We start from the raw sequence: 54262 nt of genomic DNA on the forward strand, positions 1-54262 counted from the left end.
CTATTGGGACTATCAGGCGGGCGCCTGGCAGCGCGATCACGGGTTCCGGATCGACCACATCCTGCTCTCGCCGGAATGTGCGGATCGGATGGAAGCCTGCGGCGTCGACAAGGCCTATCGCGGCCGCGAGAAGGCCAGCGACCACACGCCTGTTTGGGTCAGGCTGGGCGCCTAGACGCCAAGTCAGCTGGATCCCCGCCTGCGCGGGGATGACGAGCTTGGGAAGAAGGGACGCGAAGGCGAAGCCGAGCGCCCCCTCCATCACCTATAAAATATATGCGTGTCGATCTGCGCCAGCCGCGTCTTGTTGCGCGTCCAGCCGGGCTTCACGTAGCGGGCGTGGAAGAACACCGCGCCCTCGGCCTCGCTCTCCCACAGGCCCTTGTCGGCGATGTGGGCAACCGCGACCGCGCGTTCCCATGCGGCCGAGCCCTCGCGCACCGCCGGCATCCGGCGTCCGCGCATGAAGGAGAACTGGCCGGGCTGGGCGACGACGCCGCAATAGGAGCGCGGGAAGCGGCCGTCCTCGGTGCGGTTGATGATCACCTGCGCAACCGCGAGCTGGCCTGCGAGCTCCTCTCCGCGCGCCTCGAAATAGACCGCGCCGGCAAGGCAGCGCATCTCTTCGGACATCGGGGCAGAGGTGTCGATCATGCCGACCAGCTCGTGGAGCGATCCGGCTTCGGTTTCGACGGGGGTCGCAGCGGCGGGCGCGGGAAGCTGCTGCACCACCGGCTCGGCGACAAATTCGATCTGTTCGGGGACCAGCTCGGGCGCTGCAACCGGGGCGGGAGCGGTGAGCTGTTCATGCGCGGCCTGGGCCAGCGCTGCGGCATCGTGGCCGCTGGGGAACATCGTGGTTGCGAATGCGAGGCCCGCAATCGCAGCAATCGTGGCAGTCTTGCGACTCATGTAATCGACTAATTCGGCGGTGAGCGCGCCGAGGCGCAGGCGGGAACCTTGATCCGGACCGTTACCGATGCGGGGGTTCGAAGAAGCCTGCCGGCCGCTCCCCGTCTGCGTGCTGGCGGTGCGGCCGAATTGCCGCGGCGTGCCAGCCTGCGCTCAGGAAGTGGCGGGCCTCTGGCGACGGTTGACGCTTACGTCAAACCAAATCGGCCAATTGCGCGACGAACCGTTCCCGATCCGCGATATCCACCTCGATTAACCACATATCGCTGTCCTGCACGCGGCGGCGGGCCAGATATTCGGAAAATTCCTGAGGATTCTCAGGGTTTTCCCGCTTCGCAGCAATAAACTTTCGCGATCCGTCGAGCTGCGGCATTCTTTCGTACACCACGCCGTCTTTACCGCGACACAGGGTTACAACGAGGATTGTGCCCGCGTCATGCTCCCCCTTGGCGAGCACGGTGGCGAATCCCCCCTCGGTCTGGGCAAGGCGCATGATCGCCCCGGCTTCGAGATGCGCGGGGAGCCTGCCTTCCATCGCTAGAGCCCCGAGGGGCCGCCCGCGGCATAGCCCGGCAGGCTTGAGAGCGGGATGCGGCTCTTCATGAAGGTGCCGGTGCCGCGCCCGATCTCGTCGCCCTCTTCGTCGACCAGCCGCGCTTCGGCGACGAACACGCGGCGGCGGCCGCTGACCCAGTGGCCCTCGGCGGTGACCTGCCCGGCGCGCACGGGCTTGGAGAAGAACAGGTTGAAGCTGGTGGTCAGCAGGAAGCGGTCGGTCACCAGCGAATTGCAGGCGTAGAAGGCCGCATCGTCGAGCATCTTGAAATAGATCGTCCCGTGCGCCGCCCCGGCCGCGTGGTAATCTTCCGGGGTGACGGTGAAGGTCAGGCGCGAGCGGCCCTCGCCCGGGATGTGCAGCGTGCTCGCGAACTTGGCGTTGACCGGGGCCGAGGCATAGAGCCGCTCCAGCGCGCGGAAGTGCTGGTCGGCACCGCTCGCGGGCAGGGGTTCGTCACTGGCCGGCATCGGGCAAGGGTCGGATCAGGCTGCGTCGCGCAGGAACTGGTTGGTCAGCAGCGCATAGACCGCCTCGGTATCGGGCGCGTCGGCGAGCATCTGGAGCGTCGTCTCGTCGCGGGTCAGGCGCGAGATCGCGGCGAGGGCGTGGAGGTGCGTCGCCCCGGCATTCTCGGGCGAGACGAGGCCGCACACCAGCGTCACGGGCCGCGCATCGACCGCGCCGAAATCGATCGGCGCTTCGAGGCGGATCAGCGCCAGCGAGGGGCGGCGGATGTCCTTCGAGCGGCAATGCGGAATCGCCACCCCGCGCCCGAAGCCGGTGCTCCCCAGCGCCTCGCGCGCCTCGAGGTTCTCGAGCACCTCGCTCTCGTCGAGCCCGTAGGCCGCGCTCAGCAGCTGGGCCGTGCGGGCAAGGATCTTCGGCTTGGTATCGAGCCGGGCGAAAGCGATCGCCTGGGGGGAAAGAGCGAGGTTGACGTCCATGGTGCAATTGATCCCGAAACAACACGCCTTCACTGGCGAAGGTCCGGTCCGCCGGGCCCCCTCGCGGGGGCTTCACGGGCCGGGGCGGTGCCCCCTCCTGCGACCGCCTGGACCTTCGAAAGCGGGCCCTGCCGCCCCTTTTCCTTGGGAGCGCAGGGCGGGCTATGGCCCTATCTCGGCTCGACCCATCCAATCGAGCCATCGGCGCGCCTGTAGACCATATTATGCCGTCCGGTGCCAGCGTTTTTGAAAAACAGCGCGCCGGTGTTCCGGAGGTCGAGCATCATCACCGCGTCGGCGACGCTGGCGGTGGGGATGTCGACGCGGGTCTCGGCGATCACCAGCGGGGCATCGGCGACGACCTCTTCCTCCTCGTCTTCCTCGACCATGAAGATGGTGTAGGCGGCCTCTTCCTCGCCGCGGGCGTGATCGGCCTGTTCGTGGCGGTCGGTGAGGCGGCGCTTGTAGCGGCGGAGCTGCTTCTCGATCTTGCCCACCGCATCGTCGAAGGCGACGTGGACGTCATGCGCGGTCCCTTGCGCCTTGAGGATCAGGCCCTGCATCACATGGGTGACGATGTCGCAGGTGAAGGCGCCCGCGGGAGCCTTGCCGAAGGTCACCGAGCTCGAGATCGCGCGCTCGAAATACTTGTCGACGATCGCGCCGAGGCGGTCCGCGGCGTGCGTCTGCAGCGCGCTGCCGGTGTCCATCTGGTGGCCGGAAATCCGAATGTCCATGAAGCGTAGTCCTCTGTCCAAGAGTGAGGATCCCAGAATAGGGTAGACGCGTCAGGCTCTAATCGACCCAGATCGCGCCCTTGATCTCCGCGATGAATGCGCGGTGCCGTTCCAGCTCCTCCGGGCTGGCCATGTGGGGGCGGGGTTCGCGCCGGGGCCTGTCCGCGGACGGACGGTGCCAGGGCGCATTGGGGGTGAGTTCGGTGATGGCAGGGGTATCGGGCGCGCTGTCGGCGAGGCCGAGCCCGATCTGCCGCCCGCCGGTCAGCTCGACATAGACCTGAGCAAGCAGTTCCGCATCGAGCAGCGCGCCGTGCTTGACGCGGTGCGAGCGATCGATCCCGTAGCGGGTGCACAGCGCATCGAGGCTGAGCTTGGCGCCGGGGTGCTTTTTCCGCGCGATGGCGACGGTGTCGACCATCCGGTCGAGACTGATGGGGGTGCGGCCCGCCAGCTCCAGCTCGTTGTTGAGGAAGCCGAAGTCGAACCCGGCATTGTGCGCGACGAGGTTGGAGTCGCCGAGGAATTCGAGCAGCTCGTCGACGCTTTCCATGAAGCGCGGCTTGGTGGCGAGGAAGGCGGCGCTGAGGCCGTGAACCCGCTCGGCCTCGATCGGCATATCGCGATCGGGGTTGAAATAGGCGTGGAAGGTGCGCCCCGTCTCGACCCGGCCGACCATCTCGATGCAGCCGATTTCGACCATCCGGTCCCCGGTCTTGGGATCGAGCCCGGTGGTTTCGGTGTCGAAAATAATCTCGCGCATTTGGGGGACTATCTGCCCAGTTTCCGAGTCTTGCAAGCGGCCATTGTCGTCAAAGTGCAGCAATCAGCGCGGCGACCTGCGCGCGGGTTTCTTCGAGGCTGGTGCCGGTGTCGATGACATGATCGGCGCGCGCGCGTTTCTCGGTGTCGTGGAGTTGCAGCTTGAAAATGTGGTCGAATTTCTCGGGCGTCATCCCCGGGCGGGCAAGCACGCGGGCGCGCTGGATGTCTTCAGGAGCGGAGACGACCACCACCAGATCGACCGTAGAGTGCCCGCCGCGCTCGAACAGCAGCGGGATGTCGAAGACCACCGCGGGCTTGTCGCGGTGGGCTTCGAGGAAGGCGGCGCGTTTGGCGGCCACGGCCGGATGGACGATGGCTTCGAGGCGGGCGAGGGCAGCCTTGTCGGCGAAGACCTGATGGCCCAGCCGGTCGCGGTCGACGCCTTCGGGGCCGGTCGAACCGGGGAAGGCGGCCTCGATGGCGGGAATGAGTTCACCGCCGGGCCCCTGCATCGCGCGCACCTCGGCATCGGCGTCGAACACTGGGATGCCTGCCTCGGCGAACATGGCGGCGACGGTCGACTTGCCCATGCCGATGGAGCCGGTGAGGCCGATGATTTTTTGTTTTGTCATGCGGTGAGGAGGGCTCTCAGTTCGGCGTCGTATTGCCGGGGCGGGGCCTGCCCGAAGAATTTTTCGAAGGCGACCGCGGCCTGGCCGATCAGCATGGAGAGGCCGTCGATGGTGCGGTGGCCACTCGCGCGCGCGGTCTGGAGCAGCGGGGTGTCGAGCGGCGCGGTGACGATGTCGTAGGCGATGCTCCGCGGAGGCGCGTGGCTCCAGTCGAAGGGCAGGGGGGGCTGGCCCTGCATCCCGAGGCTGGAGGCGTTGACGATGAGGTCGAGACACCCCTCGCGGTCGTCGAAGGCGAAGTCGGTGGGGTCGGAGAAATGGGCGAGGTCGATGGCATGATGCTCGCCCCCCGGCGCAAGCTCGTCGAGCAAGGCCCGCGCCTTGCCCGGATCGCGGCCCGCGACGACCAGCGTGAAGTTGTGACCCGCGAGCGCACTGATGATCGCCCGCGCCGCGCCGCCGGTGCCGATGATCCGGGCCATGCGGAAGTAGTGGGTCTGGGCGAGGTCTTTGGCGAGCGGTTCGAGGAAGCCCGCCGCGTCGGTATTGGTCCCCGCCAGCGCGCCGTCGCCCAAGGGCAGGATCGTATTCACTGCCCCGATGGCGTCGGCGGGGGATTTGATCCCATCAAGCAAGGGCATCACCGCCTGCTTGTGCGGCATGGTGACATTGCATCCGCGCCAGAGCGGGTCTTCGCGGCGCTCGGCAAGGTAGGCAGGCAGGGCGTCGGGGGTGACATGGCAGGCGCGGTAGTCGGCCTCGACCCCCAGCTTTCCGAGCCAGAACTTGTGGATTTTCGGCGACTTGGACTGCGATATGGGGTCGCCGATCACTTCCGCGTAAGGCTGTGTCATGCGATCAGCACCCCTTCCTCCCGCAGCGCGCCGAGCAGCGGCAGCAGCGGCATCCCGAGCACGGTGAACTGGTCGCCCTCGATGCTCTCGAAGAGCTGCACGCCGGGGCCTTCGATCCGGAACGCGCCGACGGTGTGGCCGATCGCGGGCCATTCGAGGTCGAGATAGTGGGCGATGAAATCCTCCGACAGGTCGCGCACATGGAGCCGCGCGAGGCTCGCGTGGCTCCATTCGCAGCCGCCATCCCTGACCAGCGCGGCGGCGGAGTGGAGCTCCATCACGCTGCCCGAGAAGAAGCGCAGGTGTTCCCCCGCCTCCTCGCGCGAGCGGGGCTTGTCGAAGCGGCGGCCCTTGCACACCACCAGCGAGTCGCTCCCCAGCACCAGCGCTTGCGGATGCAATGCCGCCACCGCCGCGGCCTTGGCGACCGCGAGCGCCTCGGCCACCTCGGCGGGCGCGGCGCCGTCCAACCCGGCCTCGACTGCGCGCTCGTCGATATCGGCGGGGATGCTGTCGTAAGCGACACCCGCCGCATCGAGCATCGCCTGGCGCGAGGCTGACTTGCTGGCGAGAATCAGGCGCGGGGGCGCAGCGGTCATATCGGCTTCCCCGTCCCGCCCTCGCTCGCCGGCTTGCGGTCGCGCTCCTGCACCAGCCGGATGATCGCCGCCGCGGTCTCCTCGATCGAGCGGCGGGTGACGTCGATCACCGGCCAGCCATTGTCGGCGAACATCCGGCGGGCGAATTGCAGCTCGGCCTTCACCCGGTCGTTATCGACATAGGCCGTCTCGGTCGCCTCGTTCAGCGAGAGCAGCCGGTTGCGGCGGATCTGGATCAGGCGCTCCGGCGAAGTCGTCAGCCCCACCACCAGCGGGTGCCGCAGGCGGTAAAGCGTCTGCGGTGGCGGGCTCTCGACCACCAGCGGGATGTTCGCGACCTTGTAGCCGCGATTGGCGAGGTAGATGCCGGTCGGCGTCTTCGAGGAACGCGACACGCCCACCAGCACGATATCGGCCTGCTCCCACTCCTCGTGCCCGATCCCGTCGTCGTGCGCGATGGTGTACTGGATCGCCTCGACCCGCTTGAAATAGCTCTCGTCCATCATGTGCTGGCGGCCCGGACGCCCGTGCGCCTCCTGCCCGAGCTGCGCTTCGAGTGCGGCGGTTACCCCGTCGAGCACCGGCACGGCGGGGAGGCCGAGGTGGCGGCAATGTTCCTCGAGGCGCTTCCTCGTCTCGGGGTTCACCAGCGTGTAGAGCACGAGGCCCGGATGCGCGGCGAGATCGGGGACGATCCGGTCCATGTGCTGGAGCGAGCGCACCATCGGCCAGAAATGGCGGTTCACCGCCGGATTGTCGAACTGGGCGAGGGCCGCCTTGGCGATCATTTCCAGCGTCTCGCCGGTCGAATCCGATACAAGATGAAGATTGAGTCGGTTCATGCCGCAAGCGCCCTGTGGACAGATCGCCGCATAAACCACGGGAGGCGCGGGCGGACAAGCTGGGGAGGGATTTTCCTCCCCGCTCCAAGCCTTTTCCTCGGGGCATTTGCGCACACGGGACAAGTTTTGTCGACAGGCTGTGAAGACTGAGGATAAAGCTGGCTTGACGTCCAATCCGTGCGGATTCGGTGGGGGCTGGGGCAAGGGGGTTTATCGGGGGCAACCGGGCAGAGACCGGTAATTCCCGCTTTCCACAGGGCCAACAGACTCCATCCATCCTTTTTAAAATTGAATTGATTTGCTCTAAGGAACCCTATGCCCGGTCCGCTTCTCGATACGCTCAAAGGTGTCCGCCAGGACGTCGCCCCCGTGTGGCTCATGCGTCAGGCGGGGCGTTATCTGCCGGAATACAGGGAGTTGCGGGCCGAGAAGGGCGGCTTCCTCGAGCTGGTCTATGACAGCGAGGCCGCGGCGGAGATCACCGTCCAGCCGATCCGGCGCTTCGGCTTCGATGGCGCGATCCTGTTCTCCGACATCCTGATCGTGCCGCACGCGATGGGGCAGGGGCTGACCTTTGCCGCCGGTGAAGGCCCGCACCTTGCGCCGACGCTGCTCGAGGTGGAGCTCGACTCGTTCACCCCCGCCTTCGAGCGGTTCGAGCCGGTTTACGAGACCGTGCGCCTGACCCGCGCCATGATCGGCCCCGAAGTGACCATGCTCGGCTTTGCGGGGAGTCCCTGGACGGTCGCGACCTACATGATTGCGGGCGAGGGCTCCAAGGATCACCACGTGGCTCGGTTGCTGGCTTACCGCGATCCTGTGCGGATGCAGGCGATCATCGACGCGATCGTCGATGTGTCGGTGACTTACCTGCGCGGCCAGATTGATGCGGGGGCGGAGGCTGTGCAGCTGTTCGATAGCTGGGCGGGCAGCCTTGCCCCCGACCAGTTCGAGAAGTGGGTGATCGCCCCCAACGCCGCGATCACTGCCAAGCTCAAGCAATCGCACCCCGATACCCCGGTGATCGGCTTCCCCAAGGGCGCGGGGGCGAAGCTGCCCGCCTATGCGCGAGAGACCGGGGTGGACGCGGTCGGCCTCGACGAGACGCTCGATCCGGTCTGGGCGCACCAGAGCCTGCCCGAAGGCATGCCGGTGCAGGGCAATTTCGACCCGCTGCTCTTGGAAGCGGGCGGCCCGGCGCTGGCGGCGCGGGTGAAGACCGTCATCGCCGCCTTCGAGGATCGCCCCCACGTCTTCAACCTCGGCCACGGGATCGGGCAGTTCACGCCGATTTCGCACGTCGAGGAATTGCTTGCAGCTTTGAGAGGCTGACCGAATGCAGGAAGCGCTTTCCTCGATCTACCTGTTCCTCAAGTCCGGGCACGTGATCTTCATGGTGTTCTGGATGGCGGGGCTGTTCATGCTGCCGCGCCAGTGCATTTACATGCTCGACCACGAACCCGGTTCGGCAGGCGAGGCCATGTGGGCGGAGCGGATGGGCAAGCTGCGCGCGATCATCCTCACGCCCTCGATGCTGATCGTCTGGGTGCTCGGCCTGTCGATGGCCTATGGCGGCGGCTGGTTCACCTCGGGCTGGCTCCACGCCAAGCTGACGCTGGTGGTGGCGATGACCGGCTATCACGGCTGGCTGGTCGGCCAGACAAAGAAGATGGCGCGCGGCGAGCGGCCGCTTTCCGAAAAGACCCTGCGCATGATCGGCGAGGTCCCGGGCGTGCTGCTGATCCTTATCGTGCTGCTGGTCTACCTCAAGCCCTTCTGAGCCGCGCAATCGCCGATTGACCTCGGCGGTGCACGCTCCTATTTCCAATCCACCTATCCGGTACCGGAGCGCGAACCCGCTCCCGCAAGGTCTGCTTTCTCCAAGCCCAGCCCCGTCTACCAAAGGGGCACCGCCTGCCAAGGGCGGCACTGACCCACCGGCCACTTCAAGACTTTCGGAACACCACAAAAATGCATTTGAAAGACCTCAAGCGAAAGACCCCGGCCGAACTGGTCGCGATGGCGGAAGAGCTGGGCGTCGAGGGCGCCTCGACCATGCGCCGGCAGGACCTGCTGTTCTCAATCCTGCGCGAACTCGCCGAGGACGAGGAATACGAAGAGAAGATCATGGGGATCGGCACCATCGAGGTGCTGCAGGACGGCTTCGGCTTCCTGCGCAGTCCCGAGGCGAACTACCTCGCCGGGCCGGACGACATCTACGTCTCCCCCAACCAGGTCCGCCGCTGGGGCCTGCGCACCGGCGACACGGTCGAGGGCGAGATCCGCGCACCCCGCGATGGCGAGCGCTATTTCGCGCTGACCAGCCTCGCCAAGGTCAATTTCGACGATCCCGACGCGGTCCGCCTGCGCACCAATTTCGACAACCTGACGCCGCTCTATCCCGACCAGAAGCTCAGCCTCGACAGCCTCGATCCGACGGTCAAGGACAAGAGCGCGCGGGTGATCGACATCATCGCGCCCCAGGGCAAGGGCCAGCGCGCGCTGATCGTCGCCCCGCCGCGCACGGGTAAGACCGTGCTGCTCCAGAACATTGCCAAGGCGATCACCGACAACCACCCCGAAGTGTTCCTGATCGTGTTGCTGGTCGACGAACGCCCCGAGGAAGTCACCGACATGCAGCGCTCGGTGAAGGGCGAGGTCATCTCCTCGACCTTCGACGAGCCCGCCGGCCGCCACGTGCAGGTCGCCGAAATGGTGATCGAGAAGGCCAAGCGCCTGGTCGAGCACAAGCATGACGTCGTCATCCTGCTCGATTCGATCACCCGCCTGGGCCGCGCCTACAACACCGTCGTTCCGTCCTCGGGCAAGGTGCTGACCGGCGGTGTCGATGCCAACGCTCTCCAGCGCCCCAAGCGCTTCTTCGGCGCCGCGCGCAATATCGAGGAAGGCGGCAGCCTTTCGATCATCGCCACCGCGCTGATCGACACCGGCAGCCGCATGGACGAGGTCATCTTCGAAGAGTTCAAGGGCACCGGCAACTCGGAAATCGTGCTCGACCGCAAGGTCTCCGACAAGCGCATCTTCCCCGCGCTGGATGTCGGCAAGTCCGGCACCCGCAAGGAAGAGCTGCTGGTCGCCAAGGACAATCTCAGCAAGATGTGGGTGCTGCGCCGCATCCTGATGCAGATGGGGACCGTAGACGCGATGGAATTCCTGCTCGACAAGATGAAGGATTCCAAGACCAACGAAGATTTCTTCGCTACGATGAATCAATAGGTTATCTGCCAGATGGGCCATGGGGTCGGCCCGGAAGAACAGGTCTGAAGGACGGGAAGACGTGCTCAGTCAGTATCTCTACATCAGCACCGCGCCGACCCTGCCGCGCGAGGAGGTGGACGCCATCCTCGCCGCGAGCGCGCGCAACAATCCGGTGCGCGGGATCACCGGCCTCTTGCTGTTCAACGGCCGCAACTTCCTGCAATTGCTCGAAGGCGAGGAGAACGAGGTGGCTGCGCTGATGGAGACCATCACCGCCGATCCGCGCCATGCGGGCGTCTCGGTGCTCGACCGCCGCACCATCGATCAGCGCGCCTGCCCCGACTGGGCGATGAACCGCGTGATGATCGCCGAAAGCATCGAGAGCCGCCGCGAGATGCTCGAGCGCGATCTGCCCCGCGGCCTCGACCCCGAGGTGCGCAAGATGATCGTCAACTTTGCGGTGCTGAACTAGGGCGAAACCCTTAAGCCCCGGCAACCTGCTGGCAGACTGCCGTGTGGCAGGTTCTCCCCCGGACCACAGGGGAAGCACCATGCGCCGCATCATCTATCGCAGCACCGCCGCTCCCGGGCTCGACCGGGCGGAGATGTTCCGGCTGGTCTATCATGCGCGCGTCGCCAACGAGGCCAAGGGGCTGTCGGGCGTGCTGCTCCAGGCGGAGGAGCACCTGCTCCAGATCCTCGAGGGGCCGACCTGGAAGCTGTTCGCCACCTTCGAGACGATCCGCCGCGACATCCGCCACACAGGCGTCGAGGTGCTGTTCGAACGCTCGATCCCGGACGCGACCTTCCCGCACTGGCCGATGCGCTATTTCGACGATCACCACATCGGCAAGGCGCTCGCACTGATGCACGAGGAGGCGGGCGAGCGGATGTGCCCGGCGATCGAGGATGCGGTCCGCGCGTTCTTCGTCGAAGGGTTCGCCGCGCACGAAACGCTCAAGCCTTCGCCGCCTCAAGCTGCGCGGCCATCATTTCCCAGACCTTGTTGATCGCCTTCAAGGGCCGCACCATCACCTTGAAATCGCTAATCTTTCCCTCCGCATTGAAGCGGATGATGTCGACCCCGTTGACGGTGATGCCATCCATCACGGTGACGAATTCGAGCATCATCTCGTCGCCATCGACCAGTTCGCGGACATAGTGGAAGCTGTCGTTCCCCAGCGTGTGACTGGCGGCGACGAGATAGGCCATGACGATCGGCTTGCCGACCTGCGGGGTGTGCACCACCGGCGAGTGGAACACCGCGTCCTCGGCGAGCAGATCGGAGAGCAGCGCGGGGTCACCGTCGTGCTCCATATAGGCGTGCCATTTCGCCAGGCCTGCGTGTGCGTGTCCCATCATTCCCTCCTTTACTTCGCCCCCGGCCACCCGAGCAGATCGTCGCCGCTGGGCGAGTTCTCCAGCCTGAGCGGCGGGCTCGGCTTCTTGCGCTTGGTTTCGCCGACTGTGTCGTAGGCCTGATCGCCCGGCCCCTTGTTCAGCCGCAGGGTGCGGGTGACGAGATCGCCGGTCAACAGGTTCCAGCTCGCCTCCTTGCCATCATGGGCATAGGTGCGGCTGTAGAGCGTCGCGTCCAATCCGATCAGCCGCATCGCCTCCAGCCTGGCGTCCCAGCGGAAGCGGTGGGTGCTGGACACGGCGGTGGTGCCGCCGGTGAGGTCTTCCAGCACCAGCACCTTGCCTTTCGCGCTGTCTGTCTCAGACAGGCGCGCATCGGCGAGCGGGTAGGGGTCGAGCGCCAGCACCTGTGGTGGGTTCTCGCCAATCTCGACTTCGGTGATGAAGGTCGTCGCCACCCGCAGCTCGCGCTTGTCGTCACCGCGCACGATATATGCGACGTCCGCGTGGCCATCGCCGTTGAAATCGGCGTGGAGTTCGACCTCGAGCTCTTCGCCGGCATCGAACATCGGCTGCGGGCCGACCTGCGCGGCGGCGGGCGCGGCGATCAGGGCGAGGGCGAGGAACGGAGAGGCCTTCACCCCAGATGTTCCGCAAAGAACGCCGCCGTACGCCCGTCGGCAAGGTTCGCGGCTTCCTCGTGGCGGCGCTTGCCATGCTCCGTCGCAAAACCGTGGTCGAGGCCCTCGTAATCGTGCAGCGTCACCTTGGGGTGATCGTCGAGCCCCGCGTGCATCGCGGCCTGTGTTTCACGTGGAACAAAGCCGTCCTTGGTCGGGATGTGGAGCATCAGCGGGTGAGCGATCGCGTGCTTCTCGCCGAGCAGCCCGTCGATGCCGACGCCGTAGTAGCCGACGCTCGCGTCGATATCGGTGCGCGCCGCGGTCATGAACGCGAGCCGCCCGCCGAGGCAGTAGCCCACGCAGCCCACCTTGGCGACGCCGAGGGTGCGGCGGATGTGTTGGATGGTCGCCTCGATATCGCGGATGCCGGCGTCCTGGTCGAACTCCCCGAACAGGCCGAGCGCGCGCTGGAATTCGGGCTCGACATCGGGGTCGAGCTCGATGCCCGGCTCGATCCGCCAGAACAGATCGGGTGCGACCGCGAGGTAGCCTTCGGCCGCCAGCTTGTCGCACTTCTGGCGGATGCCGGGGTTCACCCCGAAGATCTCCTGGATGACGATGATCGCACCGCGGGCCTCGCCCGAGGGCTTGGCGACATAGGCGCCGAAGCTGGCATCAGCAGCGAGGGTGGGGATGGTTTCGTTGAGGCTCATGGGGGGTCTCTCCTTTGCCTCATGGTCTATCCCTTGCCTTGCGCGCGTGCCAAGCGCAAATGAGAGGGGGAGACAGGAGGAGGAGGCCGGCCCCATGAAGATCACCATCGAAATCGACTGCACCCCCGAAGAGGCGCGCAGCTTCATGGGCCTGCCCGATGTGAGCGCGGCCAACAACGTCTATGTCGAGAACCTGACCGCGGCGATGCGGGGGGTCTCGGACCCGGGCCAGCTCCAGCAATATGCGAGCGCGCTGGCGCCGATGGGGCAGGTGGGGCTGAAGCTGTTCCAGAATTTTGTGGAAGGCGGGATGAAGATGGCCGCGGGCGGGGCCGGGGGCTCGGCGAAGAAGAAGTCTTCCGACTAACCTCGTGACCGCGGCGGATACGATCTTCGCGCTGTCGAGCGGCGCGCCGCCCGCGGGCGTGGGGGTGATCCGCGTCTCCGGCCCGGCGGCGCGTTCGGCGTTGGAGGCGTTGGCGGGCAGGGTCCCGGAAGCGCGCCGCGCGTCGCTGGCGCGACTGCGCGGCGCGGATGGGGCTTTGCTCGATGAGGCGCTGGTGCTGTGGTTTCCGGGGCCGCGCACGGCGACGGGCGAGGACCTCGCCGAGTTCCACTGTCACGGCGGTCGCGCGGTGGTTGCGGCGCTTGAGGGGGCGCTCGATTCGCTTCGCGGGCTGCGTCGCGCCGAGCCAGGGGAGTTCACCCGCCGCGCCTTCGCCAATGGCCGGATTGATCTGGCCGAGGCCGAGGGGCTCGCCGATCTACTCTCGGCCGAAACCGAATTGCAGCGCGCTGCCGCCTTGGCGAACGCGGGCGGGGCGCTGTCGCGGCAGGTCGAGGGGTGGCGCGAGCGGGTGCTGGTGTTGTCCGCCGAAGTCGAGGGCGTGCTCGACTTCTCGGACGAGGAGGACAGCGCCGACCTCCCCGAATGTTTCACGTGGAACATTGGCGCGCTCGCGGATGAGCTGGCCGAATGGCTCGCCCGTCCGCGCTCCGAGCGGCTGGGGGAAGGGTTCCGGGTGGTGCTCGCCGGGCCGCCGAATGCGGGCAAGTCGACCCTGTTCAACGCGCTGGTCGAGAGCGAGGCCGCGATCACCTCGCCGATCGCCGGGACGACGCGCGATGTGATCGAGCGCTCCGTGGCGATTGGCGGGGTGCCGTTTACCTTCGTCGATACCGCGGGATTGCGAGAAGATTCCTCGGACGCCATCGAGGCCATCGGCATCGAGCGGGCGCTGGGCGCGCTGGCGCGCGCCGACGCGGTTTTGTGGCTGGGACCTGAGGGCGAGGGGCCGGACGGGGCCTGGGAGATCGCCGCCCAGGCCGACCGCGAAGGCTTCGGCACGAAGCCGAGCGCTCGCTTCACCCTCTCCGCCGTGACGGGCGAGGGGGTCGCCGCATTGAAGGCCGCGCTGGTGGAAGCGGCGCGCGGCGCTCTGCCCAAGCCGGGTGAGGCGGCGCTGAACGCCCGCCAGCACACCCGCCTCGCGGAGGCTGAGGAGGCGTTGCGCGCCGCGAAGAGCCTCTCCGACCCCCTGTTGGTCGCCGAGGAACTGCGTCGCGCGCGCCTCGCCTTCGACCGGCTGATCGGGCGCGCGACGACCGAAGATATGCTCGACACGCTATTCGGGCGGTTCTGCATCGGGAAGTAATGTTTCACGTGAAACATTGAACTGCGGGTCGCTCCGATGTTTCACGTGAAACATTCCGACTCGCACGAACCGCACGCGAATCATCTTTGACGAGTCGCCCCTCAGACCCTATCTGCCCGCGCATGCATTCCTTCGACGTCCTCGTCATTGGCGGCGGTCACGCCGGCGTGGAGGCTGCCTGCGCGGCGGCGCGCATGGGCGCGCGCACGGGGCTGGTGTCGTTTGACCTTAACGCCATCGGCGCGATGAGCTGCAACCCGGCCATCGGGGGCCTCGGCAAGGGGCATCTGGTGCGCGAGGTCGATGCGCTCGACGGCGTGCTCGGGCGCGCCGCGGATGCGGGGGCGATCCATTACCGGATGCTCAACCGCTCCAAGGGCAGTGCCGTTTGGGGCCCGCGCGTGCAGGCCGACCGGGTGCGCTTCAAGGCGGCGGTGCAGGCGGCGGTGCGCGCGCAACCCAATCTGACGCTGGTGCAGGGCGAGGCCGCCGCGCTGGTGCTCGAGGGCGGACGCGTCGCGGGGCTGGAGCTCGCCGACGGCACAATGTTTCACGTCAAACATTTGGTGCTGTGCACAGGCACCTTCCTCGGCGGGATACTGTTCCGGGGCGAGGAGCGCTTCGAGGGCGGCCGGATTGGCGAAAACGCTGCGCACCGCCTCGCGCAGCAGCTGCGCGGGGCGGCGCTCCCGATGGCGCGGCTCAAGACCGGCACCCCGCCGCGCCTCGATGGCCGCACCATCGACTGGGCGATGCTCGAGGAGCAGCCTTCCGATGGCGAGGCGTGGACCATGTCCCCGCTCACCCCGCGCCGGATCAACCCCCAGGTGTTCTGCGCCATCACCCGCACCACGCAGGCGGGGCACGATGCGATCCGTGCCAACCTCCACCGCTCGCCGTTGTTCTCGGGCGCGATTGCGGCGGCGGGGCCGCGCTATTGCCCTTCGATCGAGGACAAGATCCATCGCTTCGGCGACCGCGAGGGGCATCAGGTGTTTCTCGAGCCCGAGGGGCTGGACAGCCATCTGGTCTATCCCAACGGGATCAGCACCTCGCTCCCGGTGGATGTGCAGGAGGAGGTCGTCCGCACCATGCCGGGCTGTTCCCGCGCGCAGATCGTGCAGCCGGGCTATGCGGTCGAGTACGACCACATCGACCCGCGCGCGCTGACGTCGGACTTGCAGGTGAGGGCGATCCCCGGGCTCTATTGCGCGGGGCAGATCAACGGGACAACCGGCTACGAGGAGGCTGCAGCGCAGGGGCTGGTCGCGGGGCTCGAGGCGGCTGCGGCCGCGCTGGGCAAGGCTGCGCCCCGGCTCGACCGGGCCAATTCCTACATCGCGGTGATGGTCGACGACCTTACCTTGCAGGGTGTGTCCGAGCCCTACCGCATGCTCACCGCCCGCGCCGAATATCGCCTGCGTCTGCGCGTCAATAATGCGGCGACGCGCCTGACGGGGCTGGGCATCGCGGCCGGGTGCATCGGGGAGGAGCGCCGTGCATGGTGGGAGCGGCGCGAGGAGATTCGAAAAATGTTTCACGTGAAACATTCCGAGCGCATCCACGCCCGCGATCTCGCCGACGCGGGCCTGCCCGTCCGCCGCGATCATGGCGAGAAGACCATCGCAGAGTGGCTCCGCTATGACGGTGTCACCCCCGAGGCGCTCGCCCCGTGGCTGGGCGAGGTGACGGCGCTCGACCCGCTGCTCGCCGAGGAGATGGCGGAGGATGCGGCCTATGCGCCCTATCTCGCGCGGCAGGACGCCGAGCTGCGCGATCTGCGGGCGAGTGAGGCGCTGCCGCTGCCTGCGGACTTTCCTTATGCCGAGGTGCCGGGGCTCTCCAACGAAATGGTCGAGCGCTTGACTAAGGCCGCGCCCGGTACGCTGGCGGCGGCGGGGCGGGTGCCGGGGGTGACGCCGGCGGCGCTTTCGGCGCTGCTGGTTCATGCGCGGCGCAAGGCAGCGGCATGATCGTCACCGAAGAGGAAGCCCGCGCCTATGTCGCCGGGCTGACCGACGGTGCGGGGATGGCGCGTCTGGAGCAATTCGCCGCGCTGGTGCTGGAGGAGAATAGCCGCCAGAACCTGATCGCCAAGGCGACCGAGCCGCACATCTGGCAGCGCCATATCGCCGACTCCGCACAGCTCATCCAAAATGTTTCACGTGAAACATTCGGAGCCAACGCAGGCGGCCCTTGGCTCGATCTCGGCAGCGGGCCCGGTTTCCCGGGCCTCGTCATCGCCGCGCTCCACCCCAATATGCCCGTGGTGCTGGTCGAATCCCGCGCACGCCGTGTGGAGTTTCTCGAGCACGTTATCGCCGCGCTCCAGCTCCCCAAATGCCGTGTCGAGGGCCAGCGGCTTGAGCGTGTCACCCCCTTCGCAGCCCGCGCCATTTCGGCACGCGCCTTCGCGCCGCTCCCCAAACTTCTCGAACTATCCGCACCCTTCTCCACAAGGGGCACGGCTTACGTGTTGCCCAAGGGGCGCTCGGCGGCGCAGGAATTGGAGTCACTGAAGCCTTCGATTCGGGCAATGTTTCACGTGAAACATTCCTTGACCGATCCCGAGGCGGGGATCATCGTGAAGGGGTGAGGCGCATTTCCGCGCGGATCGGCGCGAACAGGACAGGATTCTTCCATGCTCACGATCGCGATTGCCAACCAGAAGGGCGGAGTGGGCAAGACCACCACCGCGATCAACATCGCCACGGCCATGGCGGCGACGGGATGGCGCACGCTGCTGATCGACCTCGATCCGCAGGGCAATGCCTCGACCGGGCTGGGCGTGCATTCCTCCGCGCGCGAGGTTTCGAGCTATGATCTGCTGGTCGACGAGGTGTCGCTCGACAGCGCGATCGTCCGCTCGGCGATCCCCAAGCTCGATATCGTCCCGGCAACGGTCGACCTCTCGGGGGCGGAGGTGGAGCTGGTCTCGGTCGAGGGGCGCACCCACCGGCTCGACAAGGCGCTGAAGGGGCACACGGGGCACGACATCTGCTTCATCGACTGCCCGCCGTCGCTAGGGCTGCTGACGCTGAATGCGCTGTGCGCCGCCGATACGCTGCTGGTGCCGCTGCAGTGCGAGTTCTTCGCGCTCGAGGGCCTGTCGCAGCTGCTCCAGACCGTCGACCAGGTCCAGCAGCGCTTCAATCCGCAGCTCGGCATCATCGGCGTCGCGCTCACCATGTATGACCGGCGCAACCGGCTGACCGACCAGGTCTCGGACGATGTGCGCGATTGCCTCGGCAAGCTGGTGTTCGAGACGGTGATCCCGCGCAATGTGCGCCTGTCCGAGGCGCCGAGCCACGGGCTCCCCGCGCTGATCTATGACCAGCACTGCACCGGCAGCCGCGCCTATATGGCCCTCGCGCGCGAGCTGATCGGGCGATTTCCCGCAGAAAGACAGGCGGCATGACTGACGAAGTGAACCAAACGGCTGATATTACGGCAATTTCGCGCGCGGGAACGGACAAGCCGCGTCGCCTCGGCAAGGGGCTGGGCGCGCTGCTGGGCGAGACCCGGCGCGAGGAGCCGCTGGTGCGCCGCGAGGAGATTGCGATCGCCTCAGCCGAGGCCCCGCAGTCCGGCGCCTCGCCGCTGCGCATGGTGCCGCTCGCGCAGATCAAGCCGCTCCCCGGCAACCCGCGCAAATATTTCGACGAGGCCGCGCTCGAGGAGCTGGCCGCCTCGATCGCCACCCGCGGCGTGATCCAGCCGATCATCGTCCGCCCCCATCCCGAGGGCGACGGCTACCAGCTGGTAGCGGGCGAGCGTCGCTGGCGCGCCGCGCAGAAGGCGCGGCTGCACGAGATCCCGGCGCTGGTGCGCCCCCTGTCGGACCGCGAGGTCATGGCGCTCGCGCTGATCGAGAACTTGCAGCGCGAGGACCTCAATCCGGTCGAGGAAGCGCGCGCCTATCACCGCCTCGCCGAGGACGAGGGGATGATCCAGGTCGACATCGCCAAGATGGTCGAGAAGTCGCGCAGCCATGTCGCCAACATGATGCGGCTGGTGACGCTGCCCGACGACGTGCTCGACCTGATCCAGCAGGGCAAGCTGACCATGGGCCACGCCCGTGCGCTGATCGGCCGCGACGATGCGCGGGAACTCGCCGCGATCGCGGTGGCCGAGGGGCTTTCGGTGCGCGATGTCGAGACGCTTACCCGTAAGCCCGCGAGCAAGCCCGCGGCCCCGGCCGAGCCTGCCTATGTGCCCGCCGAGAACGCCGATATCGTCGCGGTGCAGCAGCATCTCGAGGAGTTTCTCGGCCTGACGGTCAAGATCAAGCCCGAGGCCGACCCACGCAAGGGCACGATCACGATCCGCTACACGACGCTCGACCAGCTCGATTTGCTGTGCCAGCGGCTCACGGGCGGGGAATTTTAGGAAAAGGCGCCGAGCGCGCATGAAAAAGCCCCGCAAGGTCGCCTGATCTTGCGGGGCTTTTTGCTTTGACCCCCGAGGGGGGTATCTCGAAAAATCAGCGCTGGCGGGTGACCTTGCCGCGCTGGCGGATCAGCTTGCCCGAGGGCGCGCGCTCGGGGATCACGCGGGTCGCGCCGGGGACGGTGTAGGCCTCCTCGCGCACGGTCTCGCGCACGACGACCTGCTGCTGCACCTCGGTGCGCACCGGCACCAGGACCACCTGCGGCGGCGGAGCGTAGGTGTAGCCGTAGGAATAGGCCTGCGGGTAGCCGTAACCGTATGCGTAGCCCGGCTGGGCGATCACGCGGCTCGCGCCCGGCGCGCCATAGGCCGACAGGTAGCTGTCGAGCGCGGCTTCGCAGTCGTAGAGGTTCTTCTTCTTGTCGCCGTCGAACAGGCTGCCAAGGAGGCCGCCGATCAGCCCGCCGCCGCCCACGCCGAGCACCGTGCCGAGCACGCGGTCACCCGCGCCGGCGATCTCGTAACCGGCAATCCCCCCGCCGATCGCACCGAGGAGGCCGCCGATGATGAGGCCGGTGTTGTCGCGGTTCTGCCCGCGGGTGCGGCGGCGGCATTCGTCGATCCACTGCTGGCGCTCGAACACGGCGGGCGCCGCGCCGTAGCCATAACTGTAGCCCGCAGGGGCGTAGCCCTGACCGGGGAAGTATTGCGGCGCATAGCCCTGATGCGGCGGGCCCGGGGGCACGACGCCGGGGGCGTTGATGTAGCGGGTGCGGGTGATGGTCTCGACCCCGTTCTCGATCGTCACCGTCTCGGTCGGGCGGATCGCCGTGACCGGGGCGGGGGCCGGGACCGGCGCGCTGCGCATGTCGGCGGGCAGCGCGCGCAGCTCGTTCTGGCCCATCGGGGCGAGCGGCGGGAGGTCGCCATAGGCCTGCGCCTGCGCGGCGGCGGGCACGGCCAGCAGCGCGAGGGCGGCAAGCGGAAGGGTGGCGTAGGTCTTGGGCATGGGCGAATCCCCCTGAGTCAGCAGGTTAGCTGATGGTTAGCAAAAGACTAACATTGTCAGGGAGGGTGCCCAAGCGGGGTGTGGCTTCTGTCCCGTTTCGGGAAGGATCAGATGCGGTCGGCCAGCAATTCCGCCAGCGCCTCGATCCCCCTGGCATCCTCAGCTGTGAAGCGGGCGGGGGTGGGGCTGTCGAGGTCGATCACCGCGATCACCGCCCCGTCGCGCAGCACCGGCACCACCAGCTCGCTCGCGCTGGCGGCGTCGCAGGCGATGTGGCCGGGGAAGGCGTGGACGTCCGCGACCAGCTGCGTCGCTCCGCCTGCCGCCGCCGCGCCGCACACGCCGCTGCCGAAGGGGATGCGGATGCAGGCCGGGCGGCCCACGAAGGGCCCGAGCACCAGCTCCTCGCCTTCGCCGGTCTTGGCGGGGGCCACGCGGTAGAACCCGGCCCAGTTGAGATCGGGCAGAAATTCCCACAGCAGCGCCGCGACATTGGCCATGTTGGCGACGCCGTCGGGCTCGCCCGCGGTCAGCGCACCCGCCGCGGCGAGGAGCTCGCGATAGAGTTCTTCCGCGGGAAGCGCTGCGGCGGGTTTGAAATCATACATGGGATAGGCCTTTCCTGTCCGGCGGCCGCAGGTTCACAGTTGCCGCAGTGGCTGCCGGGCTTTATCCCGTGCCACATGGCATTCTTCCGCAAAATCGCAATCGCTCTTGCTGTCTTCATCGTGGTGGCCGGAGCCGGGTTCTGGTTCGTGAGCCGCGGCGACACCGCCGATCTCAGCGTCGAGGAGGTCGCGGGGAAAGACCCGGTGCTGCAGGAGGCGGATGCCCAGACCTTCCCCACCGTGCAGGTCGCCGAGCCCGTGGGCTGGGCCGCGAATGAGGCGCCGACGCCCGCAGAAGGCCTCGACGTCGCCCGTTTCGCCGAGGGTCTCGACCATCCGCGCACGCTCTACACCCTCCCCAACGGCGACGTGCTGGTCAGCCTGACCCGCGCGCCCGAGGACAAGAATCGCGACACCGGGGTGATGGACGCGATCAAGGGCTGGATCGAAGGCATCCTGATGAGCAAGGCCGGCGCGACCGGCCAGTCGCCCAACCAGATCGTGCTGCTGCGCGATGCCGACGGCAACGGGACGGCGGAAACCCGCAAGGTGATCGCGCAGGAGGGCCTCGATTCGCCCTCGGGCCTCGCGTGGTTCGACGGGACGCTCTACATCGCCAACCACAATGCCGTGCTCGCCTTCCCCTATGCGCTGGGGGCCGATGCGGTGAGCGGGAAGGGGACCAAGATCATGGACCTCGCCCCCGGCGGCGGGCACTGGATGCGCAACCTCAAGCTCTCGCCCGATGGCAAGCAGCTCTATGTCGCGGTCGGCTCGGTCAGCAATGTCGGCGAGCAGGGCATGAAAATCGAGGAAGGCCGCGCGCTGATCTGGGAATATGACCTCACGACCAAGCGCCAGCGCCAGTTCGCGGCGGGCCTGCGCAACCCCAACGGGCTCGATTTCTCGCCCTGGAGCGGCGAGCTGTGGACCACGGTGAACGAGCGCGACATGCTCGGCAGCGACCTCGTGCCCGATTACCTCACCAACGTGCCGGTGGGCGCGCAATATGGCTGGCCCTGGGTCTATTACCGCACCCAGCGCGACCGCCGCGTCGATGCGCCGATGCCGCGCTTCCTGATGGAATATGTGAGGAAGCCCGAATTTGCGCTCGGGCCGCACGTCGCGGCGCTGGGCATGGTGTTCTCGAAGGAGGGCGACCGGATGGGGACGGGCTTTGCCGGCGGGGTCTTCATCGCGCGGCACGGCTCGTGGAACAGGAAGCCGCCCTCGGGCTATGACGTGGTCTTCGTCGACTTCGACGATCGCGGCAATCCCGTGGGCAAGCCCAAGCCGGTGCTGACCGGCTTCCTCAAGGACGACGGCACCACCCGCGGCCGCCCGACCTGGGTGACGTGGGGCGGTGACGGTTCGCTGCTGGTGTCGGACGACACCGCCGGGATCATCTGGCGCGTCCGCTCGCCCAGCGCCGCGCCCGCCCCCGCGATCGCGCGGCTCCAGGGCAAATCGCTTCCGCCCTCGGAGCTGATCGACCCGCGCGCGAAGTTCGAGGCGGATTACCTGCGCGAGCAGGCGGGGCAGAAGATCAACTAGAGGGTTTTGCCCGCCCGCCCGGCCAATTCAGTCGCGAATTGCAGCGCGGTGCGCCCTGAGCGGTTGCCGCGCTGGATCGCGAAGGCCATCGCCTCCTCGGGATCGAAGGCGAGGCCGAGCGGGGCGGTGTAGCCCTCCAGAATGGCGAGATAGGTGTCCTTGTCCGCCGGGTGGAAGCCCAGCGACAGCCCGAAGCGGTCGGCGAGCGCCAGCGCATCGTCGCGCTCGTCGCGTTCGTGGATCGCGGCGGAGGTATCCTGCCGCTCGACGATCCCGCGGCGGTTGGCGGTGACCACGAGGCGGATATGCGCCGGGCGCGGGGCGATGCCGCCTTCGAGCAGGCTCCTGAGCGCCAGCATCTCGGCGCGCGCCTCGGCCCCGAAGCCGAGATCGTCGATGAAGAGCAGGAAGGCGCGGGTCTCGCCCGCCAGCTCGGCGATCAGCGCGGGGAAGGTGGGGAGCGTGCCGGGGGCGAGCTGCACCAGCGCCAGCCCCGCCGTCTCCCTCTGCACATCCGCCACACAGGCGCGCACCAGCGCCGATTTGCCCATCCCGCGCGCGCCCCACAGCAGCGCGTCATGCGCCGCCGCGCCGCTCGCCAGTCGGGCGCACAAGTTGCGCAAGCCAACTTTCTGCGCCTCGATCCCGTGGAGCGCCTCGAGCGGCAGGGCATCGAGCACGGGCACCGGCCGCGCCCGCTCCCCCTCCCACACGTAAGCAGGCGCTCCCAGCCAGTCGGTCGGCGGCAGCGGCGCGGGCGCGAGGCGCTCCAAAGCGGCGGCGATCCGCTCCAGCGCGCCCCCATCCATGTCAGGCGACCAGCGCTTCGGCGGACAGGGCGTAGAGCAGTTCCGCCCCCGCCACCGCCCCGGCCTTCAGCCCCGCGGCCTCGGGCACGATCCGGTCGAGGAAGAAGCGCACCGTCACCGGCTTGGTCGCCGCGAGTTCGGGAGCGGCCCCGGCGGCAACGGCTGCTGCCTGCCTGGTCAACTGCCACCCGGCGACGCAGACTGCGGCCATGGTGCAGAAGGGGACGCTCCCCGCGAGGCGATCGTCGAGACTCGCATCGTCGCGCATCCAGCGGGCGACGCTGGCGCAGTCCATCGCCAGCGAAGCAAGGGCATATTCCTCGGCAGCCTCGCGCGCGATCTCTTCGAACAGCGCCACCAGCGCCTCGCCGCCCTCGAGCCCCAGCTTGCGGGTGACGAGGTCGGCAGCCTGGATGCCGTTGGTGCCCTCGTAGATCGGCGCGATGCGCGAATCGCGCCAGTGCTGCGCGGCGCCGGTCTCCTCGACGAAGCCCATGCCGCCGTGGATCTGGATGCCGAGGCCCGAGACCTCGACGCCGACATCGGTGCCCCATGCCTTGAGCAGGGGCACGAGAATCTCCGAACGGGTCTTCGCCGCCTCGTCGCCGAGATTCCCGCGATCAACCTGCCCCGCGCAGTAGTAGAGCAGCGCGCGCACGCCCTCGGTCAGCGCCTTCATGCGCAGGATCATGCGGCGCACGTCGGGGTGCTCGATGATCGCCACCGGGGTCTTGTCGGGCGAACCGGCGCGCGCCGACTGCACCCGGTCGCGCGCATAGGCGAGCGCCTGCTGCGTCGCCCGCTCGGCGATCTGCGCGCCCTGGTTGCCGACATTGATGCGCGCGTTGTTCATCATCGTGAACATCGCCGCGAGCCCCTTGTTGGGCGCGCCGACCAGCTCGCCGATGCATTCGCCGTTGTCGCCGTAGCTCATCACGCAGGTGGGCGAGGCATTGATGCCGAGCTTGTGTTCGAGGCTGACGCAGCGAAGGTCGTTCTTCGGCCCGAGCGAGCCGTCGGCGTTCACATGATACTTGGGCACCACGAAGAGGCTGATCCCGCGCGAGCCTTCCGGTGCGCCGGGGAGCCGCGCCAGCACGAGATGGATGATGTTCTTGGCGAGGTCGTGCTCACCCCAGGTGATATAAATCTTCTGGCCGGTGATCTTGTATTTGCCCGCGTGTTCGCCGTCCTCGATGGGCTCGGCGGTCGAGCGCAGCGCGCCGACATCGCTCCCGGCGGCGGGTTCGGTGAGGTTCATGGTGCCCGACCACTCGCCGCTCACCAGCTTGGGGAGATACATCGCCTGCTGGGCGGGGGAGCCGTGGTGCTCCAGCGCCTCGATCGCGCCCACGGAGAGCATCGGCAGCAGGGTGAAGGCCATGTTGGCCGCGCCGAGGTTCTCCAGAACGTTGCAGGCGAGGGTGAAGGGCAGGCCTTGGCCACCATGGGCGGCGGGGGAGGCGATGGCGTTCCAGCCCTGCTCGACATAGGCGTGATAGGCGGCCTCGAAGCCCTCGGGCAGGCGCACCACGCCGTTCTCGAGCTTCGCGCCCTCGAGATCGCCTTTGCGGTTGAGCGGCGCGAATTCTCCGGCGGCGAACTGGCCGACTCCGGCGACGATGGCCTCGACAAGGTCGGCCTCGGCATGGGCGAAGCGTTCGGTCTGCGCCAGCTCGCCAATCCCGGCATTGACGCGGATGGCGAGCAGCTGGTCGGCGGTCGGCGGGGTAAAGGGGGTCACTTTGGGGGCGTCCTTGAGGTGGGAAATTGCGCCCGGCCTTGGCAGGGCGGGCAAACGAATATAGCGCCGGGGCATGAGCGGCAAGAACGTTACGGAAGTGCGGCTGGCGGATGCCGCAGGGATCGCCGAGGCCGCGCGAATCCTCGAATCGGGCGGGTTGGTGGCGGTGCCGACCGAGACGGTTTACGGGCTGGCCGCGCGGGCGGATTCTGCCGAGGCTGTCGCAAAGATCTATGCTGCGAAGGGCCGGCCGGACTTCAACCCGCTGATCGTGCATGTGCGGGGGGTGGAGCAGGCGGAGCGCTATGCCGAATTCTCGGCGGAGGCGCGGGCATTAGCCGAAGCTCATTGGCCCGGGCCGCTGACGCTGGTGCTGCCCCGCCGTGCCGAAGCGGGGCTGGCGGCGGCGGTGACCGCGGGGCTCCCAACCATCGCTCTGCGCGCGCCCGCGCATCCGGTGATGCAGGCGCTGCTGGAGCAATGCGGCTTCCCGCTCGCCGCGCCTTCAGCCAACCGCAGTGGGTTCATCAGCCCGACTAGCCCTGCGCACGTCCTCGCCTCGCTCGACGGGCGGATCGACATAGTGCTGGACGGGGGGGCAACGCAGGCCGGGGTGGAATCGACCATCGTCGCCGTGCGCGCCGACGGGAGCGTCGAGGAACTGCGGCCGGGGCCGATCGCGGCGGGCACGCTGGGCGGGGGCAAGGGGATCGAGGCGCCGGGCCAGCTCGCCAGCCACTATGCCCCCGGCAAGCCCGTGCGGCTGAACGCGCTGGCGGCGGAGGAGGGCGAGTTCCTGATCGGCTTCGGTGCGGTGGCGGGGGATGTGACGCTGTCCGCCAGCGGCGACCTGACCGAGGCTGCCGCGCGGCTTTATGCGGCCTTGCACGAGGGCGCTCGCGCGGCTGCGCCGCGCATCGCGGTTGCCCCAGTGCCGGAGGAGGGCGTGGGGCGCGCGATCAATGACCGGCTGCAGCGGGCGGCGGCCTAATCGCTGTCCGGGCCTCCCGGTCCGGCCTTCCGCAATTCTTCGATCTCGGCATCGACCGCCTTTGCCGCGTCGCATGCGCCAGCATCGACGGAGCTGCACCGCTCCATGTGATAATTGTATGTCGCCTCAAGCTCGGCCAGCCGCTCTTCGTATTTTCGGATCTCCCGCCCGCGCTTCTCGTCGGCTTCGGACTGGCTGGTGGTGGCGAGGTCGACGCCCTTGCTCACTACCCGCACCGGCGCGGTGGCGACGCCGACCACGGCCTTGGCGAGGCACCCCTGGAGGGCGAGGGCGGCAAGCACGAGAGCGAGGATTCGGTGCGGGGACATGGCCCGCACAGTCTCGCTCAGGGCTTGCGATCTGGCAAACCCTATTCCGCGGGCTTTGCCGGAGCGGCGGGGGCGGCGGGCGCGGCCGGGATCGCCGCGCTCGCGCCGCCGCTGCCGGGCGAGCACGTCAGCGTGCCCGAGCCGAAGGCGTTGACGGTGCACTTGGCGCTGCCCGAAACCTTGATGTCGCCCGCGCCGCCGATGGTCGCCTCGACCGTCCCGTCCGAGGCGAAGGCGACGTCGCCGCTGCCGCCGATGGTGACTTCGGCCTGGTCGGCCTTGAGCGCGGGCATCTCGACCTCGCCCGCGCCGCCGATCAGCACCTTCAGCTCCTTTGTCGTGCCCGCGCCGCGCACCGTCCCGCTGCCGCCGATGTTGATGCCGAGGGTCTGGCCGGAGAACTTCTCGAATTCCACCGTGCCGCTGCCGCCGATATTGATCGCGGCCTCGCTGGCGAGGCCCTGCGCCTTGACCGTGCCTGCGCCGCCGATGATGATTTCCTTGGGGGCGGGCATGGTGATGCTGATGGTCGCGGTGCTGTTGCCGTTCCACCCCTCGACGCGGGTGATGCCGATCACCTCCTCGTCGCGCACGAAGCGCAAGGTGTCGGTGTCCTGCCCCTCGACCTTGATCGTGAAGGTGTTGCCCTCGGTGACGATCACGTTGTCGCCCGAGGCGAGGAAGACCTTGGGGGGCGCCGCGCCGGCGAGTTCGATTTCGGAGAGGGGCACGCCCTTCTGGCCGTTGATCTCGACATCGGCGCCGTCGCAGGCGGCGAGGGCGGCGGTGCCGGCGAGCAGCAGCGCGAGGCGGTGGTGGATCATGCGTGTCTCTCCCGTTGGCGTATTGCTGATGTAATACACCTTCGGGCGGGGTGCAAGGGGGCGGGCCTGCGCCGACGCCCAAACGAAAAGGGCCGCCCCGAAGGACGGCCCTTTCAAACTCTTGGCGGAGAAGCTTACGCTTCCTCGGCGGTGTCGTAGTACTGCGGCGCGTGTTCGCGCAGCACGTCGAGGATCTTGCCGAGCGCGGTGGGCTCGTCGGTCTCTTCCATCGCCGCCAGTTCGCGGGCGAGGCGGCTCGAGGCCGCTTCGAAGATCTGGCGTTCCGAGTAGGACTGCTCGGGCTGGTCTTCGGGGCGGAACAGGTCGCGGGTCACTTCGGCGATCGACACGAGGTCGCCCGAGTTGATCTTGGCTTCATACTCCTGCGCGCGGCGCGACCACATGGTGCGCTTGACCTTGGGCTTGCCCTTCAGCGTTTCCATCGCCTGCTTGAGGGTCTTGTCCGACGAAAGCTTGCGCATCCCGATCGCTTCGACCTTGTTGGTCGGCACCCGCAGGGTCATGCGCTCTTTCTCGAAGCGCAGCACGTAAAGCTCGAGCTGCATCCCGGCGATCTCTTCTTTCTGAAGCTCGATCACCCGGCCCACGCCGTGCTTCGGGTAGACAACATAATCGCCGACGGTGAATGCGTTCGCGGTGCTCGCCATGCACGTTCCTTTCAATCGGCCGACCTGGCAACGGGAGAGAGACGAAAAACCCGGCGGCGCGACCCAACCCCTCACGGGGCGAGCGCCGGGTGGACACGTCCGGTTAGGGGGTTGCTGGTGTCGGGCCTTCCTGGTTTCTGGACGCCTGCGCGGACGGGGTCCGGCGCGGTCACGACATTATATAGCACGTCTGCAACAAAATTGCGAGTCGGCGTTTGCGCAGGCCTGCCGGACTTTGCAGATGGCGCAAAAGGCGCGCGAAATCAGTCCCCGTCGCCCGGCGCGTCGCTGAAGTACTTCTCGAACTTGCCCTTTTCGCCCTTGAAGGCGTCGGCATCTTCCGGCGGGGCCTTCTGGCTGGTGATGTTGGGCCACACAGCCGAGAACTTGGTGTTGAGTTCGAGCCACTTTTCGAGCCCGTCCTCGGTGTCGGGAAGAATCGCCTCGGCCGGGCATTCCGGCTCGCACACGCCGCAGTCGATGCACTCGCTGGGGTTGATCACCAGCATGTTCTCGCCTTCGTAGAAACAGTCGACCGGGCACACTTCCACGCAGTCGGTGTACTTGCACTTGATGCAGTCTTCGGTGACGACGTAAGTCATTGCGGCTCTTTCACGAGAAGTCTTCGGGATCGCCGGACAGGACGCCCGGCACCGGCGCCGACGCGCCTATGGTCATTTGCCCTTTACGGTCAAGCGCGTCAGAATCAACCTCCCGATAATAGGTAGCGGCCACCTCGGGCGAGCCGCGCCGGTCGGGCAGGGCGAGGAGTTCGATCACCCGCACCCCGCTGCCCAGCGCGATCGTCAGCACATCCCCGATACGCGCCTGTTCGGAAGCCCGCAGCACATGCTTTCTGTTGCGGCGCAAAGCATGGGTATCGATCAGTGCCAGCGCGGCGGAGCGGGTGCGGGCAAAGCGCAGGTAGACGAGCAGCCGGTCGATCCTGATCGACTGCGCTCCGGTCATCCTTTGAGCAGGTCCGCCAGCTTGTCGAAGGCCCCCCCGGCGCGGGCGGGGCCGGTGTCGGGCTTGGGCAGGGGCGGACGGGTGTCGCGGGGCTTGCCGCCGCCGGGCTTGCCCCCGCCGGGGCGGTCACGCCGCTCGCCCTTGGGGCGATCGTCGCGCTTTTCGCGCTGCGGCTTGCCCTCGCCGGGACGATTGTCCTTGCGAGCGTCCTTGCGTTCGGGCTTGCCGTGCCGGGGGCGCTCGGCGCTGCGCGCCTCGCGGCGGGCTTCCCGCTCCTCGGGGCGGCGCGGGCGCCAGTACCAGCGGTCGGGAGCGGCGGGGCCTTGCGCGCCCTCGGGCAGCGCGCGGGCCTTGTCACAGCGGAAGCCCGCGCTGCCGAGCAACCGGCGGGCGTTCTCGGCCTCGAGCCCGACCGACACCGCCAGCGCGAGATCGAGCCGGAAGGAACGGTTGCGCTCCTTGGGGTGCGCCGCGACCACCTTGGCGCGGGCATCGAAGGCGGCGCGAAAAATCTTCTCGGCGAGGTCGACCCGGATCGCCTGGCTCCCGGCATAGCGGTATCCGGCGGGCAGGCGGCCCTTGGCCCAGCTACCCTCGGCGAGCACCGGCTGCATCGCCTCCTGCACCGCGCGGGTGTCGAGCCCCAGCGCGTGGAGCAGGCGGCGGGGGGCGGGCTTGAGCAGCGGCGCATCGAAGATGTCGAGCGCGCCGAAGGTCACGCCGAGCTTGCGCAGGTAGGGGCGCATTTCCTTGGGCAGGTTTTCGAGCCCTGCCTCCTCGCGGCTGATCACGCCGCGCGCTTCGATCAGGGTGATGACCAGCGCGCGCGCCTGCGACCCGGCGGCGGGATCGCGCGCGGCCTCGGCGAGCTTGCGCAGGGGTTCGAGCGGTTCGAGCTGCTGCTCCAGCCACGCCGTCAGGCCCACCTCCAGCTTCGCCTTGGCGCTATCGGGCAGCAGCGCGACATCGCGGGTGAGGGCGAGGCGCGGCGTGCCGAAATTGCCCGAGCCGGGGTGGCCCGGAAAGGCGATCTCGGCCAGCGCGCGGCCCTGCCAACGGATCGCGCCGCCGGAAATCTCCAGTTCGGCGATGCCCTTCGAGAGCAGCCACTCGGCCCGTTCCGCCAGCAGCGCCGGCAGCGCCTTTTCGCCCGCCGCCAGCAGCATCCGGCGGTCAGCCACGCCTGCCGAGGGATCGACATGGAAGCGGAAGCCCTCGAGCCGGCCGATGCTCTCGCCCTCCACCGTCAGGTGGCCGTCGGGTTCGAGGGTGACGGGCAGCGCACTCGCATCCTGCCCCAGCGATTTCATCAAGAGTGTCGTCCTTCGGTTCACGAAACGCTCGGTCAGCCGCGCGTGCAGCGCATCCGAGAGCTTCGCCTCGACCGCGCGCGCCCGCGCGGCCATTTCGTCACGCGCCAGCACCCAATCGGGGCGCTGGCAGATGTAGGCCCAGCTGCGAATCGCCGCAATCCGGCCTTGCAGCGTGTCGATGTCGCCCTGCATCCGGTCAAGCTCGGCGATGCGCGCGGCGACGAAATCGGCGCCGAGATAGCCGCCGCGCAGGTCGTCCCACAGGCGGGCGACGAAGCGGGCGTGCTGCTCCACGCCGAGATTGCGGAAGTCGGGGAGCGAGCAGGCCTCCCAGAAGCGCCGCACGCTCCCCGCGCCGCGCACGGTTTCGGCGATGGAGTCGCCCGCGAGGCGTTTCAGCACCGCAAGGTCGATGGCCTCGGGCGCGGCTTTGAGCACCGCATTGTCGGGCCGCGCTTCGAGATCGGCGATCAGGCTGGCAAGCGAATCGAAGCGCGGATCGGCCTCGCGCCAGAACAGGTGGGTGAGGGGCGCGAACTTGTGTTCCTCGATCGCGTAGACTTCCTCGTCGGTGAACTGGAGCGGTTCGCCGTCGCCCTTGCCTGTGCCCGAGAGCGTGCCGAAGGTGCCGTCGCGCTGGTGCCGACCGGCGCGGCCGGCGATCTGGGCCATTTCGCTCGGGGTGAGGCGGCGCTTGCGCCTCCCGTCGTATTTCGACAGCGCGGCGAAGGCGACGTGGTCGAGATCGAGGTTAAGCCCCATCCCGATCGCGTCGGTGGCGACGATGTAGTCGACCTCGCCCGCCTGGAACATCGCGACCTGCTTGTTGCGGGTCTCGGGCGAGAGTGCGCCCATCACCACCGCCGCCCCGCCGCGGAACCGCCGCAGGGCCTCGGCCATGGCGTAGACCTGTTCGACGCTGAAGGCGACCACGGCCGAGCGCTTGGGCAGGCGCGAGAGTTTGCACACGCCCGCATGGGAGAGCGTGGAAAAGCGCGGGCGGCTGGTGATCTCGGCCTTGGGGATCAGCGCTTTGACCATCGGCTCGAGCGTCGCGCTGCCGAGGATCATCGTCTCCTCGCGCCCGCGCATGTGCATCAGGCGGTCGGTGAAGATGTGCCCGCGCTCCGGGTCCGCGCCCAATTGCGCCTCGTCCAAGGCGACGAAGGCGACCTCGCCGGTGCTCCTCGGCATGGCCTCGGCGGTGCAGAGGAAATAGCGCGCCTCCGGCGGCTCGATCCGCTCCTCGCCGGTGATGAGGGCAACCTGCCTGTCGCCCTTGATCGCGCGCACCCGGTCATAGACCTCGCGCGCCAGAAGGCGCAGCGGGAAGCCCATCATGCCGCTGGAATGCCCGCACATCCGCTCGATCGCGAGATGCGTCTTGCCGGTGTTGGTCGGCCCGAGCACGGCGCGGACATGAGCGTCCTCGGCGGGACGGGGGGTGAGGGACTGGGGCACGACGCCGACGGTCATCGCAGGCTTGCAGCAGGGGGGCAAGGCCATGGGCGAGGCCCGCGCGGCGATACGCACAACACCTTATCGCACTCAGGGCCCGACTGGTCGCTGGTTAACGCCAGTTTTACTATGTTGTGCCAGAAAAATGCGACAAGGCTCCGCCCGGGGGCGGCGCAAGGCTCGCCTCCCAAGGGCACCGTTTCAAGGCACGATGTTGGATCATGCGCGCAGACTGACCGATCCGGGGGAGGGCCCGGAGGACGCCGGGGACACTCCCGGCGAGGGGGAAAGCCGCGCGCTCGCGATCATTCCGGCGTTCGATCCGGAGGAGGCGCGCGACCTCATCCCATACTTGCGCAACGGCAAGAAGCTCGCCCCGCCGACCTTCTCGCAGCGCATGCGGCGCAAGCTGGCAAAGCGCTGGGCGGCGCGCGCGGAGCGTTACGAAGCGTGGCGGCTTGACGCCTCGCAATGGTTCGACCGGCTCGACCTCGCCCCTGATCTCGCCGAGGATATTGGCAGCCGCCGCTGGCTGCGGGGCCTCGGCACGATGGTGGGGCTGGGCGCTCTGGCGCTTGCCTTCTGGCCCGACCTCACCCCGCTCGAAGCCCGCCCCGCCATGCCGCGCGGCGCGGCGGTCGATGCCGAGATGCGCAGCCAGATGATCCTGCCGCTTGCGCTGGGCGCCGATTCCGGCCGCCGGATGGGGCCGACCCAGGCGGTGATCCCCTTGAAGAGCGCGCCCGAGCGGCCGCAGATCCAGATGGTCGTGACCCTCGCCCCGGGTGACAGCTTCGCCTCGATGCTGCGCCGCGCGGGCGTGGCGGGCGAGGATATCGACCGCGCCGCCGCTCTCGTCGGGCAGGCCGTGGCGGTGGGCGACATCCAGCCGGGCACGCAGATGGACCTGATCCTCGGCCGCCGCACTGCGCCCGGCCAGCCGCGCCCGCTCGACAGCCTCTCGTTCCGCGCGCGGTTCGATCTTGAGCTGGCGCTGACCCGCCCGGGCGTCGGCCAGAGCAACCCCGACGGCACCCCCGTCGTCCCCTCTGGCCCGCTGGCGCTGGTGCGCAACGTGATCCGCGTCGACGAGACCCCCTTGCGCGTGCGCGGCGTCGTGGGGTCAAGCCTCTACCGCTCGATGCGCGCCGCCGGCGTGCCCGCCAGCGCGGTGCAGGAATACCTGAAAACGCTCGATTCGCAGATCGACATGGACCGCGAGGTCCGCCCGACCGACGAGTTCGACGTCATCCTCGCCTATCGCCGCGCCGCGACCGGCGAGCGCATGGCGGGGCAATTGCTCTATGCCGGGATCGACCGCAGCGGCGTGCCGCGCACCCAGCTGATGCGCTGGGGGAGCGAGGGGCGCTTCTACGAGGCCTCGGGCGTGGGCGAGCAGCGCCGCGGGCTGCTGGCGCCGGTGCCTGGGCCGGTCACCTCGAACTTCGGGATGCGCCGCCACCCGATCCTCGGCTACAACCGGATGCACGCCGGGATCGACTTCAAGGCGGCATATGGCACGCCGATCGTCGCGGTGAGCGACGGCAAGGTCAGCGCGGCGGGCCGTGCGGGCGGCTGCGGGATCGCGGTGCGGCTCGAACACGGCGGCGGGCTCTCGACCCGCTATTGCCACATGAGCCGCATGGCGGTAGCGCCGGGCATGAGCGTGCGGCGCGGGCAAGTGATCGGCTATGTCGGCTCCACCGGCCTCTCGACCGGCGCGCATCTCCACTACGAGATGTATCGCGGCGGGCGGGTGATCAATCCCTCGAGCGTCCAGTTCGTCAGCCGCGCGCTCCTTTCGGGCACCGAGCTGCTCGATTTCCGCCGCCAGCTGATCACGCTGAAGACGGTCGAGGTGGGCGCGGCGCTGAAGGAGCTTGCCCCTGCCCCCAGCGAGGTGAAGGCGCCGGGCCGCGAGATCGAGAAGGTGGCGGGCCCTACTCCCGCGCCGAAGACACCGTAAGGAACGCTTGTCGTCCAATATGGATTGGGCGTAAGTCTCGCGGCCATGACCGGACACTACCCCAACACCCGCCTGCGCCGCACGCGCGCCACGGCGTGGAGCCGCGCGCTGCAGCGCGAGACGATCCTCACGCCCGCGGACCTGATCTGGCCGCTGTTCGTCACCTCGGGGACGGGCGTCGAGGAGCCGATCGCCAGCTTGCCGGGCGTCTCGCGCTGGTCGGTCGACCTGATTGTCGCGCGGGCGAAGGAGGCGGTCGCCCTCGGCATTCCGGTGATCGCGCTGTTCCCCAACACGCCGAGGGAGCTGCGCAGCGACGACGGGGGCGAGGCGCACAACCCCGACAACCTGATGTGCCAGGCGATCCGCGCCATCAAGGACGCCTGCGGGGACTCCATCGGCGTGCTGACCGACGTGGCGCTCGACCCCTACACCTCGCACGGGCAGGACGGGCTGATCGACGGCGGCGGCTATGTCCTCAATGACGACACCGTGGCGTCGCTGGTCGATCAGGCGGTCAATCAGGCCAATGCCGGGGCGGACATCATCGCGCCCAGCGACATGATGGACGGCCGCATCGGCGCGATCCGCCGCGCGCTCGAGATGAACGGCCACGCGAACGTCCAGATCATGAGCTACGCCGCCAAATATGCGAGCGCCTTCTACGGCCCGTTCCGCGACGCGGTCGGCTCGGGCGGGCTGCTCAAGGGCGACAAGAAGACCTACCAGATGGACCCGGCCAACACCGACGAGGCCCTGCGCGAAGTGGCGATGGACATTGCGGAAGGGGCGGACTCGGTAATGGTCAAGCCCGGCCTCGCCTATCTCGACATCGCCCGGCGGGTGAAGGACGAGTTCCGCGTGCCGGTCTTCGCCTATCAGGTCTCCGGCGAATACGCGATGATCGAGGCCGCAGCGGCGGCGGGGGCGGGAGACCGCGATGCCTTGGTGCTCGAGACGCTGCTGGCGTTCAAGCGCGCCGGGTGCAGCGGCGTGCTCACCTACCACGCCGCCCACGCCGCCCGCCTGCTGAATGGCTGAGGCTGGCGCGCTCGAAACGCCGCGCCTGATCCTGCGCCCTCCGGTGGCGGAGGACCTGCCGTGGCTGCTCCAAGCCATGAACACCGAGGCCGTGATGCGCCACCTCGCCGGGGTGCGCACGCCCACGGAGGTCGAAGAGGGCCTCGCCTTCGACATCGCCGCCTTCGCCGCGCCCGAAGGGTACAAGCGCTGGACGGTATGGCTGCGTGACGGCGGGGTGAGGGTGGGCCGCGTCGGCCTGTTCCACCTGCGCTCCCCCGCCGCGCCGCCCGCCTTGCAGGGCCATCGCGAGATCGGCTGGACTTTCGCGCAAGACCATTGGGGCAAGGGCTATGCGACCGAGGCGGCCGAGGGGGCCCTCGGCTTCGCCTTCGGGGAAATGGGCCTGCCGCGCATCTACTCGCAGACCAGCGAGTCCAACGCCGCCTCGACCCGGATGATGCAGCGCCTCGGCTTCACCTTCCGGCCCGAACTCGGCTACGTCGACCCCGACTATCCTCCACAAGACAACCCGACGACGGTGTGGTCGCTGGACGCCCCGGCGTGACCACGCCCGTGCTCGTCACCGAGCGGCTGGTCCTGCGCCAGATCGGCGAGGACGACCTCGATCCGCACATGACGCTGCTCAACACCCCCGCGGTGATGGAGCATCTGGGCGGGGTGCAGCCGCGCGAAGTCATCGCCGCCAAGCACGCAGCCTCGCGCGAGGGGTTCGCCACCCGCGGCTATGGCTTCATGATCATGGAGGAGCGCGCGACCGGGGAGATGGTCGGCCATTGCGGGCTGCGCCATGTCGCCCATCCGCTCGCGCCCAACCCGGAGGACTTCGAGATCGGTTGGGTGGTGCGCGAGGATCGCTGGCGGCGGGGCTATGCTTTCGAGGCGATGCGGGCGGTGATCGATTGGGGTTTTGCCACCCACAATGCCCCCCGGATCGTCGCCATCACCACCGCGAGGAACGTCGGCAGCTGGCGGCTGATGGAGAAACTGGGCATGATTCGCGCTGCCCACCTTGATTTCAACGATCCGGCAATGCCACCCGCGTATAACCCCGCAATCCAATACGCGCTTGTGCAGGGGCAATGGGGACCGACGCCTTGACTGACGACATTTCTGCCGCGCCCGGTGCGGGCCCGCGCCGCTGGCTGTTTGCGGTGACGATCCTGACGGGGAGCTTCCTGTTGTTCCTCGTCCAGCCGCTGGTCGCGCGCCTCGCGCTGCCGCGCCTCGGCGGGGCGCCCAATGTCTGGAACAGCGCGATGCTGGTCTATCAGGCGTTGCTGCTGGGGGGCTATGCCTATGCCCACGCGCTGTCGCGGCTGGCGGTCGGGCGGCAGGCGCTGATCCATGTGACGCTGCTGGTCGCGGCGGCCTTCACCCTGCCGATCGCGCTCCCCGCGATTGCCCCGCCCGAGGCCGGGCAGGAGGCCTTGTGGGTGCCCTACCTGTTCCTGCTGACGATCGGCCCGGTGTTCTTCGTCGTCTCGGCGCAGGCTCCGCTGATGCAGCAATGGTTCGCCGCGCACCCCAAGGCGGGCGATCCCTATCCGCTCTACGCCGCCTCCAACCTCGGGAGCTTTGCGGGCCTGCTCGCCTATCCGCTGCTGGTCGAGCCGCTGCTGCCGCTGGGCGAGCAGAGCCGTTACTGGGCCGCGGGCTACGGCGCGCTGGTGGTGCTGGTGGCGCTCGCCGGCCTCGCGCGCCGCACCGCGCCCGCCCCGGCGGTGATCGCCGCCGCTTCGGAGACGGAAGCGGGCCCCGCCCCCGACGCCAAGCGCATCGCGCTGTGGCTGGCGCTCTCGGCGGTGCCTTCGGGGCTGATGCTCTCGACCACCACCCACCTCACCACCGACATCTTCGCGATGCCGCTGCTGTGGGTGATCCCGCTCGGGCTGTACCTCCTGTCCTTCAGCCTCGCCTTTGCCGAGAAGCGCGGCCTTGCCCGGGTGATGACCGTGATCGCGCCCGTCGTGATCGCCGCCGCGGGCGCTCTCGCGATGCTCGGCTCCTCGCGCCCGAGCATGCTCGCGGTCGCGGCGAGCCTGACGCTGCTGTTCGTGGTCGCGGTGGCGCTCCACGCGCGGCTCTACGAGGAGCGGCCCGAACCGGCGCGCCTCACCCAGTTCTACCTCGTGATGTCGGCGGGCGGCGTGCTCGGCGGGCTGTTCACCGCGCTGATCGCGCCGCTGGTGTTCGACTGGACGTGGGAGCACCCGCTGCTGATCCTCGCCGCGGCCGCGCTGTTGCCGCTGGGCCGCTGGCAGGGCCTCCTCGCCCGGCTGTTCCCGAGCGAGCAGGGCGCGCGGCTCGGCATCATCGCGCTGCTCTTCGCGCTGTTCATCGGGGCGATGCGGCTGTTCGATCGCTCGATGCTGAACGACGATTGGGGCATCATCGACCTCGCGATCTTCGCCGCACTGATTGCCGCCGCGGTGCTGCTCGCCGCTCGGCGCTGGGCCTTCGTCGCCGCCTGCGCCGCGCTGATCGCGGCGCTGGGCGCGATGGTGCAGGCGCAGACCAGCTTTGCCGGGCTTCGCAGCCGCAGCTATTTCGGGATCTACACCGTGCGTGACGGGACCGATGGCTTGCGCCAGCTGATCCACGGCACCACCCTCCACGGGGTGCAGCGCCTGGAGACCGGGATCCTCGAGCCCACCACCTATTACGGGCGCGAGGCGGGCGTCGGTCTGGCGCTCGCCAAGGCCCCGGCGATGTTCGGGGACAAGGCGCGGGTTGGTGTCGTGGGTCTCGGGGTGGGCACGCTCGCGTGTTACAAGCAGCCGGGCCAGACCTGGACCTTCTTCGAGATCGACCCGGCGGTGCTCGACTATTCGACCCGCGGGCAGTTCACCTTCATGAAGTCCTGCGCGCCCGAGGCCCCCACGGTGATCGGCGATGCGCGCTTGCAGCTCGAGAAGCTGCCGGCGGGAAGCTTCGACATTCTGGTGGTCGACGCCTTCTCCTCCGACGCGATCCCGCTCCACCTGATGACGAAGGAAGCGCAGGAGGGCTATTTCCGCACGCTCGCCCCGAACGGCCTGCTGCTGATGCACATCTCCAACCGCTTCATCCGGCTGGAGCCGGTGCTCGCGGCGCTGGCGAAGGAGGGCAAGCTGGCATCTGCCGTGCGGATCGACAGCCCCACGGGGATGGGCCAGACCGGATCGACCTGGGTGGCGATGTCGCGCGATCCGGCTCAGCTCAAGGCGCTCACCGCCGACGGCAAGTGGCGCCCGCTCGCCCCGCCCGCGGCCGAGGTGTGGCGCGACGACTATGCCTCGATCCTGCCGCATCTGATCTGGAAGAATTTCCACTGAGGGAACCGCAATGAACCGTCCCGGCGTCAACATCATCCCGATCCACGGCAAGACCCCGAAGATCCACGAGACCGCCTTCATCGCGCCGGGCTGCACGATCATCGGCGATGTCGAGATCGGGGAGGGCTCCTCGATCTGGTACAACTGCGTGCTGCGCGCCGACGTGTTCACGATCCGCATCGGCAAGCGGACCAATGTGCAGGACGGCTCGATCCTCCACTGCGACCCGCCGCGCCCGGGCGATCCCGAAGGCTCGCCGCTGGTGATCGGAGACGATGTGCTGATCGGCCACATGGCGATGGTCCACGGCTGCACGATCCACGACCGCGGCTTCGTCGGCCTCGGTGCGATCGTGATGAACAAGGCGGTGATCGGGAGCGACGCGATGCTCGCGGCGGGGGCGATGCTGACCGAGGGCAAGGTGATCGAGCCGCGCGAGCTGTGGGGCGGTCGTCCGGCGCGCAAGATGCGCGATCTCGACGAGGGCGCGATCATGGGCATGCGCATCGGCACGGCACATTATGCCGAGAACGCGAAGCACCACGCGGCGGCGGTGGCGGCGGCGCTCGGCGAGGGCTGATGGCGCGGCCTCCGGCGCAATTGCCGGAAATGGAGGCGCTGAGAGAGCGGCTCGACGCCCAGGGGCGTCTCGCCGTCAAGGTGACGCCCGGCGCGCGCGAGGAGAGCGTCACGCTCACCGATGCGGCGGTGCTGGTGAAGGTGCGCGCGCCTGCCGACAAGGGCGCGGCCAACGAAGCGGTGCTTGCGGTGGTGGCGCGGGCGCTCGGGCTGGCGCCCTCGCGGGTGAGGTTGTTGCGCGGCGCGACTTCGCGGGAGAAGCTGCTGGCGGTGGAGCTTTAAAGCGTCCGGGCGATGGCCAACAGGGCCAGCGCGGCAAGGGCGGCGAGGGAGGCGGCCCAGAGCGGCGCAGCAAGGCAGAGTGCCCCGCCGCACACCGCACCCAGTGCGAGCGCGCTCCACAAGAGGCCGTAGCCGCGGGTGGAAGCGAGCGGCTCGCCAGCCAGCCTTGCTGCCACGCCCTGCCCGAAGCGCACCAGCGCCCCGGTCATGTAGGTGACGCCGACACTCACCTCCCCATCGCGGACGAAGACGTTGTTGGCGATGCCCATCGCCATCGCCGATGCCCCGAGGAAGAGCATCGGGAACCCGCCTGCGAATAACCCTGCGCCCGTGTTCAGCAACGCCGCGACCAACGCCAGCAGCACCGCCTCGCGCCTTGCCTCGTTGCGGCGGCCTATGGCCGCGCCGCTGATCACGCCGGTCAGGAAAGCCGCAATCAGCCCCAGCGGGGCGAGTGCCAGTACGGGGGAGTGCACCAGCTCCACCCCCATCCGCGTGGTGTTGCCCGACATGAAGGAGGTGAAATAGCCCCCCGCCACCACGAACCCGGTCGCATCCACCAGCCCCGCAAGCGCGGCCAGCCCGAGGGCGAGGCGTTGGCGCGCGGGGTCGTAGCGGTGCATCTCAGGCGGGGTTGGGCTGCTTCATGTATTTGAACATGTAGCCGACAAAATCCGCCTTGCCGAGGGGAAGGCCCTCGGCGCGCAGGATCGCGTAGGCGGTGGTCATGTGGAAATAGAACTGCGCCATCGCCCAGTCGCGGCAATATTCGTGTGCCTGCATGGCGAAGGTCATGCCGTTGGGGAGGGTGAACTCGACCTGATCGCCGGCGGCGGGCCAGGTGGCGGGATCGCTCGCCGCGACCAGCGCCTTGGTGGCTGCGATCCGCTCGCGGGCTTCGGCGAAGGTCGCGGGGTCGGTGTCGCTCGAGGTGAATTCGAGGCCCGTCAGCCGCGCCAGCGCCTCGCCCGGCATGTTGCAGATGAAGCGGATCTGGGTCGCGAGCGGGAACATGTCTTCGGCCAGCCGCGCTGCGAGCAGCGCCTCGCCCTTCTCGTGGGCCTCGCCCTTGGTGACGATGTGGTCGAGCGTGCCGAGCATGTTGGCGTAGGTGGCAAGGGCGGCGGTGGCGAAGGACACAATCTCTCTCCGGTTGCGATTTGCAACCTATTTGCGACGCGCGCGGCCATTCGTCAATCCCTCACGCCTCCCCATCTCGTCATTGCGAGGAGCCGGAGGTGACGAAGCAACCCATGGCCGGACGGCGCATCAAGCCGAAAGGTTCGGCCATGGATTGCCGCGTCGGCCCTGTGGGCCTCCTCGCAACGACGAAGGGGTGATCTAATCCTTGATCAACGCCCGCAAACCCTCGATCCGGTCCGCTTCATGCGCGGGCTTGTCCCAGCGGATGCGGTGGATGCGGGGGAAGCGCATCGCGAGGCCGGACTTGTGGCGCTTGCTGGTGTGGACCGAATCGAAGGCGACCTCGAACACCAGCTCGCGCTTCACTTCTCGCACCGGGCCGAATTTGTTGAGGGTGTTCTGCCGCACGAAGCGGTCGAGCTTTTTCAGCTCCTCGTCGGTGAAGCCCGAATAAGCCTTGCCGACCGGCAGCAGCTCCGCCCCCGTATCCGGGTCGCCGTCCCAGCAGCCGAAGGTGTAGTCGCTGTAGAAGCTCGAGCGCTTGCCGCTGCCGCGCTGGGCATACATCACCACGCAGTCGACCAGCAGCGGATCGCGCTTCCACTTGTACCACAGCGCGACCTTGCGGCCCGCCACATAGGGGCTCTCGCGGTGCTTGAGCATCAGCCCCTCGATCGCCTCGTCGCGCGCTGTGTCGCGGATGCGGGCGAGGGCTTCGAAGTCCTCGGCCTCGACCAGCTGGGAGAGGTCGAAGTGGCTGGCGGGCAGGCGCGGCATCAGTGTTTCGAGAGTCGCGCGGCGCGACTTCCACGGGGCCTCGCGCCAGTCCGTCCCTTCGAGCAGCAGCACGTCGTAGAGGCGCACGAAAGCGGGGTAATCGCGCAGCATTGCCTTGGACACGGTCTTGCGCCCGAGCCGCTGCTGGAGCGCGTTGAAGCTCGCCGCACCCCAGGCCTCACCACCTTGCGCCGAGCCGCGCACCAGCAATTCGCCGTCGAGCACCGCGTCGATCGGCAGCACGTCGAGGAGTTCGGGGAACGTCGCCGAGATATCGTCGCCCGAGCGCGAATAGACCCGCGTCTCGCCACCGGCCCGCACCAGCTGCACGCGGATCCCGTCCCACTTCCACTCGGCGGCGTAGTCGGCCAGGTCGACCACCCCGTCCTCAAGCGGATGGGCGAGCATGAAGGGGCGGAAGCGCGGGGTATGGGCGAGGTCGGGCGCGGGGGCCGCGCCGGTGGCCCAGGCGAACAGTTCGGCATAGGGCGGCGCGAGGGCGTGCCAATATTCCTCGACCTCCTCGACCGCCACACCAAACGCCTGCGCAAAGGCAGTCTTGGCGAGCCGCGCCGAGACGCCGACGCGCATTCCCCCGGTGGCGAGCTTGATCAGCGCATAGCGGCCCTTGGCATCGAGCCGATCGAACAGCGCGGGGAGTTCGCGCGGGGCGGTGGCGCGGCTGAGGGCGGCTAGGCGCTCGACCACTTCGACCAGCGACAGGTCGGGCTGGGGCGCGGCCTCCTGCGGTTCGGGCCACAAAAGGCTCGCGGTCTCCGCCGTATCGCCGACGAAATCGCGGGAGAGCGCCCACAGCACCGGATCGACCCGCTCCATCATCAGATTGCGGATGGTCGAGGACTTCACCGCCGGAAAATCGAGCCCGTCGGTCAGCGCGGCCAAGGCCCAACCACGGTCAGGATCGGGGGCCTCGCGCAGATAGGCCGCGATCAGCGCCAGCTTGCGGTTGCGGCTGGTGGTGTAGACCAGCGCATCGAGCAGGGCGGCGAACTCCTCCATCAGCGCCCCCCAACACATTCATTGCGCAGCCATATGGATGCGCTAGAGCGCGTTGCTGACATCCGTGTCAGCCTATCGTCCATCAAGGAAACCGCTCCATGAAGTTCGCGCCTTTTGCTGCCCTCGGCCTTGCTCTTGCCGCCGTGACTGCCCCTGCCGCCGCGCTGGCGCAGGACACTGCCACCCCCGCGCCGGCTCCGGCCTTCTCCATCGACACCCCGATCGAGACCCTGATGGCCGACGAACGCGCCAAGGCGGTGGTGACCGCGAATTTCAACGGGATGGATATCACCCAGCACCCGGCCTACGAGCAGTTCAAGTCGCTGAGCCTCAAGGCGCTCGCGCCCTTCTCGCAGGGCCTCATCACCGAGGAAATGCTGGCCAAGATCGCCGCCGAGCTGGCCGCGATCAAGTAAGACCGATCCGGGGGCGGGGGTGCTAGTCATCCTCGTCCTCGTATCCCACCAGCGCCAGCGCGCGGGCGCGGCGCTGGTTCAGCTCGCACCAGCGCAGCAGCGCTTCCTCGCGGCCATGGGTGATCCAGGTCTCCTGCGGGTTCACCTCGGTGATGGTGCGGGTGAGTTCGTTCCAGTCGGCATGGTCGGAGATGACCAGCGGCAGCTCGACCCCGCGCTGCCGGGCGCGCTGGCGCACGCGCATCCAGCCGCTCGCCATCGCGGTGACGGGTTCGGGCAGGCGGCGGCTCCAGCGGTCATTGAGCGCTGACGGGGGCGCGAGGATGATGCCCCCGCGCATCGCGTCCTTCGAGGGCGCGTCGCTGACCAGCCTCAGGTCGCCCAGCGCCACGCCGTGTTCTTCATAGAGCCGGCACATCGCCTCCATCGCGCCGTGGAGCCATATCGTGTCGGTGTGGCCCGCCGCGCGCAGCTCGGCGATCACCCGCTGCGCCTTGCCGAGCGCATAGGCGCCGACAAGGATGCAGGAATCGGGGTTGTCCGCGCGCGCTTCCAGCAACTTGCCGATCTCCTCGCCGATGGGGGGATGGGTGAAGACGGGAAGGCCGAAGGTCGCCTCGGTGATGAAGATGTCGCAGGGGGTGACTTCGAAGGGCGCGGCTGTGGGATCGGGCGCGCGCTTGTAGTCGCCGGTGATGATGACCCGCTCGCCCGCGTGTTCGAGCAGGATTTGCGCTGAGCCGAGCACGTGACCGGCAGGCAGGTAGGTCGCCGTGACCCCGCCGCCGATGCTGACGGTTTCGCCGTATTCGACAGGCGAGGCACCCTCGCGCGTCTGATACCGCAGTTCCATGATCGCGAGCGTCGCGGGGGTGGCGATGGTGATGCCGTGCCCGCCGCGCGCGTGGTCGGCGTGGCCATGTGTCACCAGCGCGCGGGGCACGGGCCGCGAGGGGTCGACCCAGGCGTCGGCGGGGACGATGTGGATGCCCCAGGGCTCGGGCCTGATCCAGGAGAATGGGGCGGAGGTCATGGGGGAGATACGGGAATCGGGTGGTTTGAGTTCCGTGAAATTCCCACCCCCAGTCCCTCCCGCAGGCGGGAGGAGAGTATCAGCGCCAACCAGTCCCACTCCCGCTCACCCCCGGGTCAAGCCCGGGGCGGGTATCGGGGTTAGGGGTGGGCAAGTGGCTCAGTCCTTGGCCAGCGGTGCCAGCGAGCCCCAGCAGTTTTCCTCGCTGTACATATGCGTCGGCGTCAGGGTGCCGTCGGGGCCGCGGGAATAGGTCGGCTGGCACAGGATCGCGTTGCCATTGTTGAAGAAGATGAGCAGCACCCCGCTTGGGTTACGCGGAAAGCTGGCGGGGTCGCTGGTCTTGCCCATGCAGTCGGGCGCGCCGTTGGATGCCATCGAGCGGGTGTAGAGCCAGGTATCGCCCTCCTTGTGCTCGGTGCGCCAGGTTTTCTCGATCCGCTCCTCGCCGCTCTCGACCTTGCCCGTGCCGTCGGCATTGAAGTGCCAGATCTCGGTGCATTCGGGCTTGCCGTCCGGGCCCTTTTGGGTGGCGCTCATGCGCCAGCTGCCGGATTTGACGAGTTGCTCCGCGGATTGGCCGGCCGGGTCGCTGTCGTCCTGCGCGGCAACGGCGGAGGTGCCGATCAGCACCCCCGCCGCCGCGAGTGTCGTCAATCCAAAGCGCATCAGCCCTCGTCGGTTTCGGTTTCGGGCTTCTTCGCCGGCTTCTTCTTCACCGAGACCTTCTTGGCCGGCTTCACCTTGGGCGGGGCCGGGGTCATCTCGAAGGCGGGCTTGCCGTCCTTGATGCTGACATGGACCTCGCCGCCTTCGGCCAGCTTGCCGAACAGCAGTTCCTCGGCGAGCGGCTGCTTGATCTTTTCCTGGATCAGGCGGGCCATCGGGCGGGCGCCGTAGAGCTTGTCGTAACCCTTGTCGCCCAGCCAGCTCCTCGCATCGCTGTCGAACTGGATGTGGACGTTCTGTTCGGCCAGCTGAAGCTCGAGCTGGAGGATGAACTTGTCGACCACGCGCGCGACGATGCTCTTGCCGAGATACGCGAAGGGCACGATCGCATCGAGGCGGTTGCGGAATTCGGGGGTGAACATCTTCTTCACCGCATCGTCGCCCGCGTCGGCCTTGGAGACATCGCCGAAACCGATCCCCTGCCGCGCCATATCGGCCGCGCCCGCGTTGGTGGTCATGATGAGGACCACGTTGCGGAAATCGACCGTCTTGCCGTGGTGATCGGTGAGCCGCCCGTTGTCCATCACCTGCAACAGTATGTTGTAGAGATCGGGGTGCGCCTTCTCGATCTCGTCCAGCAGCAGCACGCAATGCGGGTTCTGGTCGACGGCATCGGTGAGCAAGCCGCCCTGATCATAGCCGACATAGCCCGGAGGCGCGCCGATCAGGCGGCTGACCGAGTGGCGCTCCATGTATTCCGACATGTCGAAGCGCTTCAGCTCGATCCCCATGATCGTGGCGAGCTGGCGCGCGACTTCGGTCTTGCCGACGCCGGTGGGGCCGCTGAACAGGAAGCTGCCGATCGGCTTGTCCGGATCGCGCAGGCCCGCACGGCTCAGCTTCATCGCGGTGGCGAGGCGCTGGATCGCCTCGTCCTGCCCAAAGACGACGTGCTTGAGATCGCGTTCGAGGTTTTCGAGCGCCTTCTTGTCGTCCTTGCTGACCGACTTGGGAGGGATGCGCGCCATCGTCGCGATCACCTGTTCGATCTCGCGCGCGGTGATGGTCTTCTTGCGGCGGCTGGGGGGCACCAGCATCTGCATCGCGCCGACCTCGTCGATCACGTCGATCGCCTTGTCGGGGAGCTTGCGGTCGTTGATGTAGCGCGCCGAGAGTTCGACCGCGGTCTTGATCGCATCGGGGGTGTACTTGACCTTGTGGTGATCCTCGAAGGCGGTGCGCAGACCCTTGAGGATCTTGATCGTGTCCTCGATGGTGGGCTCGTTCACGTCGATCTTCTGGAACCGGCGCAGCAGGGCGCGGTCCTTTTCGAAGTGGTTGCGGAACTCCTTGTAGGTCGTGCTCCCGATGCAGCGAATCGCGCCGCTGGAGAGCGCGGGCTTCAGCAGGTTCGAGGCGTCCATCGCCCCGCCGCTGGTCGCGCCCGCGCCGATGACGGTGTGGATCTCGTCGATGAACAGGACGGCATGGGGCATGCCTTCGAGTTCGGAGACGACCTGCTTCAGGCGCTCCTCGAAGTCCCCGCGATAGCGCGTGCCCGCGAGCAGCGCGCCCATGTCGAGCGAGTAGATCACCGCTTCGGCCAGCACCTCGGGCACATCGCCCTCGATGATCTTGCGCGCGAGGCCCTCGGCGATCGCGGTCTTGCCCACGCCCGGGTCGCCCACATAGAGCGGGTTGTTTTTCGAGCGGCGGCACAGGATCTGGATCGTCCGGTCAACCTCCGGCCCGCGGCCGATCAGCGGGTCGATCTTGCCGCTTTCCGCCTTGGCGTTGAGGTTGACGGTGAACTGGTCGAGCGCGGTTTCCTTCTTGTTGCCGCCCTCCTGCTTGGTCTGGGCGGCTTCCTCGGCCTTGTCGGTGCCCTGCGGGGTCTTGGGCTCGATCTGGCGGCCGCCCTTGCCGATGCCGTGGCTGATGAAGCTCACCGCATCCAGCCGGCTCATGTCCTGCTGCTGGAGGAAATAGACCGCGTAGGAATCGCGCTCGGAGAACAGCGCGACCAGCACGTTGGCGCCGGTCACCGTGTCCTTGCCGGAGGACTGGACGTGCAGGATCGCGCGCTGGATTACCCGCTGGAAGCCCGCGGTGGGCTGGGGATCGGCGCCGTCTTCCGTCTTAAGTGATTGATATTCCTGATCAAGATACTGCTTCACCACCTCGCCGAGCTCAGCCAGGTCGACCCCGCAGGCGGCCATCACCTGGGCGGCATCCTCGTCATCGATCAGCGCCAGCAGCAGGTGTTCGAGCGTGGCATATTCGTGCCGCCGCTCGGACGCGTTGCCGAGCGCATTGTGCAGCGTGCGTTCGAGGTTCTGGGCGAAGCTGGGCATGGGAGAGGCCTTTTCAGCGGGTGGATGCCCGTGGCGAGCGGACGGAGAGAGCCATTTTCCGACAATATGGGTGGGCGATAAGGAATTGCGAATCCCTTGTAGGCACTACGCAGGAAACGCGTGAGGGGATCATCCACCCCCCTTCCCGAACAACGCGTCGGCGGCGGCGCGGTGCGCGGCTGCCTTGGCGCGGTGGGCGGAAACGCGGGCGATTTCAGCCTCGAGCAGGGCGATGCGTTCGTCGAGCTCGGCTTGCGAATAGGGGCCGAGGTCCTCGGTGGCGAGGCGGCTCGCGGCATCTCCGACAGGCCGGGGGCGATCGGGTTCTTCCATTGCCTTGCAGCATCCGCCCCAAGCGGCTTGCTGTCAATCGGCGAGACGGTTATTCGCCGGAGGAACTTTGGTTAAATTGGGCTTGCGGGGACGACAGAATGGGGGCGAGTGGCGGTCCGGCGATCCCGGAGACCATGCAATCGATCGGGTTCGACGCGCCCGGGGGCCCCGAGGTGCTGCGCCTCCAGACCAGCCCGGTGCCGCGCCTGCGGCCCGATGATGTGCTCATCCGCGTCGCCTATGCCGGGGTAAACCGCCCCGATTGCCTGCAACGCGCCGGGCTCTACCCCCCGCCGCCGGGCGCTTCGCCCTTGCTGGGCCTCGAGGTCTCGGGCGAGATCGTCGCGGTCGGCTCCGAAGTCCCGCGCGAGATGATCGGGCAATTCGTCGCCGCGCTCACCCCGGGCGGGGGCTATGCCGAATATTGCGCGGCGCACTGGCAGCACTGCCTGCCGCTGCCTTCGGGCATGCTGCTGTCCGAGGCCGCCGCGATCCCCGAGACGCTGTTCACAGTGTGGCACAACCTGTTCGAACGCGGCCTCGCGCGCGATGGCGAGCGCGTGCTGGTCCACGGCGGGACCTCCGGCATCGGCACCATGGCGATCCTGCTCGCCAAGGCCTTCGACATGGAGGTGATCGTGACCTGCGGCGATGCGGCCAAGTGCGCCGCTGCGACCCGCATCGGCGCGGACCTTGCGATCAACTACCGCGAGCAGGATTTCGTCGAGGCGGTGATGGCGCAAACGGGGGGCAAGGGCGTCGACATCGTGCTCGACATGGTCTCGGGCGATTATGTCGCGCGCAACCTCAAGTGCATGGCCGAGGATGGCCGCCACGTCACCATCGCGGTGCTGGGCGGGACGCGCGCCGAGATCAACATGGCGCAGGTGATGATGCGCCGCTTGACCCTCACCGGATCGACCCTGCGCCCCCGCACCGACGCCTTCAAGGCCGCGCTTGCCGACGAGATCGTCGACAACGCCTGGCCGCTGTTCTGCGACGGCGAGCTTTCCCCCGTGATGGACACAAGCTTCCCCCTCGCCGAAGCCGCCGTCGCCCACGCGCGGATGGAAGCGGGCGCGCATGTCGGCAAGATCGTGCTCGAAGTGGCGGGCGATCAGGCCTGAACCGTGCAGGCGGGCGCGAAATTGCGGCGGTAGGCGGTCGGCGCGCAGCCGAGCTGACGGCGGAAGTTCTGCTGGAGGCTGGTGGCCGAGCCGAACCCTGAAAGCTCGGCAATGCGCTCGACCGGGAGCGCCGTGGTCTCGAGCAATTCCCGCGCGCGGGCGACGCGGGCTTTCAGCACATAGGTCCCCGGCGCGCATCCGGCGCGGGCGGTGAAGGCGCGCGCGAGGGTTCTGAGGCTCATGCCCGCTTCGGCGGCGAGGCGGCCCACCGGCCAGTCCTCCGCCGGGCTCGCCATGATCCGCGCCATCAGTCCTGCGAGCCGGTCGGTCGGCGCGGGCGGGCGCAGCGTGTCGTCATATTGCCGCTGGTCGCCTTCGCGCTGCGCGGGGAGCACCAGCCGCTTGGCGAGCGCATTGGCCCGCGCCACGCCGAAATCCTGCCGCACGATGTGGAGCAGGAGGTCGATCCCTGCCGCCGAGCCTGCCGAGGTCAGCACGTCGCCGCTGTCGGCATAGAGAATGTCGGGCGCGACGGTGACGCGCGGGTAGCGCCGCGCGAGCAGCGGGGCGTGGAGCCAGTGGGTGGTCGCGCGCCGCCCGTCGAGCAGGCCCAGCTCGGCGAGGAGGAAGGCCCCAGAGCAGATCGAGGCAAGCCGCGCCCCGCGTGCGTGGGCGGCCAGCAGCGCCGCGCGCAGGGGTTCGGGCACAGCAGGCTCGGCGGTGCGCCAGCCGGGGATGACGATGAGGTCCGCCTCGGCGAAGAGCGACAGGTCGCCATCGACCGAAAGCTGCCAACCCGCCCCGGTGCGGATCGGGCCCCCGTCCACCGACGCCGAGGCGAAGCGATACCACCGCGGCCCGAACTCGGGGCGGGGCAGGCCGAAGATTTCCGCGGGCAGGCTCAGCTCGAACATCGGCGCGCCGTCGAAGGCGAGCGCGACCACGAGGGGGCCTTGGGGGGTCACGCGCTGCAATGGCAGAATCCTTGTTGTGAATGGCCAATCGGCCAATTGTCACACCCGGCGCCCCCGCGCAACAAGAGCGCAGTCGAAACGACATTCCGGAGCACGCGCATGGCCCCCCTCACCCTCCACGAAGATCCCCGCAGCGGGAACTGCTACAAGATCGCGCTCACCGCCGCGCTGCTCGGGCTGCCGCTGGCGCGCAAGGCCTACGACATCACCAGGGGTGAGACGCGCACGCCGGAGTTTCTCGCGCACATCAATGCCAACGGGCGCATCCCCGTGCTCCAGATCGGCGAGGGGGCCGATGCGCGCTTCCTGCCCGAGAGCAACGCCGCCTGCTGGTATCTCGCCCACGGCAGCGCGCTGATCCCCGCAGACCGCTTTGCGCAGGCCGACATGCTGCGCTGGATGTTCTTCGAGCAATACAATCACGAGCCCAACGTCGCCACGTTGCGCTTCTGGGTGAGCATTCTGGGCGAGGACAACCTCTCCCCCGAACAGCGCGCCGCGATCCCCGCCAAGCGCGCGGGCGGCGATGCGGCGCTGGCGCTGATGGACAGGCACCTCGAAGACAACGCCTTCTTCTGCGGCGATGCCCCGAGCCTCGCCGACATCGCGCTCTTCGCCTACACTCATGTGGCAGGGGAAGGCGGCTTCACCTTGTCCGATTACCCGGCCGTACAGGCATGGATCGCGCGGATCGAGGCGCTGCCCGGCTTTGTTCCGATGGACTGAGAACAGCCGTCGACAGACGCGCCTCGGACCCGCTTGCTTTACCGTGCGCCAGTCATATTCTGGTCATGTCAACGCCAGCAGAAGTCATGTTCCTATCGTGCGCCTTTCGGAAAATGACGCGAAACCGTCATTTGCCTGTGAGTCGGCTGTAACAATTGGCTGCCATGGGGGGCTCACGAGACCTGACACTCGAGGGTTACCCATGACCAGTGCCGACCTCTCCGACCTGATCAGCGACAACATCGCCAGCTTCCCGACGGCCGCGCCGCGCATCCCGGAGCCCGAGGGCAACGCCCGCCGCTCCTACCGCACCGTCTGGATCAGTGACGTTCACCTCGGCACCAAGGGCTGCAATGCCGAGATGCTGATCGACTTCCTCGACAATGTCGACAGCGAGACGATGTATCTGGTCGGCGACATCATCGACGGCTGGCGGCTGAAGAAGAAGTTCTACTGGCCCTCCGCGCACAACGACATCGTCTGGCGCATCATGAAGCGCGCCCGCCGCGGCACCCGGGTGGTCTATATCCCCGGCAACCACGACGAGATGTTCCGCCAGTTCACCGGCCTCAATTTCGGCGGCATCGAGATTCGCCGCGCTGCCTTCCACGACACCGCCGACGGGCGGCGCCTGATGGTGCTCCATGGCGACGAGTTCGACGCTGTGATGCTCTCCCACCGCTGGCTCGCCTTCGTGGGTGACCATGCCTACCACTGGATGATGAAGTGCAATGTCGCGGTGAACACCGTGCGGCGCTGGATGGGCAAGCCCTACTGGTCGCTCTCCAAGGCGGCCAAGCACAAGGTCAAGAACGCGGTCGAGTTCATCGGCAAGTACGAGGAAGTCGTCGCCCGCGCCGCGGGTGAGCGCGGGGTCGACGGGGTGGTGTGCGGGCACATCCACAATGCCGAATTCCGCAGCTTCGAACACAACGGCAAGCCAGTCGAATACTGGAACGACGGCGACTGGGTCGAAGGCTGCAACGCGCTGGTCGAACATCACGACGGCCGGATGGAAATCCTGCACTGGCCCGAGGAAATGAAGTGCCGCGCCGAGGACGAGGCCCGCAGGGCCGAAGTCGAGGCGCCTGCGCCCGGTCCGGCGCGCGAGGCGGCGTGAACCGGCTGACCACCATCCCCACCGACGGCGTCGCCCCTGCCCCCGCTGCCATCGCGCCAGCGGGCCCGAGCCCTGCGTCCATCGCGATCGTCACCGACGCCTGGCATCCGCAGACCAACGGCGTGGTGCGCACGCTCTCGACCACCTGCGAGGTGCTGCGCCAATGGGGCCATCAGGTCACCGTGATCAGCCCCGAAGGCTACCCCTCGATCCCCGCGCCGACCTATCCCGAGATCCGCCTCGCGCTGACCGCCCCTGGCGCGGTCGGGCGGCAACTCGCACGAGTAAAGCCCGAGGCGGTGCATATCGCCACCGAAGGCCCGCTGGGGCTGGCCGCACGGCGCTATTGCCTGAGGCGCAAGGTGCCCTTCACCACCGCCTACCACACCCAGTTTCCCGACTACATCGCCCGCCGCACCGGGCTGCCGGCGCGCTTTTTCTGGCCCTATATCCGCTGGTTCCACCGCCCGGCGCAGCGGATCATGGTCGCCACCGAGACGATCCGCGCGACCTTGCGCGATCAGGGCCTGACCCAGCTCACCCACTGGAGCCGGGGGGTGGACCTTTCCTGCTTCTCCCCCGCCGCCCCGCCGCCGCCCGAATATGCCGGCCTCGAGGGCCCGATCCTGCTCTATGTCGGGCGCGTCGCGGTCGAGAAGAACATCGAGGCCTTCCTCGCCTGTCCCTATCCCGGCACCAAGGTGGTGGTGGGCGACGGCCCGGCCCGCGCGAGCCTCGCGGCGAAATTCCCGGACGCGCTGTTCCTCGGCAAGAAGACCGGCGTGGAGCTCGCCGGGTGCTATGCGGGGGCAGACGTCTTCGTCTTCCCGAGCCGCACCGACACCTTCGGCCTCGTCATGATCGAGGCGCTCGCCTGCGGCACCCCGGTCGCCGCCTTTCCGGTACCGGGCCCGCTCGACATCGTCACCAGCGAGGTTGGCGCGATGAGCGAGGACCTCACCCGCGCCATCGACGCCGCGCGCTATTGCGACCGGAAGGTCTGCGCGCGCTACGGCGCGAGCTTCAGCTGGGAGGCGGCTACCCGGCAGTTCCTGACCGGGCTGGTGGCTCTGGAGGAAGAGGAAGCGGTATCCTTGCAAGCCGCGCCCGCTTTCTGAATCCATTTCTTGCCGTTTGGCCCCAATTCGCTTATCTGGCCCCGCAAGGCGGCCGCTCCGAAAGGGGCGGCCCTTCTATTTTCAACGGAGATTCCCCCATGGCGACCAAGGATCAGCCCAAGCCGCTGATGCCGCATGCCACCGCGACCTGGCTGGTGGACAACACCGCGCTCTCCTTCGAGCAGATCGCCGAGTTCTGCGGCCTCCACATCCTCGAAGTGCAGGCGATGGCCGACGATCTTGCGGGCAGCAAGTACACCGGCCGCGATCCCGTCCACTCGGGCGAATTGACCCAGGCCGAGATCGAGAAGGGGCAGGCCGATCCCGCCTACTCTCTCAAGATGCACAAGGCGCCGGTCGAGGTGACCCGCACCAAGGGCCCGCGCTACACTCCGGTCTCGAAGCGGCAGGACAAGCCGGACGGCATCGCCTGGATCCTGCGCAACCACCCCGAGGTGTCGGACGCGCAGATCTCCAAGCTGATCGGCACCACCCGCAACACCATCGGCGCGCTGCGTGACCGCACGCACTGGAACATCGCCAACATCACGCCCAAGGACCCCGTGACCCTCGGCCTGTGCTCGCAGCGCGAGCTTGACGCGATGGTCGCCAAGGCCGCCAAGCGCGCCGGGATCACTGAGGACGCCGACGCGCCCGCCAAGTCCGAGCGCAACGACCGCGAAAAGCTGATCGAGGAACTGCGCGCCGAGCGCGACGCCCAGACCAAGGCCGCGAGCGAAGCCGCGCAGGAAGCCGAGGCCGAAGCCTGGCTCGCCCGCAAGCGCGAAGCCGAAGCCGCCGAACAGAAGATCGACCCGGAGAGCGGGTTTATCTAATCACCCCTACGTCACCCCGTGCCTGACACGGGGCTAGGCTTTTTTGTTTTGCGTGCCCGCCTCCGCGGGCACGTCCTCGGTGCTATTCCTTCGCTTCGCTACGGGCACCTGCGGCTCGCGCGCGTGCGCTCGCGGCCCGTCCTGCGGCGGGCCGAAGTTGCTCTGTCCCACTGATGTTTGATTCGGGCTCCGTGTCGGGCACGAGGTGACGGTGTCTTGCTATTTGGCGAGGGGCTGCCGCCACTTTCGCTTGTGCGGCAAGCCATTGTGCGCCAGAATTACTGACATGACTGTCAGTATCGCCCCCGCCCGCACCGACTATCACCACCCGGTTCCGCTCGATACGCAGTTCGCGCCCGCGAGCCTGCCCGCGCTGCTCGAGCGCACGGTGGCGATGAACCCGCAGGCGCCGTTCCTGCACTTCCTCGGGCGTACCTACAGCTACGCGCAGATCCACAAGGAGGCCAAGGCCTTCGCGCTCGGGCTCCAGGCGATCGGCATCACCAAGGGCGACCGCGTCGGCCTGTTTTTGCCCAATGTCCCGATCTACGCCGCCGCCTACTATGGCGCGATGATGGCGGGCGCGGTGGTGGTGAACTTCTCGCCGCTCTATTCGGTCGAGGAGCTGAGCTGGCAGGTGGGCGACAGCGGCACGCGGGTGCTGGTGACGCTCGACGTGCCCGAACTCTACAAGACCGCCGCCAAGGTGCTCGAAGGTTCGGCGCTGGAAACGCTGGTGGTGGGCAGCCTCGCCGACCAGCTGCCGTGGTACAAGGGCCTCGCGCTGCAATTGCTGAAGCGCAAGCAGATCGCCGATGTGGCCTTTGGTCCGACGATCAAGAGCTGGGCCGAGATGATCCCCGCCGGTCAGCCCGCCCCGGTTGATGTCGGCCCGCAGGATCTCGCCCTGCTCCAATATACCGGCGGGACCACCGGCCGGCCCAAGGGGGCGATGCTGGGGCATGACCAGCTGTCGGTGAACGCCCAGCAGGTCGCGGCCCTGAACCCTTTCGGCAACCCCACGGGCGAGTGCTTCATGGGCGCGCTGCCGTTCTTCCATGTCTTCGCCAACACCGCGCTGCTCAATCACGCGATGGTGACCGGCGCATCGATCGCGATGGTGCCGCGGTTCGAGACCAGGCAGGTGCTCGAGACGATCCAGCGCTACCGCTGCACCGGCTTTCCGGGCGTGCCGACGATGTTTCAGGCGATGCTTGACCACCCCGATCTCGCCAAGACCGACCTCAGCAGCCTCAAGGTCTGCATTTCCGGCGGTGCGCCGATGCCCGGGCCGGTCCACGAGAAATTCGAGGCGGTGACGGGGGTGCGCATCTGCGAGGGTTACGGCCTCACGGAAAGTTCGGGCGTGGTCTCGGCCAACCCCTATGACGGCACCCGCAAGCGCGGCACCATTGGCCAGCTGGTGCCGGGGACCGAGGTGGTGCTGCTCGACAAGGAAGATGCCACGAAGCTCGCCCCCGCAGGCGAACCGGGCGAACTCGCGGTCCACGGCCCGCAAGTGATGCGCGGCTACTGGAACCGCCCCGAGACCGATGCCGACACCTTCGTGGAGATCGCAGGCAAGCGCTACCTGCGCACCGGCGATGTCGCGCGGGTGGATGCCGAAGGGTTCCTCGAGATCGTCGACCGCATCAAGGACATGATCGCGGTGGGCGGGTTCAAGGTCTTCCCGAGCGTCGTCGAGGATGTGATCCTCGAACACCCCGCGGTGAAGGAGGCGCTGGTGATCGGCGTTCCCGAGGAATACCGCGGCGAGGTGCCGCGCGCCTATGTGACGCTGAACGAAGGCGCGTCAGCCACCGGCGAGGAGCTGGCAAGCTGGCTCAACGCCCGCATCGGCAAGCACGAACGGGTCGATCAGGTGGTGGTGCGCGAAAGCCTGCCCAAGACGATGATCGGCAAGCTCGACCGCAAGACCCTGCGGGCCGAGGTGCTCTGACCTCTCCCCTCCCGCTTGCGGGAGGGGCCGGGGGTGGGAAATGAGCGGGCGTGGGTTCGTGCCCACCCCTAGCCCCGATACCCGCCCCGGCCCCCGAGCCGGGGGCAAGCGGGAGGGGGACAGGCCGCGCTTACTCCGCGGCCTCGGCCGGCATTTCCAGCACCGGCCGGGCGGCGGCCACGTCGGCGGCGCGGGTGTTGGGGGCGAAGCGGCCATCGACCTGCGCGCCCTGCTCGATCGTCAGCGCGTCGTAATGCACATCGCCATCGATCCGCGCGGACTTGAGGATCACCAGCTCCTTGGCAGTGATCGAGCCCGTCACCTTGCCCGCGAGCCGCGCGGTTTCGGCGACGACGGCGCCGCTGATCTCGCTCTTTTCGCCCTGCACCAGGC

Annotated in this window: 60 protein-coding genes (2 of these 60 only partly in view); 28 read left to right on the forward strand and 32 right to left on the reverse strand. The window is 68.1% G+C overall.

Annotated features, from left to right (window positions below; genetic code table 11):
- Positions 1 to 175: the end of an exodeoxyribonuclease III gene (xth, locus tag PFX90_RS10450; RefSeq protein ID WP_285712380.1), read on the forward strand. It extends 620 nt beyond the left edge of the window; the window shows 175 of its 795 coding nt (coding positions 621-795); its start codon lies beyond the left edge, outside the window; its stop codon occupies positions 173 to 175.
- Positions 176 to 261: 86 nt separating this feature from the next.
- Here xth and PFX90_RS10455 read toward each other — a convergent pair whose 3' ends face one another.
- The 10 genes from PFX90_RS10455 to PFX90_RS10500 form a co-directional block, all read right to left on the reverse strand.
- Positions 262 to 912, reverse strand: a complete 651-nt coding sequence (locus PFX90_RS10455; protein WP_285712381.1) for a cell wall hydrolase — start codon at positions 910 to 912, stop codon at positions 262 to 264.
- A 193-nt stretch (positions 913 to 1105) separates the two neighbouring features.
- Positions 1106 to 1447: a DUF1491 family protein gene (locus PFX90_RS10460; RefSeq protein WP_285712382.1), complete on the reverse strand. Its 342-nt coding sequence runs from the start codon at positions 1445 to 1447 to the stop codon at positions 1106 to 1108.
- A gap of 2 nt (positions 1448 to 1449) precedes the next feature.
- Complete coding sequence (locus PFX90_RS10465) at positions 1450 to 1938, reverse strand: PaaI family thioesterase (RefSeq protein ID WP_285712383.1); 489 nt, start codon at positions 1936 to 1938, stop codon at positions 1450 to 1452.
- A gap of 15 nt (positions 1939 to 1953) precedes the next feature.
- Positions 1954 to 2415, reverse strand: coding sequence for a PTS sugar transporter subunit IIA (locus tag PFX90_RS10470; RefSeq protein ID WP_285712384.1), 462 nt, complete (start codon positions 2413 to 2415; stop codon positions 1954 to 1956).
- A gap of 170 nt (positions 2416 to 2585) precedes the next feature.
- Positions 2586 to 3152 (reverse strand): ribosome hibernation-promoting factor, HPF/YfiA family, encoded by a 567-nt coding sequence (gene hpf, locus PFX90_RS10475; protein ID WP_285712385.1) that lies wholly within the window; start codon positions 3150 to 3152, stop codon positions 2586 to 2588.
- Between the two features lie 58 nt (positions 3153 to 3210).
- Entirely contained in the window at positions 3211 to 3915 is a 705-nt protein-coding gene (gene dnaQ, locus PFX90_RS10480) for a DNA polymerase III subunit epsilon (protein WP_285712387.1), read from the reverse strand.
- Positions 3916 to 3964: 49 nt separating this feature from the next.
- Positions 3965 to 4549, reverse strand: a complete 585-nt coding sequence (gene coaE, locus PFX90_RS10485; RefSeq protein WP_285712388.1) for a dephospho-CoA kinase — start codon at positions 4547 to 4549, stop codon at positions 3965 to 3967.
- Complete coding sequence (aroE, locus tag PFX90_RS10490; RefSeq protein WP_285712389.1) at positions 4546 to 5403, reverse strand: shikimate dehydrogenase; 858 nt, start codon at positions 5401 to 5403, stop codon at positions 4546 to 4548. Before aroE ends, coaE begins: the two co-directional genes overlap by 4 nt.
- A complete protein-coding gene (locus tag PFX90_RS10495) occupies positions 5400 to 6002 on the reverse strand; it encodes a Maf family nucleotide pyrophosphatase (RefSeq protein WP_285712390.1) in 603 nt (200 codons plus the stop codon). Before PFX90_RS10495 ends, aroE begins: the two co-directional genes overlap by 4 nt.
- Entirely contained in the window at positions 5999 to 6844 is an 846-nt protein-coding gene (locus PFX90_RS10500) for a pyruvate, water dikinase regulatory protein (protein ID WP_285712391.1), read from the reverse strand. The genes PFX90_RS10495 and PFX90_RS10500 overlap by 4 nt, the downstream gene beginning before the upstream one ends.
- Positions 6845 to 7159: 315 nt before the next feature.
- On the opposite strand from PFX90_RS10500, the gene hemE reads away from it, so the two are divergent.
- From hemE to PFX90_RS10525, 5 genes are all read left to right on the forward strand, one after another.
- Positions 7160 to 8176, forward strand: coding sequence for a uroporphyrinogen decarboxylase (hemE, locus tag PFX90_RS10505; protein ID WP_285712393.1), 1017 nt, complete (start codon positions 7160 to 7162; stop codon positions 8174 to 8176).
- Between the two features lie 4 nt (positions 8177 to 8180).
- Positions 8181 to 8624 carry a CopD family protein gene (locus PFX90_RS10510; protein WP_285712394.1) on the forward strand — a complete coding sequence of 148 codons (444 nt, stop codon included), beginning with the start codon at positions 8181 to 8183 and terminating at the stop codon, positions 8622 to 8624.
- A gap of 191 nt (positions 8625 to 8815) precedes the next feature.
- Positions 8816 to 10081 carry a transcription termination factor Rho gene (gene rho / locus PFX90_RS10515; protein WP_073974497.1) on the forward strand — a complete coding sequence of 422 codons (1266 nt, stop codon included), beginning with the start codon at positions 8816 to 8818 and terminating at the stop codon, positions 10079 to 10081.
- Positions 10082 to 10142: 61 nt separating this feature from the next.
- Positions 10143 to 10535 (forward strand): BLUF domain-containing protein, encoded by a 393-nt coding sequence (locus tag PFX90_RS10520; RefSeq protein ID WP_285712395.1) that lies wholly within the window; start codon positions 10143 to 10145, stop codon positions 10533 to 10535.
- A gap of 79 nt (positions 10536 to 10614) precedes the next feature.
- Complete coding sequence (locus PFX90_RS10525) at positions 10615 to 11073, forward strand: BLUF domain-containing protein (protein WP_285712396.1); 459 nt, start codon at positions 10615 to 10617, stop codon at positions 11071 to 11073.
- Here PFX90_RS10525 and PFX90_RS10530 read toward each other — a convergent pair.
- The 3 genes from PFX90_RS10530 to PFX90_RS10540 are packed head-to-tail and all read right to left on the reverse strand — an operon-like array spanning position 11021 to position 12758.
- Positions 11021 to 11425: a nuclear transport factor 2 family protein gene (locus PFX90_RS10530; protein ID WP_285712397.1), complete on the reverse strand. Its 405-nt coding sequence runs from the start codon at positions 11423 to 11425 to the stop codon at positions 11021 to 11023. The two genes, PFX90_RS10525 and PFX90_RS10530, sit on opposite strands and share 53 nt — an antisense overlap.
- An 8-nt stretch (positions 11426 to 11433) precedes the next feature.
- Positions 11434 to 12063: a hypothetical protein gene (locus PFX90_RS10535; protein ID WP_285712398.1), complete on the reverse strand. Its 630-nt coding sequence runs from the start codon at positions 12061 to 12063 to the stop codon at positions 11434 to 11436.
- Entirely contained in the window at positions 12060 to 12758 is a 699-nt protein-coding gene (locus tag PFX90_RS10540; RefSeq protein WP_285712399.1) for a dienelactone hydrolase family protein, read from the reverse strand. The genes PFX90_RS10535 and PFX90_RS10540 overlap by 4 nt, the downstream gene beginning before the upstream one ends.
- 94 nt (positions 12759 to 12852) lie before the next feature.
- On the opposite strand from PFX90_RS10540, the gene PFX90_RS10545 reads away from it, so the two are divergent.
- The 6 genes from PFX90_RS10545 to PFX90_RS10570 all read left to right on the forward strand — a co-directional run bounded on the left by PFX90_RS10545 (position 12853) and on the right by PFX90_RS10570 (position 18802).
- A complete protein-coding gene (locus PFX90_RS10545; RefSeq protein ID WP_285712400.1) occupies positions 12853 to 13125 on the forward strand; it encodes a DUF6489 family protein in 273 nt (90 codons plus the stop codon).
- Between the two features lie 4 nt (positions 13126 to 13129).
- Entirely contained in the window at positions 13130 to 14413 is a 1284-nt protein-coding gene (gene mnmE / locus PFX90_RS10550) for a tRNA uridine-5-carboxymethylaminomethyl(34) synthesis GTPase MnmE (protein WP_285712402.1), read from the forward strand.
- Positions 14414 to 14535: 122 nt separating this feature from the next.
- A complete protein-coding gene (gene mnmG / locus PFX90_RS10555; RefSeq protein ID WP_285712403.1) occupies positions 14536 to 16386 on the forward strand; it encodes a tRNA uridine-5-carboxymethylaminomethyl(34) synthesis enzyme MnmG in 1851 nt (616 codons plus the stop codon).
- Entirely contained in the window at positions 16383 to 17009 is a 627-nt protein-coding gene (gene rsmG, locus PFX90_RS10560) for a 16S rRNA (guanine(527)-N(7))-methyltransferase RsmG (RefSeq protein WP_285712404.1), read from the forward strand. Before mnmG ends, rsmG begins: the two co-directional genes overlap by 4 nt.
- A gap of 45 nt (positions 17010 to 17054) precedes the next feature.
- Positions 17055 to 17831, forward strand: a complete 777-nt coding sequence (locus tag PFX90_RS10565; protein WP_285712405.1) for a ParA family protein — start codon at positions 17055 to 17057, stop codon at positions 17829 to 17831.
- Positions 17828 to 18802 (forward strand): ParB/RepB/Spo0J family partition protein, encoded by a 975-nt coding sequence (locus PFX90_RS10570; RefSeq protein ID WP_285712406.1) that lies wholly within the window; start codon positions 17828 to 17830, stop codon positions 18800 to 18802. The genes PFX90_RS10565 and PFX90_RS10570 overlap by 4 nt, the downstream gene beginning before the upstream one ends.
- Before the next feature lie 94 nt (positions 18803 to 18896).
- On the opposite strand, the gene PFX90_RS10575 is transcribed toward PFX90_RS10570, so the two are convergent.
- Positions 18897 to 19811 (reverse strand): hypothetical protein, encoded by a 915-nt coding sequence (locus PFX90_RS10575; RefSeq protein ID WP_285712407.1) that lies wholly within the window; start codon positions 19809 to 19811, stop codon positions 18897 to 18899.
- 107 nt (positions 19812 to 19918) lie between these two features.
- Positions 19919 to 20419: a GAF domain-containing protein gene (locus PFX90_RS10580; protein ID WP_285712408.1), complete on the reverse strand. Its 501-nt coding sequence runs from the start codon at positions 20417 to 20419 to the stop codon at positions 19919 to 19921.
- A 75-nt stretch (positions 20420 to 20494) separates the two neighbouring features.
- Between PFX90_RS10580 and PFX90_RS10585 the strand changes: the two genes are divergently transcribed.
- Positions 20495 to 21973 carry a PQQ-dependent sugar dehydrogenase gene (locus tag PFX90_RS10585; RefSeq protein WP_285712409.1) on the forward strand — a complete coding sequence of 493 codons (1479 nt, stop codon included), beginning with the start codon at positions 20495 to 20497 and terminating at the stop codon, positions 21971 to 21973.
- On the opposite strand, the gene PFX90_RS10590 is transcribed toward PFX90_RS10585, so the two are convergent.
- Positions 21970 to 22782 carry a DUF815 domain-containing protein gene (locus tag PFX90_RS10590; RefSeq protein ID WP_285712410.1) on the reverse strand — a complete coding sequence of 271 codons (813 nt, stop codon included), beginning with the start codon at positions 22780 to 22782 and terminating at the stop codon, positions 21970 to 21972. The genes PFX90_RS10585 and PFX90_RS10590 overlap by 4 nt on opposite strands.
- A 1-nt stretch (position 22783) precedes the next feature.
- On the reverse strand, positions 22784 to 24526 hold the full coding sequence (locus tag PFX90_RS10595) for an acyl-CoA dehydrogenase family protein (RefSeq protein ID WP_285712411.1): 1743 nt from the start codon (positions 24524 to 24526) through the stop codon (positions 22784 to 22786).
- Positions 24527 to 24599: 73 nt separating this feature from the next.
- Here PFX90_RS10595 and PFX90_RS10600 point away from each other — a divergent pair, with 73 nt between their 5' ends.
- Complete coding sequence (locus tag PFX90_RS10600) at positions 24600 to 25517, forward strand: L-threonylcarbamoyladenylate synthase (protein ID WP_285712412.1); 918 nt, start codon at positions 24600 to 24602, stop codon at positions 25515 to 25517.
- Here the strand turns inward: PFX90_RS10600 and PFX90_RS10605 are convergent.
- From PFX90_RS10605 to PFX90_RS10630, 6 genes are all read right to left on the reverse strand, one after another.
- Entirely contained in the window at positions 25514 to 25846 is a 333-nt protein-coding gene (locus tag PFX90_RS10605; RefSeq protein WP_285712413.1) for a hypothetical protein, read from the reverse strand. The two genes, PFX90_RS10600 and PFX90_RS10605, sit on opposite strands and share 4 nt — an antisense overlap.
- A gap of 41 nt (positions 25847 to 25887) precedes the next feature.
- Entirely contained in the window at positions 25888 to 26670 is a 783-nt protein-coding gene (locus PFX90_RS10610) for a GIN domain-containing protein (protein WP_285712414.1), read from the reverse strand.
- A gap of 134 nt (positions 26671 to 26804) precedes the next feature.
- A complete protein-coding gene (locus PFX90_RS10615; RefSeq protein ID WP_285712415.1) occupies positions 26805 to 27338 on the reverse strand; it encodes a CarD family transcriptional regulator in 534 nt (177 codons plus the stop codon).
- A gap of 263 nt (positions 27339 to 27601) precedes the next feature.
- Positions 27602 to 27940 (reverse strand): ferredoxin FdxA, encoded by a 339-nt coding sequence (gene fdxA, locus PFX90_RS10620; protein WP_285712416.1) that lies wholly within the window; start codon positions 27938 to 27940, stop codon positions 27602 to 27604.
- A gap of 10 nt (positions 27941 to 27950) precedes the next feature.
- A complete protein-coding gene (locus PFX90_RS10625) occupies positions 27951 to 28307 on the reverse strand; it encodes an RNA-binding S4 domain-containing protein (RefSeq protein WP_285712417.1) in 357 nt (118 codons plus the stop codon).
- The gene (locus tag PFX90_RS10630) at positions 28304 to 31096 is read right to left on the reverse strand and encodes a helicase-related protein (protein ID WP_285712418.1); all 2793 of its coding nucleotides are present in this window, start codon (positions 31094 to 31096) and stop codon (positions 28304 to 28306) included. Before PFX90_RS10630 ends, PFX90_RS10625 begins: the two co-directional genes overlap by 4 nt.
- Before the next feature lie 193 nt (positions 31097 to 31289).
- On the opposite strand from PFX90_RS10630, the gene PFX90_RS10635 reads away from it, so the two are divergent.
- The 7 genes from PFX90_RS10635 to PFX90_RS10665 are packed head-to-tail and all read left to right on the forward strand — an operon-like array spanning position 31290 to position 38263.
- On the forward strand, positions 31290 to 33044 hold the full coding sequence (locus PFX90_RS10635) for a M23 family metallopeptidase (RefSeq protein ID WP_285712419.1): 1755 nt from the start codon (positions 31290 to 31292) through the stop codon (positions 33042 to 33044).
- Positions 33045 to 33089: 45 nt separating this feature from the next.
- The gene (gene hemB / locus PFX90_RS10640) at positions 33090 to 34085 is read left to right on the forward strand and encodes a porphobilinogen synthase (RefSeq protein ID WP_285712420.1); all 996 of its coding nucleotides are present in this window, start codon (positions 33090 to 33092) and stop codon (positions 34083 to 34085) included.
- A complete protein-coding gene (locus PFX90_RS10645; RefSeq protein ID WP_285712421.1) occupies positions 34078 to 34632 on the forward strand; it encodes a GNAT family N-acetyltransferase in 555 nt (184 codons plus the stop codon). The genes hemB and PFX90_RS10645 overlap by 8 nt, the downstream gene beginning before the upstream one ends.
- Positions 34629 to 35186 (forward strand): GNAT family N-acetyltransferase, encoded by a 558-nt coding sequence (locus PFX90_RS10650; RefSeq protein ID WP_285712422.1) that lies wholly within the window; start codon positions 34629 to 34631, stop codon positions 35184 to 35186. Before PFX90_RS10645 ends, PFX90_RS10650 begins: the two co-directional genes overlap by 4 nt.
- A complete protein-coding gene (locus tag PFX90_RS10655; protein ID WP_285712423.1) occupies positions 35168 to 37402 on the forward strand; it encodes a fused MFS/spermidine synthase in 2235 nt (744 codons plus the stop codon). The genes PFX90_RS10650 and PFX90_RS10655 overlap by 19 nt, the downstream gene beginning before the upstream one ends.
- Positions 37403 to 37412: 10 nt before the next feature.
- Positions 37413 to 37982, forward strand: a complete 570-nt coding sequence (locus PFX90_RS10660; RefSeq protein WP_285712424.1) for a gamma carbonic anhydrase family protein — start codon at positions 37413 to 37415, stop codon at positions 37980 to 37982.
- A complete protein-coding gene (locus tag PFX90_RS10665; RefSeq protein ID WP_285712425.1) occupies positions 37982 to 38263 on the forward strand; it encodes a DUF167 domain-containing protein in 282 nt (93 codons plus the stop codon). Before PFX90_RS10660 ends, PFX90_RS10665 begins: the two co-directional genes overlap by 1 nt.
- On the opposite strand, the gene PFX90_RS10670 is transcribed toward PFX90_RS10665, so the two are convergent.
- The 3 genes from PFX90_RS10670 to PFX90_RS10680 form a co-directional block, all read right to left on the reverse strand.
- Positions 38260 to 38886 carry a YoaK family protein gene (locus PFX90_RS10670; protein ID WP_285712427.1) on the reverse strand — a complete coding sequence of 209 codons (627 nt, stop codon included), beginning with the start codon at positions 38884 to 38886 and terminating at the stop codon, positions 38260 to 38262. The genes PFX90_RS10665 and PFX90_RS10670 overlap by 4 nt on opposite strands.
- A 1-nt stretch (position 38887) precedes the next feature.
- A complete protein-coding gene (locus tag PFX90_RS10675) occupies positions 38888 to 39403 on the reverse strand; it encodes a DUF1993 domain-containing protein (protein WP_285712428.1) in 516 nt (171 codons plus the stop codon).
- A gap of 201 nt (positions 39404 to 39604) precedes the next feature.
- A complete protein-coding gene (locus PFX90_RS10680) occupies positions 39605 to 41203 on the reverse strand; it encodes a cisplatin damage response ATP-dependent DNA ligase (protein WP_285712429.1) in 1599 nt (532 codons plus the stop codon).
- Positions 41204 to 41301: 98 nt separating this feature from the next.
- Between PFX90_RS10680 and PFX90_RS10685 the strand changes: the two genes are divergently transcribed.
- Positions 41302 to 41619: a hypothetical protein gene (locus PFX90_RS10685; RefSeq protein ID WP_285712430.1), complete on the forward strand. Its 318-nt coding sequence runs from the start codon at positions 41302 to 41304 to the stop codon at positions 41617 to 41619.
- Positions 41620 to 41641: 22 nt separating this feature from the next.
- Here PFX90_RS10685 and PFX90_RS10690 read toward each other — a convergent pair whose 3' ends face one another.
- From PFX90_RS10690 to PFX90_RS10705, 4 genes are all read right to left on the reverse strand, one after another.
- Positions 41642 to 42652, reverse strand: a complete 1011-nt coding sequence (locus PFX90_RS10690) for a ligase-associated DNA damage response exonuclease (protein ID WP_285712431.1) — start codon at positions 42650 to 42652, stop codon at positions 41642 to 41644.
- A 159-nt stretch (positions 42653 to 42811) separates the two neighbouring features.
- Positions 42812 to 43321, reverse strand: coding sequence for an invasion associated locus B family protein (locus PFX90_RS10695; protein WP_285712432.1), 510 nt, complete (start codon positions 43319 to 43321; stop codon positions 42812 to 42814).
- Complete coding sequence (gene clpA / locus PFX90_RS10700; RefSeq protein ID WP_285712434.1) at positions 43321 to 45675, reverse strand: ATP-dependent Clp protease ATP-binding subunit ClpA; 2355 nt, start codon at positions 45673 to 45675, stop codon at positions 43321 to 43323. The genes PFX90_RS10695 and clpA overlap by 1 nt, the downstream gene beginning before the upstream one ends.
- A 129-nt stretch (positions 45676 to 45804) precedes the next feature.
- Positions 45805 to 46008 carry a DUF1192 domain-containing protein gene (locus tag PFX90_RS10705; protein WP_285712435.1) on the reverse strand — a complete coding sequence of 68 codons (204 nt, stop codon included), beginning with the start codon at positions 46006 to 46008 and terminating at the stop codon, positions 45805 to 45807.
- 134 nt (positions 46009 to 46142) lie between these two features.
- On the opposite strand from PFX90_RS10705, the gene PFX90_RS10710 reads away from it, so the two are divergent.
- The gene (locus PFX90_RS10710; protein WP_285712436.1) at positions 46143 to 47135 is read left to right on the forward strand and encodes an NAD(P)H-quinone oxidoreductase; all 993 of its coding nucleotides are present in this window, start codon (positions 46143 to 46145) and stop codon (positions 47133 to 47135) included.
- On the opposite strand, the gene PFX90_RS10715 is transcribed toward PFX90_RS10710, so the two are convergent.
- A complete protein-coding gene (locus PFX90_RS10715; protein WP_285712846.1) occupies positions 47126 to 48100 on the reverse strand; it encodes a helix-turn-helix domain-containing protein in 975 nt (324 codons plus the stop codon). The two genes, PFX90_RS10710 and PFX90_RS10715, sit on opposite strands and share 10 nt — an antisense overlap.
- Before the next feature lie 108 nt (positions 48101 to 48208).
- Here PFX90_RS10715 and PFX90_RS10720 point away from each other — a divergent pair, with 108 nt between their 5' ends.
- The 5 genes from PFX90_RS10720 (at position 48209) to PFX90_RS10740 (ending at position 53869) form a co-directional block, all read left to right on the forward strand.
- Positions 48209 to 48835, forward strand: a complete 627-nt coding sequence (locus PFX90_RS10720) for a glutathione S-transferase family protein (protein WP_285712437.1) — start codon at positions 48209 to 48211, stop codon at positions 48833 to 48835.
- Between the two features lie 202 nt (positions 48836 to 49037).
- Complete coding sequence (locus PFX90_RS10725) at positions 49038 to 49955, forward strand: UDP-2,3-diacylglucosamine diphosphatase (protein WP_285712438.1); 918 nt, start codon at positions 49038 to 49040, stop codon at positions 49953 to 49955.
- A gap of 50 nt (positions 49956 to 50005) precedes the next feature.
- Positions 50006 to 51073: a glycosyltransferase family 4 protein gene (locus PFX90_RS10730; RefSeq protein WP_285712847.1), complete on the forward strand. Its 1068-nt coding sequence runs from the start codon at positions 50006 to 50008 to the stop codon at positions 51071 to 51073.
- A gap of 98 nt (positions 51074 to 51171) precedes the next feature.
- Complete coding sequence (locus tag PFX90_RS10735) at positions 51172 to 51909, forward strand: DUF1013 domain-containing protein (protein ID WP_285712439.1); 738 nt, start codon at positions 51172 to 51174, stop codon at positions 51907 to 51909.
- A 286-nt stretch (positions 51910 to 52195) separates the two neighbouring features.
- Positions 52196 to 53869, forward strand: coding sequence for an AMP-binding protein (locus tag PFX90_RS10740; RefSeq protein WP_285712440.1), 1674 nt, complete (start codon positions 52196 to 52198; stop codon positions 53867 to 53869).
- Between the two features lie 130 nt (positions 53870 to 53999).
- On the opposite strand, the gene PFX90_RS10745 is transcribed toward PFX90_RS10740, so the two are convergent.
- Positions 54000 to 54262, reverse strand: partial view of a bactofilin family protein gene (locus tag PFX90_RS10745; RefSeq protein ID WP_285712441.1) — the 3' portion only. The gene runs 118 nt beyond the window's last position; only the last 263 of its 381 coding nucleotides appear in the window; the start codon falls outside the window, past its right edge; the stop codon is at positions 54000 to 54002.

It is taken from the genome of Erythrobacter oryzae (assembly GCF_030271515.1).
GTDB classification, from domain to species: Bacteria; Pseudomonadota; Alphaproteobacteria; order Sphingomonadales; family Sphingomonadaceae; genus Erythrobacter; species Erythrobacter oryzae.

Coding starts and splice junctions, on each gene's coding strand:
- PFX90_RS10455 (WP_285712381.1), bottom strand. CDS start 912: ATGAGTCGCAAGACTGCCACGATTGCTGCGATTGCGGGCCTCGCATTC.
- PFX90_RS10460 (WP_285712382.1), bottom strand. CDS start 1,447: ATGGAAGGCAGGCTCCCCGCGCATCTCGAAGCCGGGGCGATCATGCGC.
- PFX90_RS10465 (WP_285712383.1), bottom strand. CDS start 1,938: ATGCCGGCCAGTGACGAACCCCTGCCCGCGAGCGGTGCCGACCAGCAC.
- PFX90_RS10470 (WP_285712384.1), bottom strand. CDS start 2,415: ATGGACGTCAACCTCGCTCTTTCCCCCCAGGCGATCGCTTTCGCCCGG.
- hpf (WP_285712385.1), bottom strand. CDS start 3,152: ATGGACATTCGGATTTCCGGCCACCAGATGGACACCGGCAGCGCGCTG.
- dnaQ (WP_285712387.1), bottom strand. CDS start 3,915: ATGCGCGAGATTATTTTCGACACCGAAACCACCGGGCTCGATCCCAAG.
- coaE (WP_285712388.1), bottom strand. CDS start 4,549: ATGACAAAACAAAAAATCATCGGCCTCACCGGCTCCATCGGCATGGGC.
- aroE (WP_285712389.1), bottom strand. CDS start 5,403: ATGACACAGCCTTACGCGGAAGTGATCGGCGACCCCATATCGCAGTCC.
- PFX90_RS10495 (WP_285712390.1), bottom strand. CDS start 6,002: ATGACCGCTGCGCCCCCGCGCCTGATTCTCGCCAGCAAGTCAGCCTCG.
- PFX90_RS10500 (WP_285712391.1), bottom strand. CDS start 6,844: ATGAACCGACTCAATCTTCATCTTGTATCGGATTCGACCGGCGAGACG.
- hemE (WP_285712393.1), top strand. CDS start 7,160: ATGCCCGGTCCGCTTCTCGATACGCTCAAAGGTGTCCGCCAGGACGTC.
- PFX90_RS10510 (WP_285712394.1), top strand. CDS start 8,181: ATGCAGGAAGCGCTTTCCTCGATCTACCTGTTCCTCAAGTCCGGGCAC.
- rho (WP_073974497.1), top strand. CDS start 8,816: ATGCATTTGAAAGACCTCAAGCGAAAGACCCCGGCCGAACTGGTCGCG.
- PFX90_RS10525 (WP_285712396.1), top strand. CDS start 10,615: ATGCGCCGCATCATCTATCGCAGCACCGCCGCTCCCGGGCTCGACCGG.
- PFX90_RS10530 (WP_285712397.1), bottom strand. CDS start 11,425: ATGATGGGACACGCACACGCAGGCCTGGCGAAATGGCACGCCTATATG.
- PFX90_RS10540 (WP_285712399.1), bottom strand. CDS start 12,758: ATGAGCCTCAACGAAACCATCCCCACCCTCGCTGCTGATGCCAGCTTC.
- PFX90_RS10545 (WP_285712400.1), top strand. CDS start 12,853: ATGAAGATCACCATCGAAATCGACTGCACCCCCGAAGAGGCGCGCAGC.
- mnmG (WP_285712403.1), top strand. CDS start 14,536: ATGCATTCCTTCGACGTCCTCGTCATTGGCGGCGGTCACGCCGGCGTG.
- rsmG (WP_285712404.1), top strand. CDS start 16,383: ATGATCGTCACCGAAGAGGAAGCCCGCGCCTATGTCGCCGGGCTGACC.
- PFX90_RS10565 (WP_285712405.1), top strand. CDS start 17,055: ATGCTCACGATCGCGATTGCCAACCAGAAGGGCGGAGTGGGCAAGACC.
- PFX90_RS10570 (WP_285712406.1), top strand. CDS start 17,828: ATGACTGACGAAGTGAACCAAACGGCTGATATTACGGCAATTTCGCGC.
- PFX90_RS10575 (WP_285712407.1), bottom strand. CDS start 19,811: ATGCCCAAGACCTACGCCACCCTTCCGCTTGCCGCCCTCGCGCTGCTG.
- PFX90_RS10580 (WP_285712408.1), bottom strand. CDS start 20,419: ATGTATGATTTCAAACCCGCCGCAGCGCTTCCCGCGGAAGAACTCTAT.
- PFX90_RS10585 (WP_285712409.1), top strand. CDS start 20,495: ATGGCATTCTTCCGCAAAATCGCAATCGCTCTTGCTGTCTTCATCGTG.
- PFX90_RS10590 (WP_285712410.1), bottom strand. CDS start 22,782: ATGGATGGGGGCGCGCTGGAGCGGATCGCCGCCGCTTTGGAGCGCCTC.
- PFX90_RS10600 (WP_285712412.1), top strand. CDS start 24,600: ATGAGCGGCAAGAACGTTACGGAAGTGCGGCTGGCGGATGCCGCAGGG.
- PFX90_RS10605 (WP_285712413.1), bottom strand. CDS start 25,846: ATGTCCCCGCACCGAATCCTCGCTCTCGTGCTTGCCGCCCTCGCCCTC.
- PFX90_RS10610 (WP_285712414.1), bottom strand. CDS start 26,670: ATGATCCACCACCGCCTCGCGCTGCTGCTCGCCGGCACCGCCGCCCTC.
- PFX90_RS10615 (WP_285712415.1), bottom strand. CDS start 27,338: ATGGCGAGCACCGCGAACGCATTCACCGTCGGCGATTATGTTGTCTAC.
- fdxA (WP_285712416.1), bottom strand. CDS start 27,940: ATGACTTACGTCGTCACCGAAGACTGCATCAAGTGCAAGTACACCGAC.
- PFX90_RS10625 (WP_285712417.1), bottom strand. CDS start 28,307: ATGACCGGAGCGCAGTCGATCAGGATCGACCGGCTGCTCGTCTACCTG.
- PFX90_RS10630 (WP_285712418.1), bottom strand. CDS start 31,096: ATGACCGTCGGCGTCGTGCCCCAGTCCCTCACCCCCCGTCCCGCCGAG.
- PFX90_RS10635 (WP_285712419.1), top strand. CDS start 31,290: ATGTTGGATCATGCGCGCAGACTGACCGATCCGGGGGAGGGCCCGGAG.
- hemB (WP_285712420.1), top strand. CDS start 33,090: ATGACCGGACACTACCCCAACACCCGCCTGCGCCGCACGCGCGCCACG.
- PFX90_RS10645 (WP_285712421.1), top strand. CDS start 34,078: ATGGCTGAGGCTGGCGCGCTCGAAACGCCGCGCCTGATCCTGCGCCCT.
- PFX90_RS10655 (WP_285712423.1), top strand. CDS start 35,168: ATGGGGACCGACGCCTTGACTGACGACATTTCTGCCGCGCCCGGTGCG.
- PFX90_RS10660 (WP_285712424.1), top strand. CDS start 37,413: ATGAACCGTCCCGGCGTCAACATCATCCCGATCCACGGCAAGACCCCG.
- PFX90_RS10665 (WP_285712425.1), top strand. CDS start 37,982: ATGGCGCGGCCTCCGGCGCAATTGCCGGAAATGGAGGCGCTGAGAGAG.
- PFX90_RS10670 (WP_285712427.1), bottom strand. CDS start 38,886: ATGCACCGCTACGACCCCGCGCGCCAACGCCTCGCCCTCGGGCTGGCC.
- PFX90_RS10680 (WP_285712429.1), bottom strand. CDS start 41,203: ATGGAGGAGTTCGCCGCCCTGCTCGATGCGCTGGTCTACACCACCAGC.
- PFX90_RS10685 (WP_285712430.1), top strand. CDS start 41,302: ATGAAGTTCGCGCCTTTTGCTGCCCTCGGCCTTGCTCTTGCCGCCGTG.
- PFX90_RS10690 (WP_285712431.1), bottom strand. CDS start 42,652: ATGACCTCCGCCCCATTCTCCTGGATCAGGCCCGAGCCCTGGGGCATC.
- PFX90_RS10695 (WP_285712432.1), bottom strand. CDS start 43,321: ATGCGCTTTGGATTGACGACACTCGCGGCGGCGGGGGTGCTGATCGGC.
- clpA (WP_285712434.1), bottom strand. CDS start 45,675: ATGCCCAGCTTCGCCCAGAACCTCGAACGCACGCTGCACAATGCGCTC.
- PFX90_RS10705 (WP_285712435.1), bottom strand. CDS start 46,008: ATGGAAGAACCCGATCGCCCCCGGCCTGTCGGAGATGCCGCGAGCCGC.
- PFX90_RS10710 (WP_285712436.1), top strand. CDS start 46,143: ATGCAATCGATCGGGTTCGACGCGCCCGGGGGCCCCGAGGTGCTGCGC.
- PFX90_RS10720 (WP_285712437.1), top strand. CDS start 48,209: ATGGCCCCCCTCACCCTCCACGAAGATCCCCGCAGCGGGAACTGCTAC.
- PFX90_RS10725 (WP_285712438.1), top strand. CDS start 49,038: ATGACCAGTGCCGACCTCTCCGACCTGATCAGCGACAACATCGCCAGC.
- PFX90_RS10735 (WP_285712439.1), top strand. CDS start 51,172: ATGGCGACCAAGGATCAGCCCAAGCCGCTGATGCCGCATGCCACCGCG.
- PFX90_RS10740 (WP_285712440.1), top strand. CDS start 52,196: ATGACTGTCAGTATCGCCCCCGCCCGCACCGACTATCACCACCCGGTT.